The 57671-nt window shown below is 59.3% G+C and carries 50 protein-coding genes and 1 tRNA gene (1 of these 51 running past the window's edge); 22 read left to right on the forward strand and 29 right to left on the reverse strand.

Translation table 11 applies throughout. From position 1 onward, the window contains the following. Positions 1–103 precede the first annotated feature (103 nt). Positions 104–175: transfer RNA gene (locus HMPREF2562_RS09090), tRNA-Asn, on the reverse strand. A 276-nt stretch (positions 176–451) separates the two neighbouring features. Between HMPREF2562_RS09090 and HMPREF2562_RS09095 the strand changes: the two genes are divergently transcribed. Together HMPREF2562_RS09095 and HMPREF2562_RS09100 are read left to right on the forward strand one after the other, a co-directional pair. After that, positions 452–1609, forward strand: coding sequence for an S-(hydroxymethyl)mycothiol dehydrogenase (locus HMPREF2562_RS09095; RefSeq protein WP_049170748.1), 1158 nt, complete (start codon positions 452–454; stop codon positions 1607–1609). Then, on the forward strand, positions 1606–2238 hold the full coding sequence (locus tag HMPREF2562_RS09100) for an MBL fold metallo-hydrolase (RefSeq protein ID WP_049170745.1): 633 nt from the start codon (positions 1606–1608) through the stop codon (positions 2236–2238). Before HMPREF2562_RS09095 ends, HMPREF2562_RS09100 begins: the two co-directional genes overlap by 4 nt. Before the next feature lie 14 nt (positions 2239–2252). Here HMPREF2562_RS09100 and dnaG read toward each other — a convergent pair whose 3' ends face one another. After that, positions 2253–4184 (reverse strand): DNA primase, encoded by a 1932-nt coding sequence (dnaG, locus tag HMPREF2562_RS09105; protein WP_083295723.1) that lies wholly within the window; start codon positions 4182–4184, stop codon positions 2253–2255. A gap of 120 nt (positions 4185–4304) precedes the next feature. Here dnaG and HMPREF2562_RS09110 point away from each other — a divergent pair, with 120 nt between their 5' ends. Beyond that, positions 4305–4808, forward strand: coding sequence for a guanyl-specific ribonuclease (locus HMPREF2562_RS09110; protein ID WP_070438686.1), 504 nt, complete (start codon positions 4305–4307; stop codon positions 4806–4808). Positions 4809–4812: 4 nt separating this feature from the next. On the opposite strand, the gene HMPREF2562_RS09115 is transcribed toward HMPREF2562_RS09110, so the two are convergent. Further along, complete coding sequence (locus HMPREF2562_RS09115) at positions 4813–6105, reverse strand: deoxyguanosinetriphosphate triphosphohydrolase (protein WP_048732682.1); 1293 nt, start codon at positions 6103–6105, stop codon at positions 4813–4815. Between the two features lie 28 nt (positions 6106–6133). On the opposite strand from HMPREF2562_RS09115, the gene HMPREF2562_RS09120 reads away from it, so the two are divergent. Next, positions 6134–8167, forward strand: a complete 2034-nt coding sequence (locus HMPREF2562_RS09120) for a TPM domain-containing protein (RefSeq protein WP_222865373.1) — start codon at positions 6134–6136, stop codon at positions 8165–8167. Between the two features lie 8 nt (positions 8168–8175). Here HMPREF2562_RS09120 and HMPREF2562_RS09125 read toward each other — a convergent pair whose 3' ends face one another. From HMPREF2562_RS09125 to HMPREF2562_RS09135, 3 genes are read right to left on the reverse strand one after another with little or no spacing between them, the layout of a single operon-like run. After that, entirely contained in the window at positions 8176–8592 is a 417-nt protein-coding gene (locus HMPREF2562_RS09125) for a hypothetical protein (protein ID WP_016423108.1), read from the reverse strand. Further along, positions 8580–9149, reverse strand: coding sequence for a hypothetical protein (locus HMPREF2562_RS09130; RefSeq protein ID WP_016423109.1), 570 nt, complete (start codon positions 9147–9149; stop codon positions 8580–8582). Before HMPREF2562_RS09130 ends, HMPREF2562_RS09125 begins: the two co-directional genes overlap by 13 nt. Continuing rightward, positions 9149–10534, reverse strand: a complete 1386-nt coding sequence (locus tag HMPREF2562_RS09135) for a glycine--tRNA ligase (protein WP_049170727.1) — start codon at positions 10532–10534, stop codon at positions 9149–9151. Before HMPREF2562_RS09135 ends, HMPREF2562_RS09130 begins: the two co-directional genes overlap by 1 nt. A gap of 190 nt (positions 10535–10724) precedes the next feature. On the opposite strand from HMPREF2562_RS09135, the gene HMPREF2562_RS09140 reads away from it, so the two are divergent. Beyond that, positions 10725–11222, forward strand: coding sequence for a Fur family transcriptional regulator (locus HMPREF2562_RS09140; RefSeq protein ID WP_070549894.1), 498 nt, complete (start codon positions 10725–10727; stop codon positions 11220–11222). Between the two features lie 35 nt (positions 11223–11257). On the opposite strand, the gene HMPREF2562_RS09145 is transcribed toward HMPREF2562_RS09140, so the two are convergent. From HMPREF2562_RS09145 to HMPREF2562_RS09200, 12 genes are all read right to left on the reverse strand, one after another. Continuing rightward, on the reverse strand, positions 11258–11980 hold the full coding sequence (locus HMPREF2562_RS09145; RefSeq protein ID WP_016423112.1) for an isoprenyl transferase: 723 nt from the start codon (positions 11978–11980) through the stop codon (positions 11258–11260). A 28-nt stretch (positions 11981–12008) separates the two neighbouring features. Beyond that, positions 12009–12758: a DNA repair protein RecO gene (recO, locus tag HMPREF2562_RS09150; RefSeq protein ID WP_070549895.1), complete on the reverse strand. Its 750-nt coding sequence runs from the start codon at positions 12756–12758 to the stop codon at positions 12009–12011. A 4-nt stretch (positions 12759–12762) separates the two neighbouring features. Then, complete coding sequence (era, locus tag HMPREF2562_RS09155; protein WP_042389423.1) at positions 12763–13704, reverse strand: GTPase Era; 942 nt, start codon at positions 13702–13704, stop codon at positions 12763–12765. Positions 13705–13708: 4 nt separating this feature from the next. Further along, positions 13709–15037 (reverse strand): hemolysin family protein, encoded by a 1329-nt coding sequence (locus HMPREF2562_RS09160; RefSeq protein ID WP_016423115.1) that lies wholly within the window; start codon positions 15035–15037, stop codon positions 13709–13711. Next, positions 15034–15567 (reverse strand): rRNA maturation RNase YbeY, encoded by a 534-nt coding sequence (ybeY, locus tag HMPREF2562_RS09165; RefSeq protein WP_005511056.1) that lies wholly within the window; start codon positions 15565–15567, stop codon positions 15034–15036. Before ybeY ends, HMPREF2562_RS09160 begins: the two co-directional genes overlap by 4 nt. Positions 15568–15583: 16 nt before the next feature. Then, a complete protein-coding gene (locus HMPREF2562_RS09170) occupies positions 15584–16612 on the reverse strand; it encodes a PhoH family protein (RefSeq protein ID WP_070549896.1) in 1029 nt (342 codons plus the stop codon). A gap of 12 nt (positions 16613–16624) precedes the next feature. Further along, complete coding sequence (locus HMPREF2562_RS09175; RefSeq protein WP_070549897.1) at positions 16625–17404, reverse strand: 16S rRNA (uracil(1498)-N(3))-methyltransferase; 780 nt, start codon at positions 17402–17404, stop codon at positions 16625–16627. A 44-nt stretch (positions 17405–17448) separates the two neighbouring features. Further along, positions 17449–18579: a molecular chaperone DnaJ gene (dnaJ, locus tag HMPREF2562_RS09180; RefSeq protein WP_049170716.1), complete on the reverse strand. Its 1131-nt coding sequence runs from the start codon at positions 18577–18579 to the stop codon at positions 17449–17451. Positions 18580–18581: 2 nt separating this feature from the next. Next, on the reverse strand, positions 18582–19619 hold the full coding sequence (gene hrcA / locus HMPREF2562_RS09185) for a heat-inducible transcriptional repressor HrcA (protein WP_070549898.1): 1038 nt from the start codon (positions 19617–19619) through the stop codon (positions 18582–18584). 9 nt (positions 19620–19628) lie between these two features. Further along, positions 19629–20792 (reverse strand): radical SAM family heme chaperone HemW, encoded by a 1164-nt coding sequence (hemW, locus tag HMPREF2562_RS09190; RefSeq protein ID WP_049170714.1) that lies wholly within the window; start codon positions 20790–20792, stop codon positions 19629–19631. Next, the gene (locus tag HMPREF2562_RS09195) at positions 20789–21475 is read right to left on the reverse strand and encodes a hypothetical protein (protein ID WP_016423121.1); all 687 of its coding nucleotides are present in this window, start codon (positions 21473–21475) and stop codon (positions 20789–20791) included. The genes hemW and HMPREF2562_RS09195 overlap by 4 nt, the downstream gene beginning before the upstream one ends. Before the next feature lie 205 nt (positions 21476–21680). Beyond that, positions 21681–23513 (reverse strand): AMP-dependent synthetase/ligase, encoded by a 1833-nt coding sequence (locus HMPREF2562_RS09200; RefSeq protein ID WP_016423122.1) that lies wholly within the window; start codon positions 23511–23513, stop codon positions 21681–21683. A 154-nt stretch (positions 23514–23667) separates the two neighbouring features. Between HMPREF2562_RS09200 and malQ the strand changes: the two genes are divergently transcribed. Then, positions 23668–25887, forward strand: coding sequence for a 4-alpha-glucanotransferase (gene malQ / locus HMPREF2562_RS09205; protein ID WP_049189616.1), 2220 nt, complete (start codon positions 23668–23670; stop codon positions 25885–25887). A gap of 359 nt (positions 25888–26246) precedes the next feature. Here malQ and HMPREF2562_RS09210 read toward each other — a convergent pair whose 3' ends face one another. Next, positions 26247–26462: a hypothetical protein gene (locus tag HMPREF2562_RS09210; protein WP_042388817.1), complete on the reverse strand. Its 216-nt coding sequence runs from the start codon at positions 26460–26462 to the stop codon at positions 26247–26249. A gap of 75 nt (positions 26463–26537) precedes the next feature. Next, entirely contained in the window at positions 26538–28592 is a 2055-nt protein-coding gene (locus tag HMPREF2562_RS09215; protein WP_016423125.1) for a M3 family metallopeptidase, read from the reverse strand. A 108-nt stretch (positions 28593–28700) separates the two neighbouring features. Between HMPREF2562_RS09215 and HMPREF2562_RS09220 the strand changes: the two genes are divergently transcribed. The 6 genes from HMPREF2562_RS09220 (at position 28701) to HMPREF2562_RS09245 (ending at position 37356) form a co-directional block, all read left to right on the forward strand. After that, positions 28701–29975 (forward strand): carboxylesterase family protein, encoded by a 1275-nt coding sequence (locus HMPREF2562_RS09220; protein WP_049170708.1) that lies wholly within the window; start codon positions 28701–28703, stop codon positions 29973–29975. 231 nt (positions 29976–30206) lie between these two features. Continuing rightward, positions 30207–30695, forward strand: a complete 489-nt coding sequence (locus HMPREF2562_RS09225; RefSeq protein ID WP_049170706.1) for a PH domain-containing protein — start codon at positions 30207–30209, stop codon at positions 30693–30695. A gap of 60 nt (positions 30696–30755) precedes the next feature. Beyond that, positions 30756–32075: a PH domain-containing protein gene (locus tag HMPREF2562_RS09230; RefSeq protein ID WP_049189390.1), complete on the forward strand. Its 1320-nt coding sequence runs from the start codon at positions 30756–30758 to the stop codon at positions 32073–32075. A 108-nt stretch (positions 32076–32183) separates the two neighbouring features. After that, positions 32184–33995, forward strand: coding sequence for a maltose alpha-D-glucosyltransferase (gene treS, locus HMPREF2562_RS09235; protein ID WP_049189389.1), 1812 nt, complete (start codon positions 32184–32186; stop codon positions 33993–33995). Between the two features lie 32 nt (positions 33996–34027). Then, entirely contained in the window at positions 34028–35380 is a 1353-nt protein-coding gene (locus tag HMPREF2562_RS09240) for a maltokinase N-terminal cap-like domain-containing protein (protein ID WP_049189388.1), read from the forward strand. A gap of 59 nt (positions 35381–35439) precedes the next feature. Next, positions 35440–37356 (forward strand): ABC transporter ATP-binding protein, encoded by a 1917-nt coding sequence (locus tag HMPREF2562_RS09245; protein ID WP_049189387.1) that lies wholly within the window; start codon positions 35440–35442, stop codon positions 37354–37356. A 55-nt stretch (positions 37357–37411) separates the two neighbouring features. Here HMPREF2562_RS09245 and HMPREF2562_RS09250 read toward each other — a convergent pair whose 3' ends face one another. Beyond that, positions 37412–38371 (reverse strand): diacylglycerol kinase, encoded by a 960-nt coding sequence (locus HMPREF2562_RS09250; protein ID WP_049189386.1) that lies wholly within the window; start codon positions 38369–38371, stop codon positions 37412–37414. Between the two features lie 224 nt (positions 38372–38595). On the opposite strand from HMPREF2562_RS09250, the gene HMPREF2562_RS09255 reads away from it, so the two are divergent. The 3 genes from HMPREF2562_RS09255 to HMPREF2562_RS09265 all read left to right on the forward strand — a co-directional run bounded on the left by HMPREF2562_RS09255 (position 38596) and on the right by HMPREF2562_RS09265 (position 43745). Beyond that, positions 38596–40290: an FAD-binding oxidoreductase gene (locus HMPREF2562_RS09255; protein ID WP_083295724.1), complete on the forward strand. Its 1695-nt coding sequence runs from the start codon at positions 38596–38598 to the stop codon at positions 40288–40290. 622 nt (positions 40291–40912) lie between these two features. Next, positions 40913–42496, forward strand: coding sequence for a glycerol-3-phosphate dehydrogenase/oxidase (locus HMPREF2562_RS09260; RefSeq protein WP_070549899.1), 1584 nt, complete (start codon positions 40913–40915; stop codon positions 42494–42496). Between the two features lie 97 nt (positions 42497–42593). Next, on the forward strand, positions 42594–43745 hold the full coding sequence (locus tag HMPREF2562_RS09265) for a MalY/PatB family protein (RefSeq protein WP_070549900.1): 1152 nt from the start codon (positions 42594–42596) through the stop codon (positions 43743–43745). 8 nt (positions 43746–43753) lie between these two features. Here HMPREF2562_RS09265 and HMPREF2562_RS09270 read toward each other — a convergent pair whose 3' ends face one another. The 4 genes from HMPREF2562_RS09270 to HMPREF2562_RS09290 form a co-directional block, all read right to left on the reverse strand. After that, the gene (locus tag HMPREF2562_RS09270) at positions 43754–45112 is read right to left on the reverse strand and encodes an acid phosphatase (RefSeq protein WP_049170684.1); all 1359 of its coding nucleotides are present in this window, start codon (positions 45110–45112) and stop codon (positions 43754–43756) included. A gap of 280 nt (positions 45113–45392) precedes the next feature. Next, the gene (locus HMPREF2562_RS09280; protein WP_016423138.1) at positions 45393–46259 is read right to left on the reverse strand and encodes a 3-hydroxybutyryl-CoA dehydrogenase; all 867 of its coding nucleotides are present in this window, start codon (positions 46257–46259) and stop codon (positions 45393–45395) included. 187 nt (positions 46260–46446) lie between these two features. Beyond that, entirely contained in the window at positions 46447–47064 is a 618-nt protein-coding gene (locus HMPREF2562_RS09285; protein ID WP_048732750.1) for a hypothetical protein, read from the reverse strand. Next, positions 47064–47387: a putative quinol monooxygenase gene (locus HMPREF2562_RS09290; protein ID WP_038629105.1), complete on the reverse strand. Its 324-nt coding sequence runs from the start codon at positions 47385–47387 to the stop codon at positions 47064–47066. The genes HMPREF2562_RS09285 and HMPREF2562_RS09290 overlap by 1 nt, the downstream gene beginning before the upstream one ends. Positions 47388–47493: 106 nt before the next feature. Between HMPREF2562_RS09290 and HMPREF2562_RS09295 the strand changes: the two genes are divergently transcribed. Continuing rightward, the gene (locus HMPREF2562_RS09295) at positions 47494–48048 is read left to right on the forward strand and encodes a gamma carbonic anhydrase family protein (protein WP_005510604.1); all 555 of its coding nucleotides are present in this window, start codon (positions 47494–47496) and stop codon (positions 48046–48048) included. A 62-nt stretch (positions 48049–48110) separates the two neighbouring features. Here HMPREF2562_RS09295 and HMPREF2562_RS09300 read toward each other — a convergent pair whose 3' ends face one another. Beyond that, positions 48111–48818, reverse strand: a complete 708-nt coding sequence (locus HMPREF2562_RS09300) for an isochorismatase family protein (protein WP_016423140.1) — start codon at positions 48816–48818, stop codon at positions 48111–48113. A 171-nt stretch (positions 48819–48989) separates the two neighbouring features. Here HMPREF2562_RS09300 and HMPREF2562_RS09305 point away from each other — a divergent pair, with 171 nt between their 5' ends. Continuing rightward, complete coding sequence (locus HMPREF2562_RS09305; RefSeq protein WP_070549901.1) at positions 48990–49943, forward strand: DUF808 domain-containing protein; 954 nt, start codon at positions 48990–48992, stop codon at positions 49941–49943. Here HMPREF2562_RS09305 and HMPREF2562_RS09310 read toward each other — a convergent pair. Continuing rightward, positions 49940–50389 carry a YchJ family protein gene (locus HMPREF2562_RS09310; protein WP_088611608.1) on the reverse strand — a complete coding sequence of 150 codons (450 nt, stop codon included), beginning with the start codon at positions 50387–50389 and terminating at the stop codon, positions 49940–49942. The genes HMPREF2562_RS09305 and HMPREF2562_RS09310 overlap by 4 nt on opposite strands. Before the next feature lie 167 nt (positions 50390–50556). Next, the gene (locus HMPREF2562_RS09315; protein WP_070438731.1) at positions 50557–51990 is read right to left on the reverse strand and encodes a GuaB1 family IMP dehydrogenase-related protein; all 1434 of its coding nucleotides are present in this window, start codon (positions 51988–51990) and stop codon (positions 50557–50559) included. A gap of 152 nt (positions 51991–52142) precedes the next feature. Here HMPREF2562_RS09315 and HMPREF2562_RS09320 point away from each other — a divergent pair, with 152 nt between their 5' ends. The 5 genes from HMPREF2562_RS09320 (at position 52143) to HMPREF2562_RS09340 (ending at position 57508) form a co-directional block, all read left to right on the forward strand. Further along, positions 52143–53393 (forward strand): glutaminase, encoded by a 1251-nt coding sequence (locus HMPREF2562_RS09320; protein ID WP_070438734.1) that lies wholly within the window; start codon positions 52143–52145, stop codon positions 53391–53393. Between the two features lie 98 nt (positions 53394–53491). After that, a complete protein-coding gene (locus tag HMPREF2562_RS09325) occupies positions 53492–54364 on the forward strand; it encodes a patatin-like phospholipase family protein (protein WP_070438737.1) in 873 nt (290 codons plus the stop codon). A gap of 295 nt (positions 54365–54659) precedes the next feature. Next, positions 54660–55184: a CBS domain-containing protein gene (locus HMPREF2562_RS09330; protein ID WP_005510587.1), complete on the forward strand. Its 525-nt coding sequence runs from the start codon at positions 54660–54662 to the stop codon at positions 55182–55184. A 153-nt stretch (positions 55185–55337) separates the two neighbouring features. Further along, positions 55338–56477, forward strand: coding sequence for an MFS transporter (locus HMPREF2562_RS09335; protein WP_246819343.1), 1140 nt, complete (start codon positions 55338–55340; stop codon positions 56475–56477). A 146-nt stretch (positions 56478–56623) separates the two neighbouring features. Further along, a complete protein-coding gene (locus tag HMPREF2562_RS09340) occupies positions 56624–57508 on the forward strand; it encodes a hypothetical protein (RefSeq protein WP_070549903.1) in 885 nt (294 codons plus the stop codon). Positions 57509–57607: 99 nt separating this feature from the next. Here HMPREF2562_RS09340 and HMPREF2562_RS09345 read toward each other — a convergent pair whose 3' ends face one another. After that, a protein-coding gene (locus HMPREF2562_RS09345; RefSeq protein ID WP_049189371.1) for a 2'-5' RNA ligase family protein crosses the window boundary here: on the reverse strand, positions 57608–57671 show its 3' portion. It continues 431 nt past the right edge of the window; 64 of the gene's 495 nt are visible here — the last part of the coding sequence; its start codon lies off the right edge, out of view — the gene reads right to left on this strand; it ends in the stop codon at positions 57608–57610.

Consider the following 57671-nt stretch of genomic DNA (forward strand, 5'->3'; position numbering starts at 1 on the left):
CGGAAAAGACACACTTTTCTTTACTTAACCCTTATCCGCGTACTTTTGCGCCCTAGAAATCAAGAAAGCCAGGTAGGAAACATCGTCCTACCTGGCTTAATTGCTCCTCCAGCTGGACTCGAACCAGCAACCCTTCGATTAACAGTCGAATGCTCTGCCATTGAGCTATGGAGGAATATCCACCGCACAGAACCGGATAAACCGAACTTCGGCCATGCCGTTCCTTGCGACGGATAGATACTTTACCCAGGCCCCTTGAAACTCACAAATCGCCAGGTCAAAGGTCAATTTAGACCTCTTTTCCCCACACGCCATGACATCGCTGCAAGTTCTCGGAGCCACGCAATCCACACAATCCGCGCAACCTCACACAGCCCCACGAAGCCCTCTACCAGTACTGAAAACGCTTTCCATCATGCACTTTTCATACCGCGCTCATACGATGGGGCTTATGTCTGAACAAACCAACGGAACCGAAAACACCGAGCAAACCGCACGCGTTGTGCGCGGCGTTATCGCCCGCGAAAAAGGCGCACCTGTAGAACTTACTGATATCCACATCCCGTCCCCGGGCCCGAACGATGTCATTGTCGACATCCAGGCCTGCGGCGTCTGCCATACAGACCTGGCTTACCGCGACGGCGATATCACCGACGAGTACCCGTTCTTCCTCGGCCACGAGGCCGCAGGCGTGGTCTCCGAGATTGGCGAAGAGGTCACGCATGTTGCCGTCGGCGATTTCGTTGTCCTCAATTGGCGCGCCGTCTGTGGCGAGTGCCGCGCCTGCAAGCGCGGTGAGCCACAGTACTGCTTTAGCACTTTCAACGCCTCCAAGCCCATGACGCTTGCCGACGGCACCGTCCTCACCCCGGCACTTGGAATCGGCGCTTTTGCGGATGCCACCCTCGTCCACGAGGGCCAGTGCACCAAGGTCGATTCGGCAGCCGATCCGGCCGTTGCGGGCCTGCTGGGCTGCGGTGTCATGGCCGGCATCGGTGCGGCTATTAACACCGGCGAGGTTAAGCGCGGTGAATCGGTAGCCGTCATCGGCTGCGGTGGCGTTGGTACGGCCGCTATCGCCGGTGCCAAGCTGGCCGGCGCTAGCAAGATTATTGCCATCGACATCTCGGACGAGAAGCTGGATACCGCCCGCGAATTCGGCGCGACCGAGACCATTAACTCTGCGGAGCTGGCTAAGAGCGATAAGGGCACCGGGGAAGAGGATCCCGTCGTTAAGCGAGTGCGTGAGCTGACCGACGGTTTCGGTGCTGATGTCGTGATTGATGCGGTCGGCCGTCCGGAAACCTACAAGCAGGCGTTCTACGCCCGTGACCTGGCTGGACGCGTTGTTCTGGTCGGTGTTCCGGCGCCGACAATGGAGCTGGACATCCCGCTGGCGGATGTGTTTAGCCGCGGTGGTGCGTTGAAGTCGTCCTGGTACGGCGACTGCCTACCAGAGCGCGACTTCCCGATGCTGGTGGATCTGTCGTTGCAGAACCGCCTGCCATTAGAGGGCTTCGTGACGGAGCGCATTGGCATTGAGGATGTTGACGAGGCCTTCGAAACCATGAAGGCCGGTAAGGTACTGCGATCGGTGGTGACGCTGTGAACAAGGGTTTGAGGGTCGACCACGTTCTCACGTCGGGCACGTTCTCGCTCGATGGTGGCACGTGGGACGTAGACAACAACGTATGGGTGCTCGGCGATGACCGTGAGGTCATTGTCATCGATGCGGCGCATGAGGCGCAGCCGATTATTGACGCGGTGGATGGCCGCAAGGTAAAGGCGATTGTATGCACCCACGCGCACAACGACCACATCACTGTGGCCCCTGAACTGCAGGAGAAGCTCGACGCTCCCCTGCTCGTCCACCCGGGCGACCAGATGCTGTGGGAGCAGTCCTGGCCGGACCTGGCGCACGAGGACCTCGCGCACGGTCAGCGCCTGGAGATTGCAGGCACGGAGGTTGTCATTATTAACACTCCGGGCCACTCCCCTGGCTCGTGCTGTCTGTACGTACCGGAGGCCGCGGAGCTGTTCTCTGGTGACACGCTGTTTTCCGGCGGTCCGGGGGCGACCGGTCGGTCCTACTCGGATTTCGACACGATTATTAACTCCATCCGCGACAATCTGCTGACTCTGCCTGCGGAAACGACTGTCCGCACGGGTCATGGCGACCACACGACGATTGGCCGCGAGGCTCCGCACTTGGAAGAGTGGATTCGCCGCGGCTACTAGTCGCTAGCCACTAGCTACTCAAACACGACCTTGACCGCCTCTGCTTGCAGTTCGCGGCGGTACTGCTCCATCGCGAGCAGGTCCGCGAACAGCGAGTTGTAGGCGGTTTCGTCGTCTGAGGGGCGCATTCGTGAGAGCATCGCCTTCAGCTGTGCAATTTGGTCACCGACCCACACCTCCTGCAACCGCGCCAGAATCGCCTGCGCATACGGGCGCAGCGTCTCTGCATCGACGGCGATTTGCTCCACACCCAGCTCAGTCACGAGATGCTTGACGACGTCCTCCCGCGCCTGATCCATAATTGCGGTCGCCCAACTATGTGGCTGTGTGGCCGCTTCCCCGCAGGCACCACCTGCAGCCATGATGGCATCGAATACCGCCCGGTAGGTCGGATGCCCAAAGGTCTCGGGTGCGAGCGCATCGAATACCGGGCCGGTGGTGGCGGGCTCTTGAATTGCCAGCTTAAGGGCCTCACGCTGCGCATAGAGCACAGGGTCCCGCGGATTTGGATACGGCAGTGCCGGGTTGCGCCGGCGCCGCGCTTCCTCCGCCTCTTCACGGGCACGGGCCTCTTCTTGGCGACGCTGGTAGGGGGTGCGCTTTTCATTCTGTGGCCGACTGGCCTCCTCGCGGACGCGCTGCACCAGCTCGGCCTCATCATTCCAGCCGATCCAGCCGGCAACTTCGCGGGCATACTCATCGCGCAGCGCCGCGTCCTTGAGCTGGGCCAGGACAGGCACCACTCGGCGCAGCCCGGAGACCCTGCCATTAGCGGTGGTCAGGTCATAGTCGGCCAGAAGTGTGCGGAGGACAAATTCGATCAATGGCCGTCGTGAAGCAACGAGATCGCGCACTGCGGCCTCGCCCTTCTTCTGGCGCAGATCGCACGGATCCATGCCGTCCGGCGCGACCGCGACGTAGGACTGGCCGGTGAAGTTCTGCTCCCCCTCGAAGGCGCGCATGGCGGCCTTCTGTCCTGCCTCGTCGCCGTCGAAGGTGTAGATGAGTTCGCCGCGGAAGAAGTTGTCGTCGAGCATGAGACGGCGCAGCAGCTGGAGGTGTTCCTCGCCGAAAGCGGTACCGCAGGACGCGACGGCCGTGGTCACGCCTGAGGCGTGCATGGCCATGACGTCAGTGTAGCCCTCCACGATTACAGCCTGATGACCAGTGGCAATGTCCTTCTTTGCCAGATCCAAGCCGAAAAGGACCTTGGACTTCTTGTACAGCATGGTCTCGGGCGTGTTCATGTACTTGCCCAGATTGTCATCGTCGAAAAGCTTGCGGGCACCAAAACCGATGACATCGCCGGACATATTGCGGATCGGCCACATGAGACGACGGTGAAAACGATCGATCGGCCCCATGCGCCCCATCTTGGAAAGACCCGCCTTGTCCAACTCCTCGAAGCTAAAGCCCAGGCGCTGCAGGTGCTTGGTTAGAGTGTCCCAGCCGGCCGGCGAGTAGCCACAGCCGAACTGGGCCGCGTGCTCGGCGGTGAAGCCGCGGTTTTCCAGAAACTCGCGCGCGGGCGCTGCCGCTGGAGTGGAGAACTGTTCGCGGTAGAACTTCTGTGCCTCGCGGTTTGCGGCGATGAGACGCTGGCGAGTTCCCGGTTCCTCGCGACGGCCCGTGCCGCCGCCCTCATAGATAATGTGGAAGCCAATTTTCTCCGCACAGGCTTCGACAGCCTCCGGGAAAGACAGGTGTTCCATCTCCATGAGGAAGCTGAATACATCACCGCCCTTGCCGGTGGAAAAGCAGTGGTAGTAGCCATGATTGGGGCGTACGTGGAACGACGGCGTGCGCTCGTCTTTAAAAGGCGATAGCCCTTTCAGAGAATCCGCGCCAGCCGGTTTGAGGTTCACGTATTCTGCAACGATCTCCTCAATCGGAGTCCGTTCGCGGATTGCCGCGATGTCGGAGTCCGGAATTCTTCCCCTAGCCATGAAAATAACCTTACCCAACCCGTCCAATCGACTCCGCCGTAGAGGTTTCGCTTGCCGACGAGCCGCCCGCGCTCAACCCAAAAGCGTGCCGGCGGCGACAGATATGGAAAGATACTAGCCATGGCTGAGTGGAAGAAGATTGCGAGCGGTGTAGGCGCTGCCGCCCTGGTGCTGGCTGGTAGTTATTTCGGGCTCGATGGCGGAGACCAGAACTCTACGGCATCCGAGAACTCACAGGGGTCGCAGGATTCCACTGCCTCCAGCGCGAAACCAGGCCCTAAACCTGGCCCCAACTTGGGCAGCAACAAGGCCGGCACAAAGGGTGCCACCTGCGCAGTAGATACCCTGCCGCAGGAGGCCGACGATGTTATCGACCGCATCCTGACCGACCAGGACCACATCTATTCGCAGCACGACGGCAAGCACTTCGGCAACTACGAGGGACGCCTGCCGAAGGAGCGCGGTGACTACTACCGCGAATACACCGTGACCACCCCGGGCAATTCCAGCCGCGGTGCACGCCGCATCGTTGTCGGCGGCGGTTCCGAAAACGATCCGGATGTCTGGTACTACACCGACGACCACTACGAGAGCTTCTGCGAAATTCCTGACGCGGAGGAGTAGACAACTATCCCCACGCCGCGGCCACACCAGCAATCTGGCGATCAAGCCGCTCTACACGCGACTCCGTCATTGACGCTAGCTGATCAACAATCACCCGCAGCCGCGCTTGGTCACTCTCCGCGCGGGAATAGAGCCACTGGAACATCGGATCAAGCGTTCCCGGAGCACCCTCCTGCAGATACTCGGCCACCCGGAAAAGGCGATCGCGCTCACGCTCCTGACGGCGAATATGACGCGGAAGATCCATCACATACAGCACGGCGATGGTCTTCAGCATGGTGACCTCGGCCAGAATCGAGCTGGGCACGGCGAGGTCCGCGTCGTAACGCCCGAGCGGAAGCGTCGACCCGGAGGCAGCACGCGTACCCGCGACGGAAGCAGTGACAAAACGGCCGACCAGCTCCGAGGTCATCCGTTTCAGCGCGACCAGCGAGCGCAGCGAACCATCATAGGACGCCGCAGCTGATACCACCGGCAAGCTGGCAAGACGCCCGGCAGCCTCGACGAGCTCCGCTGGATCGCCACCAAATGCGGCAGCGCCCTTGTCAGCGAGTGCGGCCAGTTCCACCGTGTCCCACAGAACACCCAGGTCAACGCGGCCAGAGACGATGCCATCCTCGACATCGTGGACGGAATAGGCGACATCGTCAGACCAGTCCATGATCTGCGCCTCAAGACACTGCTTGCCGTGCGGAACGCCCTGGCGAATCCACTGCAGAATTGCGGCATCTTCCTGGTAGGCCCCGTACTTGTGGCGGAGCTGACCATCGGGACCGATTGGCGTCCACGGGTACTTACAAGCCGCATCGAGCGCCGCCCGAGTGAGATTGAGTCCGCAGGGCTCACCTGTACCATCGAGCACCTTCGGCTCGAGGCGAGTGAGAATACGCAGCGTCTGCGCGTTGCCCTCAAACCCGCCGCACCCAGCGGCAATCTCGTTGAGAGCGCGCTCGCCGTTGTGGCCATACGGCGGATGCCCGATGTCATGGGTCAGGCCGGCCAGCTCTGCGAGATCCTCATCTGCACCCAACTCGCTGGCGATTCCGCGGGAAATCTGCGCGACCTCCAGCGAGTGAGTCAGGCGTGTGCGGGGAGTATCGCCCTCCCCTGGCCCCACAACCTGGGTTTTGTCAGCCAGCCTGCGCAGCGCTGCGGAGTGCAGGACGCGGGCGCGATCTCGTGCAAACGCCGCCCGGTGGGTTTCCAAGGACTGCACCCCGGGCAGCAATGACTGCTTCGGAGACTCCTCGACAATACGAGCGAGTTCAAAAGATGAATACGAAAATTTACCGGCCACGTAATTATTGTTACGTATCCTTGTAGATATGTCTGACAGGAATCGCGTGTTTCGCCCCCTTTACCTTGCCGCATCGGGTGCTTTTCTCGGCCTGAGCATGCCGCTAATTACTGCCGCACTACCGGCACAGCCACCGGTTCACGCACCTGCTTCGCTGCTGGCACTCGCGCCGTCAGCATCCCTGGCGCACGCCGAGGCACCGGCGGATGTGTCGGGCGAGGTGGCTGATCTCGCAGGTGTGCTGAGCGGCGGCGATGAAGCTCGTCTGAAGGAGCAGATTCAGCAGCTCAAGACAGAGAAGCGACTCCTGTTCTCGGTGTTTTACATCAAGAGCTTCGACGGCATTCAGGGCGAACAGTGGGCGCAGCAGGCCTGGGAGCACCTCGGAGCTGCCGACAACCGCGGTGTCCTGGTCGTCGCCGTGGAAGACCGAAACCTCGGCGCTTTCGTCGGAGACTCCTTCCCCCGCAACGCGGAGGCCATCAACAGAGCAGCTCAAGGGCAGTTGTTAGAGGATGACAACTGGGCAGCTGCGGGTGAAGCTGCCATCGCCGAGGCAGGCGGTGGCAGCGGCTCCGCCGGTGGGTGGGCACTCGGCGCCGGCCTCGGTGGTGCCGCCGTTGTCGGTGGCGCCACCTGGGCCGTGGGCCGCCGCAATAAGAAGAAGCGCGATGAGGAGGAGATCGCTCGTGGCCGCAACATCGACCCCAAGGATGTCTCTTCGCTGGACTCGCTGAGCACCAGCTCGCTCGATGTTCTTGCGCACGATGAGATTGTCAGTACCGATGAGTCCATTCGCAAAGCCCGCACCGAGCTCGACCTCGCCCGCGCTGAGTTCGGCACCGAACGCATCCGCAGCTTCGACAACGCACTGAAGCACTCTCAGTCCACGCTCGAGCGTGCGTTTGCACTTCGCCAACAGCTTGACGACGGCTCCGTGTCCGACGAAATCGAGCGCCGCAGTGTCCTGCTGGAGATTATCTCCACCTGTGGTGTTGCGGATGACCAGCTCGACGGCGAGGCCGCAAACTTCCAGAAACTCCGCCAGGAGTTGATGAATGCTGAAGCGACGATTTCGAAGCTCACTCAGCGAAGTGTCGAGCTGCGTTCACGTATGCCGCGTGCCGGCGAAATTCTCGATGGTCTGCGCGCACGTTACGAAGAGCAGATGCTCAGCTCTGTGACCGACAATATCGACATGGCCACGGAGCACCTGAATCAGGCTGACCAGTCAATGTCTGAGGCCCGCCGCATCGCGGACCTACCTGCCGGTGAGCAAGGTGGTCTGATTGATGCGCTGTCGGCCACCGACTTTGCGCTCACACAGGCAGAGAGTCTTCTGGAGGCCATTGAACACGCCGATAGCGATATTCACGCTGCAGTCGCTGGACTGGCTTCCCTTATCGCCGAGGTCCGCGGTGAAATCGATGAGGCCTCGCACCTGATGTCGGCACCGCAAGGCGCCAACATCAACCGCGAGCGTCTCAATGCGGCCATCGAAGCAGGCCGTGAAGCACTCGGTGTGGCAGCCAATAAGTCCGAAGTGGATCCACTGAGTTCCTGGACCGCACTGACCGATGCCGATGAGCTACTCGACGAAGCCCTCGACTCCGCTCGAGACAAGGCCGCGTCGTTCGCCCGCGCTACCGCTACTTTGCAGCACAGCATGCAGGATGCCGACAATCACATTCGCGCCGCGGCTGACTTAATTGCTACCCGCCGCCGTGTGGTTGGCGCTGAGGCTCGCACTCGCCTCGCGGAGGCGCAGCGTGCTTACGGCTCTGCTCAGGGCTTGGCCAACGACGATCCGCGAAAGGCGTTGGCCTACGCACGTCGTGCGCGCAAGCTCGCGGCTGAGGCCGCTGACTTGGCCCGCCGTGACATCCGCCGCTACCAGGATCAGCGCCGCGGTGGCGGCAGCAACGGATCGATGGTCGCCGGCATGGTGCTGGGAAGCATGCTCAGCAACAACAGCGGCTTTGGTGGCAGCATCGGTGGCTTCGGCGGTTTCGGCGGAGGTTCGAGCCGACCAGGCGGCTCCGGCAGCACAATGGGCTTCTAGATTCCCGCCTAAATTCGCATCTGGCGTGGTCCATCCACAGACCACGTCGCCAGAGCGGCGGCAATCAGCCAGTCTTCGAAACTCCCCCGGAAGTCTCCTTTCTGGGCATAGACACCAAATACCCCTCGGCCTAGACTGTCCTCTCTGACGATTCGGGCGAGCTCATAGCCTGGCCGCTCGATGTCGAAGACCGTGCGAATTCCCCGTCCTTCTCTGTTTAGGACGAAAGAATCCCCCTCATCCGGATTCGTCATCACTAGCGCGTTCGTGCTAAAAAAGCGGGCTTTCACCTGCCAGCCACGCCCTTGTGACGAGGTGATCCAGAAAGCACTAAAGACCCCGTCCTGACAGCTCCAGCCGTCGGACAGGGCCTTTTGGTTCTCGTCGTAAACGACGCCGTCTGCAATAGTTGCTACACGATCCACACCCAAATCATATAGGCAATCAGCAAGAGCAAGCAGACAGTGAGAATCCAGGTAGAGGAAACCATGCGGGACTCCAGCACTCGACGAGCACTGTAGACCAGGAAGATCTTCTCCTCTTCCGGCAGCGCACGGCCCTCATCGGTGTCGAACTGCACCTCTGCGTGGCGCACGCCACGGGACGCACCGGTAAACTGACCCCACTTCTCGCCGGTCTTCGCATTCTCGATGACGTAGTTCGTCGATCCCTCGCACACCAGCTTGCCTTCAGGACGATCCGGCCCAAAGGTCACTGAAAGCTGCTTGGCTCGCGAAATCTTGTCACGGTCAGCAGCAACGGTCGAGAACACGCGGCCGTTGGGAAGCGTGGCGGAAACACGGTGATTAGCAGAGGCATCAATGACCCACTCCCCTTCCGGGGTGTTGAGGCGATCGCCCTGCTCATCACGGATGTACGTGCCGACTTCGGTGCTTTCCTTCAGAATCGGCCAGGTTTGCTCGGATTTTTCCCGAGAGCCGTCGCCGAGACTATAGGATTCCCAAAAAACTTCTTCGGCCATTAGCAGCCCACCAGGCGAGCTGCGAGGTAGCCTTCCAGCTCGTCAATCTTGACGCGCTCCTGCTCCATGGTGTCGCGGTCACGGACGGTCACAGCGTTGTCCTCGAGAGTATCGAAGTCAACGGTGACACAGAACGGAGTACCGATCTCATCCTGGCGACGGTAACGACGGCCGATAGCACCGGAGGTGTCGTAATCGACGGCCCAGTACTGGCGCAGCTTGTCGGCGACAGCCTCAGCAGTCGGAGTCAGGGTGTCCTTCTTCGACAGCGGCAAAACAGCAACCTTAACCGGCGACAGACGCGGGTCCAGCTTCAGCACAGTACGGGTGTCGGTGCCGCCCTTTGCGTTCGGCACCTCTTCCTCGGTGTAGGCATCACACAGGAAGGCCATCAGGGCGCGGGTCAGACCGAAGGACGGCTCAATGACGTACGGAACGTACTTTTCGCCGGTAACCTGGTCGTGGTAACGCAGGTCTTCCTTGGAGTGCTCGATGTGGCAGCCGAGGTCGTAGTCCGTACGGTTGGCGACACCCATCAGCTCGCCCCACTCGTTTCCCTGGAAGTGGAAACGGTACTCGAAGTCGATTGTGCGTGCAGAGTAGTGAGCGCGCTCGTCCTTCGGAACGTCGAACTGACGCATGTTCTCCGGGTTAACGCCCAGGTCAATGAACCAGTTCCAGCAGGCGTCGACCCACTCATCGAACTTCTCTTCCGCCTGGTCCGGTGCGACGAAGTACTCGATCTCCATCTGTTCGAACTCGCGGGTACGGAAGATGAAGTTACCCGGGGTGATCTCGTTGCGGAATGCCTTACCGGTCTGGCCGATACCGAACGGTGGCTTCAGGCGAGCCGTGGTCATAACGTTCTTGAAGTTGACGAAGATACCCTGAGCGGTCTCCGGGCGCATGTAGTGCAGGCCCTGCTCATTGTCGACCGGGCCGAGGAAGGTCTTCATCAGACCGGAGAACATCTGCGGCTCGGTCCAGTTGCCCGGCTGACCGGTCTCCGGGTCCGGAACGTCTGCCAGACCATTGGCCGGCGGGTGACCGTGCTTGGCCTCGTAGGCCTCCAGCAGGTGGTCAGCGCGGTAGCGCTTGTGGGTGTGCAGGGACTCCACCAGCGGGTCGGTGAAGGTAGCGACGTGGCCGGAAGCTTCCCAGACCTGGCGCGGCAGGATAATGGAGGAATCCAGGCCGACGACATCCTTACGGCCGGTGACGAAGGTCTTCCACCACTGGCGCTTGATGTTTTCCTTCAGCTCCACACCCAGGGGACCGTAATCCCATGCCGAGCGGGTACCGCCGTAAATTTCACCACACGGGTAAACGAACCCCCTGCGCTTACACAGGTTGGCGACGGTATCGACAACTGACTTAGGTGCCACGGTCTAGACCACTCCTTATAAATGGCTTCGCATCGCACACCACACGCCTTTTCCGGGCACACAATTCAGCCCGTTCCGTGCGGCGAACGACATAATGAAAAGCAAAATGTACTGACCCCAACAGGCCAGTTAAAAGTTCCCCTATACTCTAGCGCATCTTGTCCAACCGATACCGGGTAGTGTCGGTTACATGGCTGGCGAAGATATGCACGAAGTTAGTTCTGGCGAAAACCCACGTGGTACGGGCTCCCCCGCTAGCACCGGGGCACACGCCTCCGCGCGGCCGGCCGCAACCCGCATCGGCCAGCGCAGTACTCGCCAACGCCGCGCCGTCGTGTCGATTATGAGTGAGGCCCCTAATTTTCGCTCCGCTGCTGACATTCATAAGTCGCTGACGGAACGTGGGGACAAGGTCGGCTTGACGACGGTCTATCGGACGCTCCAGTCCCTTGCAGAAATGGACATTGTCGATGTTCTGCACAATGCCTCCGGAGAGGCTCTCTACCGGCTGTGCGGTGACCACCACCACCATCATCACCTGGTCTGCACCGATTGCGGCAGCACCGTTGAAGTCGCCGGCGGCCCTGTCGAGCAGTGGGCTCACAGCCTTGCGGAGGAGCACGGTTTTAATCTGACCGGGCACACTGCTGAGGTCTTCGGCCTGTGCAGGGACTGCCAGAAGAAGTAGCCCGGGCTCCCTCCCCCCCCTAAAAAATATCGGCTCTAGGCCTTGCCGAACCTACGGTCGCGCTTGGCGTACTCCACCACTGCGGCGCGCATGTCATCCCGACCGAAATCCGGGAAAAGCTTGTCCTGATAGACCATCTCCGCATAGGCGGACTGCCAGATTAAGAAGTTGGACGTGCGCTGCTCGCCCGATGGACGCAGGAACAGATCAACATCCGGCATAGTCGGCTCATCCAGGAACTGTGCGAAAGACTTCTCGGTCAAGTCATATTCGCTGAGCTCCCCCGCTGCTGCCTGACGAGCAATCTCTCTAGCAGCATCAACAATTTCAGCGCGACCACCGTAGTTGACGCACATATACAGAGTTAGCGCGTCATTGTCCTTCGTCTGCTCCTCGGCAATCTCAAGTTCCTTAATAACCGAGCGCCACAGTCGCGGGCGACGCCCTGCCCAACGCACGCGAACGTTCTTCGAATCCAACTCATCACGACGTCGGCGCAGCACATCGCGATTAAAGCCCATAAGGAATCGGACCTCATCGACCGAACGGCGCCAATTCTCAGTGGAAAATGCGTAAGCCGACAGGTGCTTGACGCCCATCTCCAAACAAGCATCGACGCACTCCATCAGCACGGCCTCACCACGCTTGTGCCCCTCGGTGCGTTTGAGCCCACGCTGTTCGGCCCATCTACCATTGCCGTCCATCACGAGCGCGATGTGATTGGGCACGAATTGCTGCGGTACAGGAGGATTCAACACGCTTCCTATTGTGCCCCACCGCTACTGCTTACTGCCAAAAAGCATCCACATGTTCCAGCGCCGGCACCCGGCGGCCCAGGTAGTACTGCAGGTACTTCGCCGTTAGGGTACGCGCCGTCGCAATCCGCCCCTCAAAATCGCTTGACGACGTATCGATGCCCGCCCATTGCTCATGAGCAAGCTGCCACATCAGATGCAGAACCTCGGTCGGCGGAGTATCTGCACCCGGTGGCCTGCAGTTGGTGCACACTGCTCCGCCCAGTGCGGGAGAAAACGCGTGGTGAGGGCCGGCTTTGCCGCAGCCTGCGCATTCAAAGAGGCTTGGCTGCCAACCGGCCTGCGCCATTGCTCGCAGAATGTAGGAGGTCAGCAACAAATCGGGGCGATGGCGACCGGCCGCAACGTCGTCGAGCGATTGAGTGGTGAGATCCCACAATTCGGGAGCCGGCACTTGCTCCTCGCCGACAATGCGTTCGGCGACGTCCAGGACTGCACACGCACAGGTGTAGCGCGCATAGTCGTCGACAAGCGGTGCTGCCCACGTGCGCACGGTATCTGCGCCTGCGATAGTGGACAGTCCTCGGCGTGGGTAGATGTTGACATCCACGTCGACGAATGGTGAGAGGCGCGAGCCGAAGCGGCTCTTCGCGCGCCGCACGCCTTTGGCGACACCGCGGACTAAGCCGTGGTCGCGGGTGAAAAGGACGATGATGCGGTCGGCTTCGCCGAGGTCGTAGCGGCGTACGACCAGCGCACGGTCGCGATACGGCTCGACCAACTTTTTAGAATCCCAACTTGCCCAGCTGCTTCGGGTCCGACTGCCAGTCCTTCAATACCTTCACCCGCAGGTCAAGGTAAACATTCTGACCGAGCAGCGCAATGAGTTCCTTACGAGCCTTATGAATGGTGGTGCCCATGCGTCGACCGTCGCGCCCCATGAGGATGGACTTCTGCCCCGAACGCTCGACATAGATAACGGCGTGGACATCCAGGACGCCTTCGCGGTCCTGGTTTGGCAGCACCTCATCAATCTGGACTGCCACGGAATGCGGCAACTCATCGCGCAGACCGCCGAGGGCCGCCTCGCGGATGAGCTCTGCCATCCGGGTGTGCAGATCCTCATCGGTGATGTGCCCCTTCGGGTACAGGCGCGGTCCCTCCGGCAACTGGGAAGCCATGACATCAATCAGCGTGTTGATGTTCTCGCCGGACTTCGACGACAGTGGCACCAGCTCGGCATCCGGACCGAGCAACTCCTGCAGCTCGATCAGGCGCTCAATAATGGTGTCGCGCGAGACCTTATCCACCTTGGACACAATGCCCATGATGTTCTTGCAACCTTTGGAGACGTTCTCGTAAATCCAGCGGTCACCGGGGCCAATTTTCTCGTCGGCAGGCACGACCATCGCGACCAAGTCCACATCGGAGTAGGTCTCCTGAACCATGTCATTCAGGCGCTCACCGAGCAGCGTGCGTGGCTTGTGCAGACCTGGCGTATCCACGACAACAATCTGACAGTTCTCGCGGTGGACTACACCTCGGACTGGATGACGCGTGGTTTCCGGCTGGTTAGCGGTAATAGCGATCTTCTCGCCCACCAGGGAATTGGTCAGCGTCGACTTACCGGTATTCGGACGCCCCACGATAGAGACGAACCCAGAGCGAAAGCCCTCCGGCGCACTGTAATCATCAGCATCTCCGCCAAGTCCAGCATTGGCCAGCATGTCATCAAGATTGCCCATCAGTATCTTCTTCCTCGGAGTAAAACTCCGCAGTCGGCTCCACCACCACAGTGCGTACCCGCATACGACCACGACGGTCACGCGAGCCCTCGGCGGTAAACTTCAGTCCTGCATATTCTACGTACGAACCGGGCAGTGGCACACGTCCAAGCTCATATGCCAACAGACCGGAGACCGTATCCACCTCATCGGTGACCTCGTCATCGAAGACGAGTTGGCGCCCGTGGGCTTCGTCGTAAAGCTCTATGAGCTCGCCCAAGCTGAGGCGCGCCTGCACGCGGTAGGAGGCATCCCCCAGTGGTTCGATGGGGGCCTGCTCGGCCTCGTCGTATTCGTCGGCAATCTCACCGACAATCTCCTCGAGGATGTCCTCAATAGAGATAAGACCGGCGACCGATCCATATTCGTCGATGAGAATGGCGATGTGATTGCGGGTGCGCTGCATTTCATCGAGCAGGTCATCCAGTGGCTTGGAATCGGGCACAAAAACGCAGTCACGCATGACCTCGGAGACGCGAACACCGCGACCGCCATCAGTACGCGAGTACGTCTGCTGGACAATGTCCTTCAAGTAAATGACGCCGACGATGTCCTCAACGCTCTCGCCAATCACCGGCAGTCGCGAGTGACCCGACTTCACGCATAGGGCCACTGCCTGACCACAGTGCTTATCCGCCTCAATCCACACCATCTCTGGGCGCGGAACCATAACAACGCGTGCCGACGTTTCCGCGAGATCGAACACAGACTGAATCATGCGGCGCTCATCGTGCTCCACAATGCCGCGCTCCTGGGCGATATCGACCATCTCGCGCAACTCGACTTCAGTGGCGAACGGGCCATCGCGGAAGCCACCACCAGGGGTGATGATGTTGCCGAACCAAATCAGCAACTTTTCCAGTGGCCCCAACACCTTGGCCATAAAACTCAGAACGACCGCGGTGGCGAGGGAAATCGAGTACGGATTCTTCCGACCCATCGTGCGGGAAAACACCCCGAGGACCAGGAAGGTGAACAGAGCCAACAACACCACTGCAGCCACAATGGCCCAGCGCTCCGGCTCGAAAAGCTTAAGACAAACTGCCGCAAGCGTCACTGCACCGATTGACTCGCACAGCGTACGCAAAATCACCAGCACATTGACGTGCCGAGCGCGATTTTCTACGACCTTGAGAAGCGCATTAGCACCTGCGACCTCGTCACGCTGCAGCTCTGCCACGCGCGCACGGGAAATGCCTGCGACCGCAGTTTCGACTGTGTTAAGTCCGCCAGCGCAGATCATCGCCACAACGGCGACAATTATCAAAGTGATCATCGCTCGTTAGAACGCTCCGGGAACGCATTGGGGTTAATTGGTTTTTCGGAAAAGCTCACGCCACGACGATCGATGTCGTCGTACCAATCCGCCAACAGGCCATTCTGCAGGGAGAACATCTGGCGCTCTTCCTCCGCCGTGACATGGTCATAACCCAACAGGTGCAGTACGCCGTGCACGGTGAGCAGTACCAACTCGTGGCTCAGCGGATGGCCTGCACGCTCCGCCTGCCCCGCGGCAAACTCCGGGCACAACACAATGTCGCCCAGCATCGCAGGCCCTGGGCTAGCTGCATCTGGTCGGCCAGAGCCAGGAGTGAGCTCATCCATCGGGAAGCTCATCACATCAGTCGGCCCCGGCAGATCCAGCCAGCGCACATGGAGGTCTTCGATCGTCTTCAAGTCGACAATGTGAATGCTCAGCTCAGCTGCCGGATGCACGTCCAGGCGGCCCAGCGCATAACGGGCAACGTCGATAAGCGACTCTTCATTGACGCCCTGACCGGACTCGTTGAAAACTTCAATGCTCATGTAATTTCAGCGTCCTTTATCGCTTTGTGGCGGACTGTCGCTTTTGTGGGGACTCGGCGCCCTGTTCAATACCTTCGTTATAGGCATCGTAGTCATCGTAGGCCTCGACAATTGCGGTTACCAGCGGGTTGCGCACCACATCCGCAGCCGCCAGCGCCGGAAAAGCGATTCCCGGCACACTGCGCAGCACCTCACGGGCGACAGCTAGACCGGACTTCTGCCCTCGAGGCAGGTCGACCTGGCTGGCGTCACCGGTGATGACCATCTTCGAACCGAAGCCCAGGCGGGTGAGGAACATTTTCATCTGCGCCGGAGTAGTGTTCTGTGCTTCGTCGAGAATGATGAACGCATTGTTCAAGGTACGACCGCGCATGTACGCCAGCGGTGCGACCTCCACTACCCCAGTTTCCATCAGCTTTGGAATCAGCTCTGGCTCAAGCATTTCGCGCATCGCATCGTGCAATGGGCGCAGGTAGGGGTCAATCTTCTCGTGCAGAGTACCCGGCAGGAAGCCCAGGTTCTCACCCGCCTCCACTGCGGGGCGAGTCAGAATAATGCGTTCTACCTGCTTATTCTTCAGTGCAGCAACCGCCTTGGCCATGGCCAAGAAGGTCTTGCCCGTACCGGCTGGGCCGATACCGAAAACAACGTTATAGCGGTCGATGGCATCGACGTAGTTCTTTTGTCCCTCGGTCTTGGGACGCACGGTCTTGCCACGATGTGTCACGATGCCGCCACCGAGCACCTCGCTGGCGGACTTCTCCCCGCGATCCACAATGCCCACCGCGTGCCGCACCGACTCCGGGGAGAGCTCGTGCCCACGACGGGCCATTGCCTCTAGCTCCTTGAACGCGCGGACAGCCAACGAAACATCCGCCGGAGCACCCTTGATTGTCACAACTCCGCCGCGGACATGAATATCCGCTGCCAGCAGAGATTCCAGCAGACGTAGGTTCTGATCCGCATGACCGACCACAATCGGCGCGAGATTGTCATCGAGCTCGACGACGGCAGTGGTACGAGCAGTTACTGAATACTTTGTCATTATGCGTCTATCCTACTGACCAGGCGTGGGTGCGCCGCCCCAGCGCTTTGTCAACGGGCCCAGTGCGCAAAGAGCAGCAGCTCCCGCGAGGGCGCTGCGGAGAACTGTCGGGCCGAGTACTACCGAGCTAGCACCTGCGGCGCGGAAGGCCTCGAGTTCCCCAGGGCTGACTCCCCCTTCTGGGCCGACGATGAAAAGAACCTTGTCAGCGTTTGCTGCCTGCGCGGCGAAGTCCACGAACGGAGCTGTTTCCTCCTCGTGCAAAACTGCTGCCACACCACCTGCTGACGTGGTTTCCTGGATGAGTTGCTCAATATCAGCGGAGCTATGCAGGTCAGCGACCGGCGGAATCCATGCACGACGAGCCTGCTTGGCTGCCTCGCGCGCAGCCGACTGCCACTTGGCGCGGGCCTTAGTGACCTTCGCGGTACCCTGCCATCGGGCCACACAATTCACGGCCGCCCAGGGGATAATCTCATCGACCCCAGCCTCGGTCATCAAATCGACCGCAAGCTCAGCACGATCCGACTTCGGCAGTGCCTGCACCACAGTGACGTGCGGGCGCGGACGTGGACGTTCCTCGGCGGCAACTACGCGAACGTGGACCTCACGCGGATCTACGTGCATGAGCTGTGCCCGCACCACCTTGTCCGCACCATTGGCAAGAAGAATCTCCGCGCCCTCCTTCAGCCTGCGAACGCTGATGTGCTTTGCCTCCGACCCGAGGATTCGAATGATTTCTTCCGGGCGCGGCAGCTCGGTGAACTCACCGAGGAATACGGGCAAACTCATGTGTGCTTCACACTCACTGGAGGGGGCTTTGGGGATGGCGTGTTCTAACGGCGGCGGAATCGGGAGAAGAAACCGTTGCGCTCACTCGAGTCTGCCACCTTGGCATCATCATCGCGGTGCTCGCGTAGCTTCTCCAGCAGCTCGCGGGACTTGCGGTCCAGCTTCGTCGGCACCGTGACATCGACGTGTGCGACCACGTCGCCGTTGCCCTCGCCGCGCAGATGCGGCATGCCCTTACCCGACAGACGAATCTGCTCTGCCGGCTGGGTGCCCGAATCAACCTTGATGGTCATTGGTTCGCCGAGCAGGTCGTCGACCTCAAACTCGGTACCAAGTGCGGCATCAGCCATGGGCACCTGCACGTTAAAGTGCAGATCATCGCCCTCACGCTCGAATACAGGGTGCGGGTCCATGGCAACTTCCACGTAGAGGTCACCCGCCGGGCCACCGCCCGGACCGACCTCGCCCTGCCCTGCCATGCGAATACGCATGCCATCAGAGATACCTGCCGGAACGTTGACCGTCAGATCACGGCGAGCACGGACGCGGCCATCGCCACCGCAGTTGTTACACGGATCGGGGATGATCTCGCCGGTGCCCTCACAAGTCGGGCACGGCCGCGAGGTCATCACATTGCCCAGGAAAGAACGCTGGACCTGTTGAATCTCGCCAGTGCCATCACAGCTGGTACACATCTTCGGCTTGGACTTGGACTTCGAGCCGGTTCCCTCGCACTGCTCACACAGCACCGCGGTGTCCACCGTGATGGGCTTGCGGACACCGGTGAATGCCTCATCGAGGCCCAGAGAAATACGCAGCAGCGCATCTGCACCTGGCTGCACACGCGAGCGGCGCTGGCGGGTACCGCCGGCACCGCCGAAGAATGCCTCGAAGATATCGCCGACTCCGCCGCCGCCGAAACCGCCGAAGCCACCGCCTGGCATACCGCCCTGCGGATTGAGAGGATCTCCTCCCATATCCACAATCCGGCGCTTTTCAGGATCCAGCAGGACCTCGTTCGCTTCAGAGGCCTCACGGAACTTCTCCGCAGCTTCTTCATCACCCGGATTACGGTCTGGGTGGTACTTGAGCGCCAGCTTTCGGTACGCCTTCTTAATCTCAGCGTCCGTAGCGTCCTTCTCCACTCCGAGGATGCCGTAATAGTCGCGTGCCAACTTTAGCTACTTCCTTTCAATACCCGGCCAACGTACTGTGCAACAGCAGCAACCGAGGAAATTGTTCCCGGATAATCCATAAATGTGGGGCCAACTACTCCCATGCCACCCAAAATCTCGGTGCCGGTGCCATAGCCAGTTGAAACAACTGAAGTAGCGCGCAGCTCCTCGTCCTCGTTTTCCTCACCGATAGAAACGCGGACATGGTGTAAATCCTGCGCGGCCGACAGCAGTTTCAACACGATCACCTGTTCTTCGAGAGCCTCAAGAACCATGGGCAACGTAGAAGGTAAGCGACCGGCCATATTACCACGGGTCAAATTCGACGCCCCGGCCAGGATGAGCCTGTCATTCGGCCTCTCAATTAACGACTCCACCAGCACCGTCGAGCAGCGGATGATTACATCCCGCAAATCGCGCGGGGCGTTAGCCGCAAGATCGGAAATCGCAATCGACGCGTCGGCAAGTGTGTGCCCCGACATTGCACGGTTGAAATGCTCACGCAACAGCGGCACGAGATCGGGATCCATCGGTGCTGGCAGCTCGACATTGCGCTGCTCCACGCGCCCGGTGTCGGTGATGACTACCAGCAACAATCGCGCGTCGGCGAGCTGGACGACCTCGCAGTGTCGGACGCGGGAGACCTCCAGCGTCGGCACCTGCACTACTGCGACCTGGCGGGTTAGCTGGGCCAGCAGCTGCACACTGCGACGCAGAACGTCCTCCAAATCGACGCCGCCTTCGAGGAACTCGAGGATAGCTCGGCGCTCGGCCCGGGACAGCGGCTTAATCTGCGAAAGATTGTCCACAAAAAGGCGGTAGCCCTTCTCAGTCGGGATACGCCCGGACGATGCATGTTCCTGCTGGATATAACCTTCAGCCTCCAGCACCGCCATGTCATTTCTGATGGTCGCCGAGGACACACCCAGATTGTGGCGCTCCACCAGAGCCTTCGAGCCAACGGGCTCCTGGGAAGCTACGTAATCCGAGACAATTGCCCGAAGAACTTCCTGCCTGCGCTTATCCGTCTGAGATGACATGCGGATAGTTTAACTAAGGATGTCAACAATTATGGCGTCGGCCAGCAAACGACCGCGATTGGTCAGCTGAATCCGCTGGCCGCCATCGACGGAAACAAACTCCACCATGCCCGCTTCCGCTTGCCGACGTGCCTTGCCCAGCTCATCCTCACCGAGCAGATTGGCATCGATACCCTCGGCCAAGCGGAGGCCCAGCATAATCTTCTCAGTGTGCCGATCCTCGGCCGTTAGCCCTTCTGAATCCTTAATCGGCAATTCTCCGCCGGAAATGGTCGCCGCGTAGCGAGCCGGATGCTTGACGTTGTAAAACCTCGTGCCATCCAGGTGCGAATGTGCACCGGGGCCCGCACCCCACCAATTTCCATCGCGCCAGTAGAGCATATTGTGACGACATTGGCCGCCCGGTTTTGCCCAGTTGGACACCTCGTACCAGGAAAAACCGGCTTGACTCAGTGCGGCATCGATGCGCTCGTAGCGGTCGGCGAGATCGTCGTCGTCAGGCATCGGCAGCTCACCACGACGGACCTTACGCGCCATCGCGGTACCCGGCTCGACGATCAGTGAGTACGCCGAAACATGATCGACGTCCGTGGCCAGGACTGCCTCCAACGTCGTATCGAGGTTCGCCATCGACTCCCCTGGCGTGCCATAGATAACGTCGAGGTTGATGTGCTCAAAGCCGGCCGCGCGTGCCTCCGCCACTGCCGCCGCAGGACGCCCCGGCGTGTGCGTACGATCCAGAGTGGCCAGCACATGCGGCACAGCCGACTGCATGCCCAGACTCACCCGGGTAAACCCTGCCTCGGCCAAGCCTTCGAAAAACTCCGGGGAGGTCGACTCGGGATTCGACTCGGTGGTGACCTCGGCGTCGTCGGCAAGCCCAAAGCTGTTGCGCACACCGTCGAGCAGGCGACGAAGACCACTCGCCCCCAACATCGACGGCGTACCACCGCCGACGAATACGGTATCGGCGCCACGCGCTAGTTCGGGGTGCTTTACGACGGCCATCTCGAGCTCAGCCACGATGGCATCGAGGTAGTCTCCCTGCGTTGCGCCACTGCCCAGCTGACCTGGCGTGTACGTGTTGAAATCACAGTAGCCACAACGGGTGGCACAGAATGGGACGTGTAAGTAGACACCGAAGGAATCGGTGTGTGCGGAGGCTTCGCTCACGCATGCTCCTTGGCTCGACGTTGCTTGACGCGGCGGACAATTTCATCGATGCGGGCACGTTCCATCAGGAACTCCGGAGGCCTACGGCCGCGCAGCGCATTGGCAACTGCCGGATGAGTCTCGGGAACAGCAACACACCAAGCGGCGGCAGCGGACAGTGCACGGCGGCCAGACTGTGCGTAAAGCTGCGGAAGCACCACACTACCGAGCTTTTCCACGCCTCGGATGTTTTCGGCGGAAACCCAGTCGGCGAGTTCCTCCAGGTAAGAAGCCACGGCATCGGAGCGAGCAATCATTGCCTGCGTGACCGTAGGGACTGCAACCGGATGCTTCAAAGGAGCCGGAATGAGCGACAGTGACTGCACATCCGGCGACTTCGGTGCCGGATGCGGGTGTCGACGCGGTGTCGAAGCGGAGGAAAGAGTACCGATGCGCCCCGAGCGAATGCCGGAGGTAAACGCTTGGCGTAGACCATCAAGCTCACCAATCAGAGGGCGGCAGTCCTCAACGGCCTCGTCGACGATGTCAGCGAGCTCGAGGACACATTCGTCCACCAGCTCACGATCTACATCAGCAACCGCCTGAGCAAGGTGCTCGATGTGTTCGGCAACTTCGTCACCAATGTCGTAGAGCTCTTGGGTCACTTCGCGCAGGCGTAGCCGAGCATCGAAGTGGTTAATCATTGCCCGCCCTCCCACGACATCTTCGGCGCCGGTGACATCATTGCAGTCTTCCGCTTTCGAATATCGACGAACATTGACGAATGCCGACTTTCGAAAACTGAAAACTCCTTAAAAATTTCTAGCGCCCCTCACCTTAATGGGGTGAGGGGCGCTAGCGCGGTAACAACACGCTGCCGTTTTCTATCGGCAGCGGGTAGACCGTGAATTAACGCTGGTAGAGAGCCTCAATGTCACGCGAGTAGTTGTCCATGACAATGTTGCGCTTGACCTTCATGGTCGGGGTCAGCTCGCCGCTTTCCTCGGTGAAGTCACTGTCCAGAATATGGAACTTCTTAATGGCCTCTGCGTGAGAAACCAGCTCGTTAGCGGAGTTGACGGCGTCCTGAATCTCGGCGCGCAAAACTGCGCTGGAGGCAGCGAGTTCACGGATCGAGGTGTGCTCGGGGACGGAGTGCTCAATCTTCCACTTCTCCAGTGCCTCCTCATCGAGAGTGACCAACACGGAGACGAACGGACGACCATCGCCGATGACGACTGCCTGGGACACCAGCGGGTGCGCACGCATGCGGTCTTCCATCGGGCCCGGCGCGACATTCTTACCACCAGCGGTGACAATGAGGTCCTTCTTGCGGCCGGTGATCTTCAGGTGGCCTTCTTCGGTCAGCTCACCGAGGTCACCAGTCTTAAACCATTCGCCGTCGATGAAGGCTTCCTTGGTTGCCTCTTCGTTCTTCCAGTAGCGGTCGAACACAACCGGACCACGGAGCAGAACTTCGCCGTCATCAGCGATAGCGGCGGAGCAACCACCGACCGGACGACCAACGGTACCAATAATCTGCTCGCTCGGGTTGTTCACGGTGACGGCAGCCGTGGACTCAGTCAGACCGTAGCCTTCGTAGACAGGCACACCGAGACCACGGAAGAAGTGCCCGAGGTCAGAGGACAGAGCCGAACCACCGGAAATGGTGTACTGCACGGCCTCACCCATAGCTGCGCGAATTTTCGAGAACAGCAGGCGATCGTAGAGCTGGCGACGCAGCTTCAAGACACGCGACGGACCTGCCGGAGTATCCAGTGCCTTGGAGTACTCGATGGCGGTGGCCTCAGCACGCTCGAACATGGCCAGGCCGAATGCGCCCTTCTCCTTAGCGGAGGCGTAGGCGGAGTCACGAACCTTCTCGAACACGCGCGGCACACCGAGAATCATGTGCGGACGGGAACGCTGGAACTCCAGGGTGACGGTCTTGGTATCAGCCCAGTGAGACTGGGTAGCACCGGAAATCATCGAAGCCAGGGACACTGCGTGAGCCAACACGTGCGCCAACGGCAGGAAGGTCAGAATGCGGTTCCCCGGACGGGCAATCAGGCCAATCTCGTTGGTGAGGATGGCGCGGGCCTCCGCCAGCCAGTTGCTGTGCAGGAGCACGCAGCCCTTCGGACGACCAGTGGTACCGGAGGTGTAAATCACGGTTGCCAGGTCGTCGGCCTTGGTGTCCTTGATGCGGCGCTCGACCTCGTCGCCGTCAATGTCACGGCCTTCGTAGCTAATGGTGTCAGTAGCGGAAGCGTTAATCTCCAGTACACGACGCAGCTGAGACTCGCCCTCCGGGTTCTCGGTGCCCTTTTCGACCAGCAGAGGCTTCATGCGGTCGGTGTGCTCACGCGACTCGGTAAATGCGAAAACAGCACCGGAGTTTTCAATAATCCAACGAATCTGGCCAGACGAAGAAGAGCCGTAAATCGGGACAACAGCAGCGCCTGCCATCCAGATAGCGGTATTGATCAGGTTCCACTCGTAGCGAGTCTCACTGAGCAGCGCTACGCGGTCGCCCGGCTGAACACCGTTGGCAATTAGCCCCTTAGCGACGCCCTTTGCCTCGTCATAGAACTCCTGAGCAGTGACATTTACCCACTCAAAGTTCTTGGGGCGAGTGAAAAGCACCAGCTTCGGGCGCTTCTGCACCAGCTCCTGCAGCGAGGTAATAATCGTTTCGTCCTCGCCGATGACGTATTTCGCCTCGGTAGTATATTCACGCATCGAGTTACAAACCCCTACTTTCGGTAGTTCTGTCCGTCGTTGGTTTCGTTAGGAATCAACTTAGAACATCAAACCCTGCGCCGTTGTGATTTCAGTAAATATTTCGATAACGAAGTGATTTACCTTACTACTAGCAAAGTTTTTCTAAACTGGCATGATGGAAAGGGTGACACAGGCAGCTTCCAATCCTCCCCTTTCCTCTCCACTCGCCGACCTCGCTAAAGATGTCGGAGTTGGGGTTTCCTACTACTCCACCGAGGGCCAACTCGTGCACGTCTCTCGTGAGACAGTGCTAAAAACTCTCGCTGCTCTCGACATCGATCTGGGCCCAGATCCCAGCGATGCCGACATCAACGACGCCCGTCGTGAGTGGGCAGACACGCAGTGGTCTCGCCTTCTCCCGCCCGTGGTAGTTACCCGCCAGGGCATCTTCCACCGAGTTCTGGTTCACGTACCGCACGGCAGCAATGTCAGCGTGACTGTGAAACTGGAGGACGGCGCAGAATGGCCCTGCGCTCAGGTGCACCACTTGGTACCGCCACGCCAGGTCGGCGATGTGTTGATGGGTGAAGCCGCCTTCGCAATTCCAGAGGATCTGCCACTTGGTTGGCATCGCTTGCGCGCAGTCAACGATGACAACGTCGCTGAGTGCGATGTGGCCGTAACCCCCAACCGTCTCGCCACTGCCGACAAGTACGTGCAGAATCCTGCGCATGGTGTCATGGCACAGCTGTACTCGGTACGCTCCAGCCGCAGCTGGGGTATTGGCGATTTCGCTACCCTCGGCGACTTGGCACAGGTCAGTGCAGAGCACGCGGGCTCTGATTTCGTCCTCATCAATCCGTTGCACGCCGCAGAGCCACTGCCTCCGGTAGAAGACTCGCCGTACCTGCCCACCACGCGCCGCTATGTCAATCCGCTGTACGCGCGCCCAGAGCTTATCGACGAGTTCGGGTACCTGGACAAGGACGAGGCCGATGAAGCCCGTGCGCTAGCGAACTCTTTCCACCAGCTCAATCACAGCCCTGATGAGATTGACCGCAACCCCATCTACGCTGCAAAGCTCAAGGTATTGCGGGCAATTCACAAGATCCCCCTGTCCAGCGCACGCCAGGCGGAATTTGACCGTTGGCTGGAGGCCGAGGGCCGTGGCATATACGACTACGCGTCGTGGTGCACCGAGCGCGAGCTCGCGGATCGCGCTGCTGCCCGCGATGCTGCACGCGCTGCCACTTCCGATTCTGGTGCCGTAACCGAGAACGATATCGAGTTGGTTCCACCGTTGGGTAACCACGCCAGTGTCGAATCTCTGCGGGAGGAAATCTTCCAGTTCCACCTCTGGGTGCAGTGGATTCTCGATCAGCAGCTCGGCCAGGCACAAGAGGCAGCCCTGGATGCGGGTATGCGCATCGGCATCATGGCCGACCTTGCCGTCGGCGTGCACCCTGGCGGCGCGGATGCCGAGAACCTTGCGGATTGGCTCGCTCCTGCTATCTCTGTTGGCGCACCGCCAGACGGTTTTAACCAGCGCGGCCAAGACTGGTCGCAGCCGCCGTGGAACCCGCACAAGCTAGCCGAGGCCGGCTACCGCCCCTGGCGCGACATGCTGCGCACAATCCTTCGCCACGCAGGTGGCATTCGTGTTGACCACGTGCTGGGTATGTTCCGCCTCTGGGTCATGCCGCGGATGGAGTCCCCCGTCAATGGCACCTACCTGTACTTCGACCACGAGGCAATGGTCGGCATTCTCGCACTTGAGGCCGAGCTCGCTGGGGCCGTCGTCGTAGGCGAAGACCTGGGCACTTTCGAGCCGTGGGTGCAGGACTACCTGGCCTCGCGGGGCATCATGGGCACCTCGATCGTGTGGTTTGAATCCGAGGGCGACCAGCCGAAACCACCAAGCGCTTACCGCAGCCTGTGCCTGTCCTCCGTCACCACGCACGATCTGCCGCCGACGGCAGGCTACCTCGCAGGCGAGCACATCAAGCTACGGGAACGCCTGAGACTATTGCTTTCCGACGTCGCGGAGGAAGACCGCCGGGACTTCGAGTGGATTCGAAAGGTTTTGGGTGCGGCCAAGGAAGCCGGCTGCTTTGGTGACACGGCTGCGGCGGACATGGATGTTCATTCCCTTACCCGCGATAATCTGCCACCAATTGACGCACTGGTCACGGGGCTGCACCGCTTCCTCGACCAGACGCCATCCGCGCTGAAGTGTGAGGCCTTGGTGGACATGGTCGGCGATCGTCGTACTCAGAACCAGCCGGGCACGAGCCACGACCAGTACCCGAACTGGTGCATTCCGCTAACCGATGCCGAGGGCAAGGCCGTGCTTGTCGAGGACCTGCCTCGCTTCCCCGGATTCAAGCGTTAATTGGTTCGTGAGCGACTAATCCCTCATTTTTGCTGTTCACCGATCTTTCAGGTTATATGCCCGGCACTAAAACCGAGGCTAAAACTGGAAATCGGTGACTGCACCAGCGATGAGGATGAGAAGAAGCAAAACGATTAGGGCAAGTAGGACCTTCGAGTGCCTCGACCGATGCATGCTAACTCAGCTCCCTACTGCGAAATATTTGCGAACTACCCAACTCTAGCCTGTTGGGCAAATTTCCTAATACTTTAAGACATACCTTAGGGCAGCGATAGCGACCCAACACTTAAAGGGGGCTTCTCCCAGCTCAATTCATCGGGTCTCTCGGTGAGCTATCCGCAAGGCCACTACCTCTTCGGCTAGCTCTCGCTGCCCGCTCCTCGACGCTCCTGCGAACGCTCCCGCCGATGCACCGACCTCTGCCACAGACGTCCGCTGACAACATCGATTGCGCCAACGAGAACGAAAGCAAGAAACCCTCCGACTACCAGGAGAACCACGCATAGCACGCTGACCTGCGCAAGCAGTGGCAATTGGATAAGCCACTGCCCTACTCTGTCGAATGCTTCTGCCATGAGTGTCAACCTACCCTGCCGGTGACCGGAATAACCAGTGGGCGGCGGTCGCGGGGCTCGTCGTAAAGCGTGAAGCTAGGCATCAGTGCCCGACAGCCCGCGGCGTTCGAGGAGCGGCTGGATGTCCTTATCGCGACCTCGGAAGGCACGGTAGGCGGCCATGAAGTCGATGGCGCCACCACGGGAGAGAATCTCCTCGCGGAAGTGGCTGCCGCCGCTGATTGTGGCACCGCCGTTGTCGGTGAACCAACCGAAACCGTCCGCGTCGAGCACCTCTGCCCACAGGTAGGAGTAATAGCCCGCCGAGTAACCGCCGGCGAAGATGTGGTTGAAGTAGCGGGAGCGGTAACGCGGAGCCAGGTGGGGAACGTCGAGGCCGAGTTCAGCGAGTGCTTCCGCTTCGAAGGCATCAACATCAGTGACCTGAGCTGCTTCCTCCTCGGTGAGGCTGTGCCAGGCCAGATCGATGGCGCACGCGGCGAGGTACTCAACCGTGGCGAATCCCTCACCAGCGGTGCGGGCCTTCTTCACAGACTCGACTAGCTCGGCCGGGATCGGCTCACCGGTACGAACGTGGACGGCGTAATTGGCCAGAATGGATGGCTCAAGTGCCCAGTTCTCGTTAATCTGGGAGGGGAATTCCACGAAGTCGCGCGGGACGTTAGTGCCCGAGAAGGTCGGGTACGTGACGTCGGAAAGCAGACCGTGGAGGGCGTGCCCGAACTCGTGGAAAGCAGTGGTGACCTCGTCGAGCGTCAGTAGCACCGGGGTTCCCGGCTCGGTTTCGGCGATGTTCATCACGTTGACCACGACTGGCAGGCGCCCCAGCAGACGGGACTGGTCCCTAAACGAGCTCATCCATGCACCACCGCGCTTAGTCGGGCGCGAGAAGTAGTCCGTAATAATCAGGCCGATGGTCTCGCCTCCGCCCTGGCGTACCTCCCACACGGTCGTGCCCGGCGCGTATCCCTGCAGGTCCTCGCGCTTGACTACCTCGATGCCGTAGAGCTTGCGGGCAGCGTAGAACACGCCGTCTTCGATGACACGGTGCAGCTCGAAGTAGTTCTTGAGTTCCTCCGTGTCGACTGCGAATTCTTCCGCTTTACGACGGCGCTCCCAATACGGCCAGTCAGCGCCCGTGACCGTCTCACCGCCAGCCAGATCAGCGACCCGCTTGTACTCGCCTTCAGCATTGGCAATGGCAGCTGGCGCCAGGTCTGCAATGAGCTTCCGAGCAGCCTCTGCGGTGGTTGCCGTCTCCTTGGCAATGACGTAATCCGCATGCGTGTCGTAGCCGAGCAGCTTGGCACGGCGGGCACGCAGGCGCGCCATTTCCAGCACAATGCCGGAGTTGTCGAACGTGCCGGAGGCAGCACCCGCACGCCCCAGTGAGGCTTCATAGAGCTTGGCGCGAGTAGCCGGATTATCCAGGTCAGCCAGCTGTGCCGGAGTTGACGGTAGGTCCAGCGGAATCAGCCACGGCGCATCGGTGTCGGCCTTTTTCGCGTAGGCGGCGAAGGACGCAATGGCGTCGTCGGAAAGCCCGGCGAGTTCCTCGCGGTCGTAGATCTCCACGGCGCGCGCGACGGTGTCCTTCAGTAGGTTTTCACCGAAAGCCGTGGAGAGCTCAGAGAGACGGGAATTGATGCGGCTGAGCTCGGCTTTGTCCTCGTCGCTGAGGTCCGCACCGGCGCGCTGGAAGTCTTCGCGGACTTTCTTCAGCAGCAGCTTCGCCTCTTCCGGATTGGCGGCATCCTCAACGCTGTCGATGGCATTGATGCGCTGCCACAGGTCACTGCGCATGCGAATCTGATCCAGGTGTGCAGTGAGCTGCGGGGCAATCTCGGCTTCAATTTCCATGCGGACATCGGTGGCGTCCGTGCCGGCAACGTTGAAGAAATAAGCAGCGACGCGGTCCAGATCCTGGCCCGCCTTTTCCATTGCCTCGATGGTATTAACAAAGGTCGGCGCCTCCGACGACGTGGCGATGGCGTCGATCTCGCGTGCATGGCTGCGCATTGCTTCGCTAAAGGCCTCGCGGACGTGGCTGTCATCGATTGCCGCAAAATCTGGCAATTCGCAGAACAATTCTGACGGTGTCAACAGTGGATTTCGTGCATCATTGGTCATAGTGAATTCAACTGTAGCGTGCTCGAAAAACCAGAGTGCGCCTACCGTCTGAAACAGGCTCCCCGCCGTTCTGGCAGGACCAACCGTGACGAGGAGGCGTTTTCCGCCATGACAGAGACGACTATTTCCGCTCCCTGTGGGAGGCTAACCGGCCGTATTCACGATGACGCAATACAAGTTTTCAATATCGATTACGCAGATGCTGCTCCGTTCGCCGCGTCGGCACCGGTGGCTGACGGGCCACAGTCAGGCACTCGGCGCTGTGAACCCGAGCGCGAATTAGTTCTCACCGTCACCGCACCGGCTGAGCCCGCGGACGCTTCCTATCCCGTATTGCTGTGGATCCACGGTGGTAGCTACGAGTTTGGGCATCCCTCCGAGCCCTGGACGGACGCGACGGCCTTCGCACAGGCAGGCATCGTCACCGTTTCGCTCGGATACCGCAAGGGCCTCGAGGGATTCTGGCGCGACAGTGAAACAGAGACCTACCGGGCCATTGATGACCTGTATCTGGGGCTGCAGTGGGCTCGTCGTAACGCGCCTGCCTTCGGCGGCGATATCGACAACATCACTATCTCGGGGCAATCGGCGGGTGCGGCGCTGGCGCTCACTCTCGCTGCCGACGAACGCACTCGCGGCCAGATCCAGCGCACCATCGCCATGTCGCCGGCCTTCTCGCTGCTGTCGGGCTCGCGTCTCCGCCGCACGTTGGCGGGCATCGGTGTGGGACGTGCGCCGTCCACCGACGTCTTTTCGCGTGCCGACGAACGCAGGGTCGCTCGAGCCCAGAAATTGGTGTCGGCATCCTCACCTTCGGATCCGGCAATTGGGCCTCGCTTTGACAGCTTTGCTCCCACACTGCCAACGATGGTGACTGCCACCAGCGAAGAGTTCTTCTCAGAACCGCCGGTTGTGGCGATGGACAAGTTGCCCATGCGGGAGTGGATGGCTCGGCGCTACGCCAAGGGGCATCGCGGCCACGGCGAATTTCCGGCCACCGCCTATGCCGAACGTCCGATGGGGAATGTCATTTCTGACTCAGCGATTCGCTCATACGCTGTTAAAGTCGCCGAACGGTCCGTGGCGGCTGAGCTGGATGTGTGGGCGGCACAGTTCGAACCGGGAGAAGGGTTGGGCTATGCACCTGCTGGCCGCACCAGTGGTGCTCCGCACTGCATCGACATTGCACGCTTCTTCGGTATGAAGGAACCCAACCATCCATTCCACCAAGTGGCGGTCGAGTTCATCCGCGAAGGCACCTCACACATGCCCCGCTACAACAATGACCGCAAGGTGACCACCTTTGCTGGCGCTGACGCCCAGGCAGTCGAGGACATTGCCATCGATGCGTGGGCGGCTCCGCGCCAGCTCTTTGGCGCATAAGGCATAAGGCGGGTGAGGCTTGCGCTGGTTAGCGCTGTGCTGTTGTGCTCAACAACTGAGCCCAGCGACTTAAGCTGGCAAAGTCTGCATGTACCGATAAATCTCGACGCAGACCAAAATGGTGATCAGCGTGATAAGTACTGCTATGAGTTTCCTGCGATCCATAGCCACCGTTCTTACCGAAGCACCAGGCCAGACGCAAGCTTTACCCTCTGTGGTTAACTGTCAACTATGGAGCCGCTTGATTTATTAGTCCCCGAGAATTCCGCGCTGCAGCCGGTCGACCCCGCGCTGGCTAAGGTGAAGCGAGTCGCGCACGCCGCTCCCCTGCTAGTTATCACGATTGCATCCGTCGTCGCCGCTGTGATGTGGACTCCGTGGATGTGGTTGGGCGTCCTCGCCTGCGTGCTCTACTTCGCATATATCTACTGGCTCATCGGTCGACGAGTTCGTGCCCACCGATACCTCGAAGAGGACAACGACTTCATTGTTGCGTCCGGACGCTGGTGGCGCTCGGTCACTGTCGTCCCTTACGGACGAATCCAGTTCATCGACATCGATGAAGGACCTCTCCTTCGACTATTCGGACTGGCAACGCTGAAGCTCAACACAGCATCGGCGAGCTCGGATGCAGCCGTCCACGGTTTGCCACGTGAAGAAGCGCTCGCCCTGCGCGCTCGTCTATCTCAGCGCGCCCACGACCGGATGGCGGGTCTCTAAATGAGGCATAGAGTTCATCCCCTATCTCCGCTGCTCAAAAGCTTTGCCACAATCGCTGCGGTGACTGCATTCGCAGTCGCGAATCAGTGGCAGTTGGCCGTTGCGGTCGTGACTCAGCTCTACGACTGGGCATGGCTCGGTCTCCTTGTCGGTACCGGTGCGGTCGCCATAATTATTGGTCTGATTGCATTTTTCTCGTGGCTGTCCTGGCGGTATACGTTCTACGAGCTCACCGACGATGAGGTTCGCTACGGCTCCGGATGGCTACTGCGTTCTCGACGCGCGGCACGGCTCGACCGCGTGCAGGCGGTGGATATCAACCAACCATTGTTGGCGCGCATTTTCGGGCTCGCCGAAATTGTCATTGAAACAGCCGGCGGCTCCGATTCACACTTCACAATCAAATACCTCACTCCCCCGCAGTGCGAACAGTTCCGCGCTGACGTGTTGGGTGAGGTAGAAAAGCTGGACACCGAGCTGGCACGTTCGCTTTACGACGGCGACAGCTCCACCGCGCCCCTCGACTCCGGCGCTCACATGTCCTCTCGCATGCCCGAAGCGAAGACCATCTTTGGCCCGGTCGATGTCGGACGGCTGATTGCATCCGTGGCCATTGGACCCGGTCTTTTCGTCGGTATAGCTCTCATCCTCCTCGCCGTTGTCTCTGCGCTGTTTACCGACCTCATCGTAGAAATCCTCAGCGGAGTAACCATCACTACTCTGATTGTGATTGGCAGTTTCGCTGTCGGCCTTTTCGGGGTACTAAATCAGTCGTGGGATTTCACGCTGAAGGTATCGTCGGAAAGCAGGCGTCTGGCGATTACCGCCGGACTGTTGTCGACGCGCGCTCAGACCATTCCCATTGATCGCATTCATGGCTTTAAAGTGGTGCAACCGCTCTGGTGGCGTCCGTGGAGATGGTCCCGTGCGGATGTCTCGGTGGCGGGCTATGGCCTGGACAGCACACAGTCGAACAACACACTGGTGCCAGTGGCACCGGCACCGGAGACGGACGCGATTGTCGATTACCTGATGAATGAGATTGCGGGACCGTCCTCCGCGGATGACCTGTTGGGCTCCTGGCAGACTCCACGCACGGCATGGTGGCTCAGCCCAATTGACTGGAAATTCCAAAAGGTGCAGGCCACGCGGCGGGGTCTTTTAGTGACAAAGGGCCGGTTCTGGCATACGCGGTTCATCGTTCCCTGGCAGCGTATTCAAGGACATACACTGATTATTTCTCCGCTGAAGAAAGCGGCGGGAGTGGCAAACGTGCGAATCGACATGGTGCCGGGAGCGGTCACTCCGGTGGCAACGGAGTTGAAGTTGGATGATGCGTACCAGCTCACCGCGCTGATTCAGGAACACAAGGTTGTTTAGAATGCTATTTAATGAGGTCTCCCAGGACGGCCGTCTCGCGCGGTCTTGTGGGATCTCGCAGGAAAACTCTCTCTGCAGGCTAGTGGCATAGTCATTACGCTGGGATGCATGACTATCGCCAAGGAAGATTACGAGTGGTACCGCAGCGCGGTGTTCTATGAGGTGCTCGTCCGGGCCTTCTTCGACTCCGACAACAACGGCTCCGGCGACCTCAAAGGGCTGACGGAGAAGCTCGATTATCTGCAATGGCTGGGCGTTGACTGCCTCTGGCTGCCGCCTTTCTACGACTCCCCGCTGCGCGACGGCGGTTACGATATCCGCGACTTCCGCGCCGTGCTCGACGAGTTTGGCACGGTCGAGGATTTTAAGGTGCTTCTCGACGAGGCCCATGCGCGCGGTATCCGCGTTATTACTGACCTGGTGATGAACCACACCTCCGATACCCATGAGTGGTTTCAGCAGTCGCGCACTGATCCGGATGGCCCCTACGGCGGCTTTTATGTCTGGACTGATGACCCGGACACTTACTCGGGCGCACGCATTATCTTTGTCGATACCGAGGATTCCAACTGGACCTATGACCCGGTGCGTGGCCAGTACTACTGGCACCGCTTCTTCTCCCACCAGCCGGATTTGAACTATGACAATCCGGCGGTGCAAGAAGCGATGCTCGATGTGCTGCGCTTCTGGTCCGATCTCGGCATCGATGGCTTCCGCCTCGACGCTGTTCCCTACCTCTTCGAACGCGAAGGTACTAACTGCGAGAATCTGCCCGAGACCCACGCTTTTCTGAAGCGCTGCCGCAAGGTCATGGATGAGGAATACCCGGGTCGCGTCCTGCTGGCGGAGGCCAACCAGTGGCCCTCCGATGTGGTGGAATACTTCGGCGACCCGGAGGTCGGTGGCGACGAATGCCACATGGCTTTCCACTTCCCACTCATGCCACGCATTTTCATGGCGGTGCGCAAGCAGTCCCGCTTCCCCATCTCGGAGATCCTGGAGTCCACGCCGGAGATTCCGTCTTCGGCTCAGTGGGGCATTTTCCTGCGCAACCACGATGAGCTGACGCTGGAAATGGTCACCGATGCCGAGCGCGACTACATGTACGCCGAGTATGCGCACGATCCGCGGATGAAGGCCAACATCGGCATTCGCCGTCGTCTAGCGCCACTGCTGCAAAATGACCGCACTCAGCTCGAGCTTTTCAATGCCCTGCTACTCTCCCTGCCAGGTTCGCCGGTGCTCTACTACGGGGACGAAATTGGTATGGGCGACAACATTTGGCTCGGTGACCGCGATGGTGTGCGCACACCGATGCAGTGGTCACCCGACCGCAACGCCGGGTTCTCCAAGGCCGACCCCGGTCGGCTCTATCTGCCGACCATTCAGGATGCGACCTACGGTTACCAGGCGGTCAATGTCGAGAACCAAGCGAGCTACTCCAATTCGCTGTTGAATTGGGTGCGTCGACTGATTCAGGTCCGCAAGCGCTATGAGGCTTTTGGCCTCGGTGATTTCCGCGAGCTGAATAGCGATACCGCCTCTGTTCTGACCTATCTGCGCACATACGGCGACGAAGTGCTGCTGTGCGTCAACAACCTGTCCTCTTACCCCGCGGCCGTCTCACTGGATCTGTCCGAGTTCGCCGGTGCCACCCCGGTAGAGCTCACGGGTTCGGTTCCCTTCCCCACAATTGGCACCGATTCCTACCAGATCACGCTTCCTGGCCACGGTTTCTACTGGTTCGAAATCCAGCTTCCACCTGAGACAAACCTCGAATCGAGCGCCTCGATGTCGGCACCGACAATCCCGGTTGCGCAGGCGATATCGGACGCGCCGGTGACGTCATCACGCGAGCACTCAGGCACCGCCGCCGATGCCGCCGCCGATGCCGTCACAAACGCCGATAATAAAGAGTGATCTTTTAAGTCCCGAAAGGCGAACGAACTAAAATGACTATTCCCACCGCCGAATTCATTGCCGAAGAGCTGGCAGACACACTGGTCAAGATGCGCTTTTTCGCTGACAAGGTCTCTGACATCGACCACGTCGAGATCCTCGCGCTTGACCCCGTACTGCGCGACAATCCCGACAGTCCCGATGTCGATATCGCATTGGTGAGGGTGCACACCGCACATTCTGCACCGACCTATCAGCTGCCCATCGCTTGGGCGGAGGACGTCCCCGATGGCCACGAGCAGTCCCTGCTGGTTCGCGCGGAGGGCATCGTCGGCTACGACGCTCTGATTGATTCGGATGCCATCACAGCACTCGGCCAGAAGCTTTCCGACGAAGGCAAGCTCGGCCGCATGGAACTGCGACGTGTGCCGGGCTCTGAACAGCTCCGTCCGGAATCCGGCCGCCCCATGGGAGTCGAACAGTCGAATACCTCGGTCATTTTCGACGACCGCGTGATGTGCAAGTTCTTCCGTCGCCTCTACCCCGGCACTAATGCCGATGTGGAGCTGCTGGCCGCACTCGCCCAGGCAGATTGCAAGTTCGTCCCTGAGCTCTACTCCTGGGTAGAGACCACCATTGGCGAAGACGCCTACACCACCGCCATGCTGCAGGAATTCGCACCGAACTCGGTCGATGGCTGGGAGCTGGCTCTTGGCGCAGTGCGCGATGCCATCCGCGACAGTCAGACCCCGCTGGAAGATTTGGGCACCGACTTTACATCCGAAGCGCGTGCGCTCGGCGAAGCAGTGGCCTCGGTACACAGCAGCCTCGCTGCCGCTGTCGCGGTAAAGAAGCGTCTGACCGGTGCGGAGCTGGTAGCCCCACTGCGAGCTCGCCTGGACTTCGTCGCTGGTGTGGTGCCACAAATTGCTGAGGTCAAGGATAAGGCTCAGGCTATCTTCGATCGCGCAGAGGCTGCGGTTCCGGAAGGTGGCGCCGTCGTCCAGCGAATCCACGGTGATCTGCACTTGGGGCAGGTATTGCGCACGCCGAGCTCTTGGCGCTTGATTGACTTCGAGGGCGAGCCGTCGCGCCCGTGGGAGGAGCGTCGTCTGCCGGATCACCGCCTACGCGATATCGCCGGCATGATTCGCTCCTTCGATTACGCCGCTCACTACCCGCTGCTGACCGGACGTGAAGACACCGAGGCGGCTACCGAGCGTGTTGAGCAGTGGGCTCGCCGCAATATCGATGCCTTCTTGGAGGGTTATGGCGATGCCAGTGACCCGACGCTACTGGAGGCCTTTGTACTGGATAAGGCCATCTACGAGTGCCTTTACGAAGCGCAGAACCGCCCCAACTGGCTGCCGCTGCCGCTTGGTGCTGTGCACTCGCTGTTAGGATAGGGCTTTTGTCGCAGTAATTTCATAGCGGGAGTGATCCTCCCGCAAGATAGAGGTCTTTCGTGCGTCTGCTCAGCAGAATCCTGTCCACTACACGAGTGCTCTGGCCTTTCTATATCGGGGTCATCATCTGTTCGCTGGCCACCGCCGCCGCGTCGTTGATTAGCCCCTTCCTCATCCGCGATGCCACCGACGCCATCGTCGGCGCGGTGTCCAGCGGTGAAGCCTTGAGCCAGGCGGCGATGTCCGATACCACTCGCACGGTAATCTGGCTGGTCATCGGGCTGCTAATCGCAGATCTGACGCAAACCATCGTGCATAACATCGGTGGTTACCTGGGCGATGTGATGACTGCACGCATGCGCGAGATTCTGTCGACCCGCTACTATGCAAAGCTGCTGTCGCTGCCGCAACGCTATTTCGACAGTCAGGTCACCGGCACAATTATCGCCCGCCTGGAACGCTCGATTAGCAATATCACGCAGTTCCTCCAGGCGTTTTCCAACAACTTCTTCCCGATGCTGTTGACCGTCGGCGCGGTACTGGGCATCACTGCCTGGCACTACTGGCCCCTGGCGGTGCTATTGATTATCGTTTTCCCGGTCTACACCCTGCTGACCGCGCTGACCTCGAAGCGCTGGCAGAAGATTGAAGCGAAAAAGAACGAACAAATCGATATCGCCGGTGGCCGTTTTGCCGAGGTCATCGGCCAAGTCAAGGTTGTCCGCTCCTTCACTGCGGAACTGCGCGAAATCGCTTTCTTTGGTTCCCGCTTCCGCCGCACCATCTCCCTGACCCGCGATCAGTCAACGTGGTGGCACCGCATGGATGCTCTTCGCGGGGGCATTTTGAATATCATCTTCGCAGGCATCTACCTGCTGCTTTTCCTGCGTACGCTGTCGGGAGAATTCTCCATCGGCACCATGGTCATGCTCATTCAGCTGATTAACATGGCGCGCCAACCAGTGACCATGATGAGCTTCCTGGTCGACGCTGCCCAGCGCGCAGTCGCCGGTTCGCGCGATTACTTCAAGGTCATGGAGCTTACTCCAGAGACCCGCACGCAGCCGGAGCTGCTCAGTGCAGCGACCGCGAATAACGGCGACTTCGACTCCGCGTCCGTTGGTTCCACCGCAGACGCAGAGTCCGTCGACAGCGCCCACCGTTCCTCCCTGGAACGCGCAGCCGAACAGGAGGCAATTGGCGCTCCCATTGTCGACTTCGACGCAGTGGATTTTGCCTACGAAGAGGACAAGACGGTGCTCTCCAATGTCAGCTTCCAGGCATATTCAGGCCAGAAAATCGCCCTGGTCGGCGAGTCCGGTGGCGGCAAGTCCACCATCGTCAACTTGCTGCTCGGCTTCTACGCCCCGACCGCAGGCCGCTTGAGCGTTCTGGGGTCGGATGTCTCCGAAGTTTCCGGTTCCACTCTGCGCGCCGGCTCTGCCGTCGTGTTCCAGGACTCGTCACTGTTCTCCGGCACGATTCGGGAAAACATCGCCTACGGCAAACCCAATGCCACCGACGAAGAAATCATTGCCGCCGCGAAGAAGGCCAACGCCGACGACTTCATCCGCAGCTTCGCCGAAGGCTACGACACCACTATCGGCGAGCGAGGTCTGAAGCTCTCGGGTGGCCAGAAGCAGCGCATCGCCATCGCGCGCGCTATTTTGAAGGATGCTCCCCTGCTCATCCTGGACGAAGCCACTTCGGCGCTGGACACCAAGGCCGAACGCGAAGTTCAGCGAGGCTTGGACAAGCTGATGGAGGGACGCACAACGGTTATCATCGCCCACCGCCTGTCCACAATTTCCGATGTGGACACCATCGTGACGCTGCGTGACGGTCACGTCGACGAGGTGGGCGCACCCGCAGAATTGGCGCAGACTGACGGTATCTACGCCGAGTTGCTACGCCTGACGGCTTCGGCCTCGGCGGCGGATCGTCTGCGCCTGAAGAAGTACGGCATCAAGGGGTAACGCGCCGTCGTCAAGCATGCAGGAAACGCTTGACGACGGGCACCCCTGCGCCCTTTTACGGACGGGGAACGATGTAGCGGCCAGCGCCCGGAACAATTTCGACGGTGACCGGCATCGGGAACATGAGGTCGCCGTCAGCGTAGGCGTTCATCTGGCGTGGCGGGCCGATGTATTCCACGTAAGCCTTCTTGGCGCGGTAGGTGCTGACCTCCCCGATTTTTTCAACGGTGCCGTCGAACACGGACTTGAAGGCCAGGGCGGCCTTAATGCGCCCGGCCTTGCCGATGACAGTGATGTCCATCAGTCCGTCGGAGTGGTCTGCGGACGGGCAAATCTTCATACCACCGCCATAAGAACGGGTGTTACCGAAGGCGGCCAGCGTGATTGGATCTTCGAGAACCCGATCGTCATCCAGCGTGATGCGGAATGGCAGCGAGTGGAAAGCCAAGAACTCGCGGACGATAGCCAGGTTGTAGCGGTTGCGGCCATGCGGCCAGGTCATCTGATTGACGCGGTCGGAGACAATCGAGTCGAAGCCGGCACACATGATAGTGCCGAACCAGCGCTGCTCCCCTGCCTCATTGGTGATGCGGCCGAGGTCAGTGGTCGTCCAGAAGCCATCGGCGATAACGTGAGCGGCATCGCGAGCATTGCCACGCGGCAGATTGTATTCGCGACCGTGGTCGTTTCCGGTACCGGCCGGGATAATACCGAGGGGGATGCCGGTCTGTGCCTGCTCCTGCAGTGCGAGGTTAATCATGCCGTCGCCACCACAGACTGCCAGGGCATCAATTCGGCCGTCGGCGATGACCTCACGAATGAGCTTGCGGGCGTCGTCGGGGTTAGCACCTTGGAGAGCGATGACATCGATGCCGCGATCCGCGAACACCCGGCTCGCCCGGGCGGACGCAATCTGCGAGGCGCCATGACCCGCGTGGGGGTTAGTGACCAGAGCAAGGGTACGAATCTCAGTTGTTCCCAGCGGGTAGTTGAGATTCTTGTCGTTAGCGTTCATCGAAGAAATACCTACTTTTACGTGGGCTTTTGACCGGTCAATACTGGCCTTTATGGGAGTGCGTTAATGCATCTAACTAAAGCTTACCAAGATTGATTGACATTTTTTGAGAAAACGTAACGTAATACCGCTATAATAAAAGATGTAAAGATGTGCTTCCGCGCAAGTTACATATAATTCCGCAGTTCAGACTCGCAGCACCGATGCCCAAGGAGAAGCTCAGGATGTCTAACAAGCTCACGATTCCGTACCGCATGCGCTGGTGGGGCTGGGGTGTTGACGGCAACGACAAGCCAATCACCACGGCCAGCGAGAAGCTACTGCAACGCGAAATCGGTATGTCGTTGGACGCAAACAACCCGCCGCGCAACATCGCCGACGTCACCATCCCCAATAGTCGCCTCAGCGCCGAGGATATCGAAGCCCTGGGCGCTGTTGTCGGCGCGGATGCCGTCGCCACCGACCACGACACCCGCGTCAAGCACGCGGTCGGACGCTCCTACCCCGACCTGGTTCGCCTTCGCGCAGCCAAGCTCGATGTCGCCCCAGATGCTGTAGTGCTACCGAAAACTGAAAAGCATATCGAGGACCTGTTCAAGGTATGCGCTGAGCGCAAGATTGCAGTCGTCCCCTTCGGTGGTGGCACCTCGGTCGTCGGCGGTGTGGAGGCTGTTGACGGAGGCATGGGTAAGGCCATCGCAGTGTCCATGACCGCCTTTAACAAGATCATCGACATCGACAAAGTCGCTGGCACTGTCACCGCCCAGACCGGCGTTTTCGGCCCCGACCTGGAAAAGGAGCTGTCCAAGGCCGGCTTCACCGCTGGTCACTTCCCGCAGTCCTTCGAGTATTCCACTGTCGGCGGTTGGGTTTCCTGCCGCTCGGCAGGCCAGGAATCCTCTGGTTACGGTCGTATCGACCGCAACGTGATTGGCATGCGCGTCGTCACGCCAGCCGGCACCATGGAATTCCGCGACATGCCGTCGTCAGCATCCGGCCCGAACCCGCGTGAGCTTTTCCTGGGCTCGGAGGGCACCCTCGGCATCATCACGCATGTGACGATTGCCCTGAATCAGCGTCCACAAAAGGAGATGCTCTTCGACACCTACTTCTTCAACTCCTTTGAGGAAGCCGCCGAGGAGCTGCGTAAGCTGGAGCAGAGCGGCAATATCCCGCACCTAGCGCGCATCTCCGACGAGAAGGAGACGCTGTTCGGCCTCACTCAGCTTGGCTCTGCCAGCATGTCCGAGAAGGTCACAAAGTACCTGAAGCTACGTGGCATCGACACTCCGTGCATGGTGATTTTTGGCTTCGCACAGACTGATCCGGTCGGCGCCCGCGTCACCCGTGAGCGCCTGGCCGCCCGCCTGCTGACCAAGAAGTGCGTCCGCATGGGCTCCATCCCGGGCATGGCTTGGGTTAACCACCGCTTCTCCTCGCCGTACCTGCGCGATGTCATGATGACTCGCCGCGTCGGCGTCGACACCCTGGAGACCGCCACCACCTGGGATAACGCCGCTACACTGCGCCGCGAAATCGCCTCCGCAATGGAAGCCGCTGGCGAGAAGCACGGCACCCCGGTGTACGTCTTCTGCCACATCTCGCACATGTACGAATCCGGCTGCTCGCTGTACTTCACGTACTTCTTCCGCGAGACCGAGGGCGAGATTCTCCAGCAGTGGATGGACATCAAGACCGCGGCGTCGGAGGCCATGATGAACTTTGGCGGCACCATCACGCACCACCATGGCATTGGCCAGGATCACAGCCCGCAGTACTACGAGGAGAACACCGAGTTGTTCGCCAAGGTTATGCGTGCAATTAAGGACGAACTCGACCCTGCTGGCATCCTCAACCCGGGCAAGTTGGCTACCGGTCCGCGCTCCTTGGAAGAGCGTTACGACGGCAACATGATTTAACCCTGTTGCCGCCGGCTTCGGCTAGCGAGCTAGACTGACCAGTTCGCTGGCGTAGATTTCCGGCGACGTTGGGCCGTCATAAATAAACAGTGAAACGTAATCGTCAAGGGTAAAAGATTCAAGTGCTGCGGTCATTGTCGCTGTCGCTTCTTCCTGGGATCCCAAGCGAAGATGCCCGGATAGTGGGATGGTCGGCTCAATCGCTGCGATTTCGTCCGTGCGACCGCAAACAGCGTGGCGTTTTAAATGCCTAAGCGCGCTTTTCTAGTTACGACCTGTCTGGGGTGGCACGGACTGGAGACAGCAGCAACACATCTGCAGCGATGGTGCAATAGCAGCGAAAGCTCGGTTCATGGACTCAGAGCGGTTGGACGCTGGGTGCATAGCCATCGAGGTGTCTCCTTCCTTGTAATCCCGGGAAATGATTCGCAACTAAGAAAGATCTCTTGAATCAATATCCGTGCCGGTCGTTGATAATGAACAACTTAGTCTATTTCTAAGCGCCTTGCAATGGGGTACGCCCGAAATAGTTCACACTCACTACGCACTCCACAACTTCATCACTTACGCCAGATAGTTTCATCACTATCACCGTCTTCGGGAAAGTCGAGGAAGAAAGACTATGACTGCCACGCACGCTCCTCAGCGCGATCGCTCAGCTGCGGTTTTGAACAAGGCTCGTCGGCAAGCGGACTTGAATCGTCTACGCGAAGAAACCGCTAAGGGCGACATCCCAGATCTGCTGGTCATCGGCGCCGGTATCACTGGTGTCGGCATCGCTTTAGATGCGGCGTCGAGGGGTTTGAAAACCGTTCTCGTCGAATCGAAGGACCTCGCTTTCGGCACCTCTCGTTGGTCATCGAAGCTCGCCCACGGCGGACTGCGCTACCTTGCCAGTGGCAATGTCGGTATCGCTCGCCGCTCAGCTATTGAACGTGGTGCGCTGCTCGACGTCACCGCTCCGCACCTGGTGCATAACCTGCCACAGGTTGTACCGGTAATGGACAAATTTGCACCGTTGACCCGGGTTTTGCCGCGTTTAGGCTTCTTGGCCGGTGACTTTCTACGCATTATCGCTGGTACCTCCGCCACTACCCTGCCGTTGTCCCGCACTGTCAGTTCCCGCCGAGTCAGCCAGCTTTCGCCGACCGTCCGTAAGCGCGACGTGAAATTCGGCTACGTCAACTACGACGGTCAGCTGCGTGACGACGCACGCTTGGTCACCGCTATCGCTCGAACCGCCGCTAGCTACGGTGCAACTATTCTGACCCGGGTGCGCTGCGAGAACGCCTCTGGAACGAGCGCCACACTAATCGACGAGCTCACTGGCGATTCCTTCGAGCTGCCGGCTCACGCTGTGGTCAATGCCACTGGTGTGTGGGCCGCAGACCTAGCGACGAACATCAAGATTCGCCCATCTCGCGGCACGCACCTGGTTCTTGACGCCGCGAAGCTAGGCAACCCTACCGGCTCTCTCACGGTACCGGTTCCTGGTCACACCAACCGTTTCTGTTTTGTCCTTCCCGCAGAGCACAACCGCGTCTACATTGGCCTGACCGATGAGGATGCACCGGGCCCGATTCCGGACGAGCCGGAAGTGCCGGAGGATGACATCGTTTTTCTGCTCGATGTCATCAACCAGGCACTCGAGGTTCCGCTCACTCGTGACGATGTCATCGGTGCTTTCGCCGGCCTGCGTCCGCTCATCGACGCCGGCGAGGCACACACCGCTGACCTCTCCCGCGAGCACGCCTTGTTGGAGGCCCCGAACGGCCTGATTTCCATTACTGGTGGCAAGCTCACCGAGTACCGTCTTATGGCTGAGCAAACCGTGGACAAGGTTGCGGAAAAGCTCGGTGTTTCGCTTGCTCTGTGCTCCACCCGCACCATCCCTGTGCTGGGCTCCGAGCCGAAGGAGCTCGACCGCGCTCGCACCGCTGCCGCTGCCGGCCGTATCCCGATGCCGCTGTTTAACCGCTACGGTGCCGAATCCTTCGAGGTCATCGAATCCTGTCCGCTCGACCGACCGCTCGACCCGGTAGCGGAGGGTCTCGATGTCACCCGCGCCGAGTTCGCCTGGCATGTGACGCACGAGGGAGCTCTCAGCGTCGACGATATTCTCGATCGCCGCACACGGTTGGGGCTGGTCAAAGCTGATCGCGAAGCTGCACTGCCAGCTGCTGAGGAGGCACTGAGGCTAGCCTAGCGCTGGCCATTGCCGCGGCTGCTTCTGATGTGGCCGTAGCTACTGGATAAAGCGGGGAGTCTTCGGACTTCCCGCTTTTTCTGTATACACGGGAACTATGAGTGTAAATAACGCTGTCACTTTCCCCTCCCTCGATGAACTCCGCTCCCGCAGGACGGTCAAATGGACCGCATATTCACCGGACGTGCTGCCACTGTGGGTCGCCGAATCCGATGCCACAACCTGCCCTGCCGTCAGTGCCGCGATCGACGAGGCGTGTCAGCGCGAACAGTTCGGATACCTCTCGCAGGACATCACCGCGCTTACGACCGCAACCGCGGACTTCTCTGCAGCGCGCTACGGTTGGCGTCCGAACCCAGACAATATCTTTGCAGTCGCCGACGTCGTCCGCGGAGTCACGCTCGCAGTTGAACGCTTCACCCGCCCCGATTCCGCAATTGTCGTCCCCACTCCCGCCTACATGCCGTTCTTCCAGGTAGGTCCCGCGCTGGGACGGGAGACGGTGTGCATCCCCACGCTTGCCGACGGCCCGGATCTCGGCGCCCTCGAACGCGCCTTCACCGACGGTGCCGGTTGCCTGATCTTGTGTAACCCGAATAACCCTCTCGGCTTTACCTACTCACCCGAAAAACTTCGTGAGATTACTGATTTAGCCGCTCGCTTTTGTGCGCGCGTTATCTCAGACGAGATTCACGGCCCAGTTGTTCTAGATGGCACTCACACTCCAACCGCGTCGGTGTCGGATACCGCGGCGGCCGTGACTATCACGGTGACTGCTACCTCGAAGGGCTGGAATACCGCCGGCCTCAAGTGTGCGCAGATCATCTTTAACGACGAAGATGCCAAAACCTGGCTGGAGCTGCCCTTCATTGTTCGCGAAGGCGCTTCTATTCTTGGTGTCGCCGCGGCCACCGCCGCCTACCGCGATGGCGTGCCCTGGCTGGACAATTTTGTCGATGTCCTGCGCACCAACCGTGAGACTCTGCGAACACGTTTGTCCACTATTGCGCCGCAGGCTCGCTTTACCCCACCGCAAGCATCATTTTTGGCGTGGTTGGACTTGGGTGACGTGCCTGGTGTTGCCAGTGAGGACCCAGCTGCGTGGCTGGTTGAAAACGCCAAAATAGCACTCAACCCCGGCTTCGCATTCGGCGAAGGCGGGGCTGGGCATGTGCGGCTTAACTTTGCGACCTCCCCGGAAATCCTCGGTGAGGCCCTGGACCGTCTTGACGCGGCCCTGCGCTTGTAGTTGACGTTTTAGTTGGTGACAGTGACGCTGCCGTCGGCGTTGACAACAACGTTGGCGGCCAGAGCGCGAGCCAGGTTCATGCGAACGTGCTGGCCCTCACCGTCAGTGCGATCGAGCGGGTAGCCGGATGGGATTGCGGTCTGAGCGAGGACGGAGCTGCGCTGTTCCTCAGTCAGCTGCGGGAAGCGGGTCTCCAGCAAACCTGCGTACCGCTTCGGAACAACAACTGGCTCGTTAGCCGGGCCAACCTGCTTGAAGTCGTAGGTCATGCGTTCGGTGTACTGCTGAACGGCAGCTGCGGTGCTCATGTACGGAGTGTCCTTGGCAACGCAGTTGGCGATGGTGTCGCCACAGCGGTACTCGAGCTCCGTACGCAGCTCATCCATGGCTTCTTCGATGAGTGGGCGGAACTCTGGGTCTGCCCAACGATCAGCTGCGGCCTGGTTGCCCATCATGCGGCCGCCCATAACGTCCAGCGGGTAGTGGACGCCCATGACAAGGCGAGAATGACCAGCCTCGGACGCACGCGCCTGAATCTGCGGTGCAACCTCCGGCAGCATCATGGCCAGCATGGTTGAAGTCCATGCAGCCTTGTTGGTGTGGCCCGACGGGTAGGACGGGGTGGTCGAGTACGGGTCGTCCTGACCTTCGCGGTAGTAGCGCTCGATGCGCTCCGGCGCCACCACAAACGGGCGATCGTAGCCGTAGACGTACTTCTCGAAGAAGGTCGAGCTGACCAGACCGCCGCCGCGAGCAAGGTTGCCGGACAGCAGGGCCTTTACCTTCGGCAGGCGATCCTCGTCATAGGCATCACGGAAGTGCTGGCCCAGGTTTGCACCGAAAGCAGTGGAAATATTGGCCAGTGGGTCCAGGTAGTCGTCATCAAGAGCGAGTTCCTGTGCCTGCGGGTCATTCTTGGCAGCGTTGTTAATGCGGACGACCGTTTCGAGGTTCTGGTCCATAACCTCTGGGTGGTTCTTCTCCAGCTCCACGAAAGGATGCACAACGTAGAAGTAGAACCAGTTATCGGTGGCGGCATCCGACGGGTACGCACGTGCAATCTGGTCCGGGCGGTACGAGGTTGGCTTCGGCGCATTCGGGTCGGTGTTTTCACCGGAAGATGACGGCAGCGAGATGGAATCCGGGACCTCGAAGCCACCGCCGGGGAGCTTGATTCCCTCTGGAGCTGCCACATTAGCTGGAAGATCAGAAACAGAGTCCAGGCGGTTGCCGAGCTCGGCCAACGGGTTGACCGGAGCTGCCACGGCCGTTGCCGGTGTAAGCCCCATTACAACTGCCATTGCTGCGGTAGCAGCGCCGACGCGAGTACGTGTTGCAGTGCGCTTGTGCGGCTTCAAAGAAGACACTGAAGCATTCCTTTCCAGATTGCTGCGTGGGAGGCACCAGTTGTGAAGTGCTCTATAAGCCAAGGTCTGACAAAATCTTCACTTATGTTAAGCGCACTGTGAGGTTTCGGCGCGTTGAAAAGAAACAAGTTTTCAAAATGCTAGCGCCGATTGTGGGAGCTGTCCCCATCAGACTCCGGGTTTTCACTGATAAATGCATAAAAGAAACCGGTTGGCGGGAGAAACGCCCGTCAACCGGTAAGAACTCAATACTCGCCCCAAACGGGGCTAAAAGCGTGGACTACTTGGAGTAGTCGTAGAAGCCACGGCCGGACTTGCGGCCGAAGTGACCCGCCTCAACCATGCGCTTGAGCAGTGGAGGTGCCGCGTAAGTCGGCTCCTTGTACTCATCGAACATGGCATCGGCAATGAACTTGATGGTGTCCAGACCAACCATGTCGGCCAGAGTCAGCGGACCCATCGGGTGCGCACAGCCATTGACCATTCCGGCATCGATGTCTTCTGCAGTAGCAATGCCGTCCTGCAGCATGCGAATAGCGCCGAGGATGTACGGAACCAGCAGGGCGTTAACAATGAAGCCCGAGCGATCCTTAGCGCGAATGACGGTCTTGCCCAGCGCCTCGGAAGCGTACTCGTACGCACGCTCCGACTGAACATCACCGGTCGTCAGAGTAACGACATGCTCTACCAGAGGCAGAACCGGAACCGGGTTGAAGAAGTGCAGACCCATGACGCGCTCCGGGCGCTTGGTAGCTGCAGCAATGGACTGAATCGGCAGCGAGGAGGTGTTGGAAGCCAGGATGGCATCTTCCGACTCAACAATTTCATCGAGCTGCGAGAATACGCTGGCCTTTACTTCTGGGTTCTCCACGATGGCCTCGATGACCAGCTCACGGTCAGCGAAGTCTTCCAGCTTGGTGGTGAAGCTAATACGCCCCAGAATCTCATCACGTGCAGACTGCTCTAGCTTGCCACGGGAAACGGCCTTATCCAGCGACTTTTCAATACGGGCGCGACCGGACTCAAGGAACTCCTCCTTGGCCTCCCAGACCTTGACATCGCTACCGGCCTTCGCACAGACCTCAATAATTCCGGAGCCCATCTGACCGGCGCCGACGATACCTACTCGCGAGATACTATTTGCCATTGGCGTGTTTTCCTACCTTCTACTCTGGGTTATTAGCCAGCATTGTGCTTCATCCGAGTGCGCATTCGCTTGACGACGATCACAGCGCACTGGCTTTATTTACACGCTACTCACTTCCCCGGTTCCCCGGGCACGCTTTGCAGGACTTTTTACTTGAATTTCCCCCCCCACGAGCTTTGGGCAGCGGCTAGTACTGCATACGTTTTTCCAGCGCCTGCTGAATATCTTCCAGCTGCTGCTGAGAAGAGCGTGCCAACTCTTGCAGGTCGTTTCCGCCATGCTTTTCCAGCTCTTCCCACTGTCCGAGCATCTTATCCAGGCTGCCTTCCATCAACGTCAGATAAGCCATATCTGCGTGTGGCCCCTCCTCGTTCTCGAGGCGAGTCATGGTGGCGGTGTCGAGCTTGGTCTCCGACGGATCAACATCGACGCCGAGAGTCTTGACTAGCTGCGCTTCCTCTTCAGCAAAGATTGGCTCCGCCTGCTGCGCAATCTTTCGAGTCTCTTCCGAGACCGATTCCTTTGCAATTAGTGTCTGCGATGCTTTCTTCAGCGCCGCAGTATCTGCCGCCAGCTGAGCCAAGTTATCCCGAATGGCGGCAGTGGAGGCAACAGCACTCTGCTCCTGGCTTGACTGATTTTGGCTACCCTCCAGGGCTGCCTCATCGCTATCCCCACAAGCACTGAGACCAACGACGAGAGCAGAGGCCAGCACAGCGGAGCCAATACGCAGGCCACGCCCAATCAGAGAATAGGTGTCACTGCTGGAAGCGGCTGCGCTATCGCGAATGGTGTCTGAGGACATTAGTCGACCTGCAGCTCGCCCATGCGATCCCAGTCCTGCTTATCTGGCAGTACCTGCGAGACAATCTTCGGGGTCTCAGCGAGCAGCGGCTTCATCGCCTCCAGGCCCTTGGCGAAGTGCTCGGAATTGACGTGGGCTTCACCAGCGTCATCATCGAATGCCTCGACGAGGATGTACTGGTTGGGGTCTTCTACGCTGCGGGACCATTCAAACCACTTGTTGCCAGCCTCTGCGCGGGTGGCAGCGGTGAACTCAGCGACGTGGTCCATCCATTCGTCGGCAAATTCCGGCTTAACTTGGTAATTCACAACGATAAAAATCATGTCGCCCACTGTAGGCGCGTCCAAGCAGAATTGCACCCTTCGACGAATAGAGTTTCGCTGAGAATTTTTCTTACGCTGACCTCAGGTGACAGTTATATTGGTTTGTATGATGAACACTCCGCTCATTCTCACCTACCAAGATAAGACCCCACGCATTCATTCCAGCGCCTGGATTGCGCCCGGCGCGGTCATTATCGGTGATGTCGAAATCGGTGCGGATAGCTCCGTGTTCTACGGTTCTGTTCTCCGAGGAGACGTCGCACCGATCCGCATCGGCCAGCGCACCAATATTCAGGACAACTCCACAGTCCATGTCGACCGAGGTGTGCCCACAATTCTCGGCGATGATGTCACCGTCGGACACATGGCCTTGGTCCACGGCACCACGGTTGAAAATGGTTGCCTCATCGGCATGAAGTCCACCCTGCTTTCGCGTTCCCGTATCGGCGCTGGCAGCCTCATTGCTGCAGGTGCCGTGGTGTTGGAAGATCAGATTATCGACCCCAGGTCGCTGGCTGCAGGCGTTCCCGCCAAGGTGCGTCGTGAACTCTCCGCCGAGGAAGCAGAGGGCTTCATCGCCCATGCAGGGCGTTATGTGGAAACAGCGTCCAACCACCGCCACCTCCGCGAGGTCGACCTGGATATGGTGACTTTTAACTAGGCGGCTGCCGAGGCGCCTAGCTAAGCGGCTAGGCGGATTGTTTGACGGTCAGCGTCGCAGCACTACACCACTGTCGCGCCCGCCGCGGCCAATTCCGCTAGTGCAGCCTTGCCGCGCTCCGGGTCCACCGCCGCGACCTGATTGCTCAGAACACGAACGGAAAAGCCCTCCTTGAGGCCATCGAGCACTGTGGCGCGGACGCAGTGGTCAGTCGCAACTCCCACCACATCGATTTCTTCGATGTCAGAGGCGCGGAGAGCGTCGGCAAGCGAAACGCCAGCCTCCGTTGTTCCCTCGAAACCGGAGTAGGCGGCGGCGTACTCCCCTTTTGTGACATCGATACGCACAGCAGCGGGGTTGAGCTGCTCAAAAAACGCGATGGCGCGCTGCATGCCGGGGTGAATCTCTGCGCCCGGGGTACCTGCAACACAGTGTTTCGGCCAGGTATCGACGAAATCCGGGGTTTCAGAGAAGTGCGTGCCTGGGTCGATGTGATTGTCACGGGTGGTCGCAAGAACCGAGTACTTGTTAGCTGTGCCCGCAACATGCAGATATGTAGCGGTGTACGCTGCCTCAGCACCGTCGACGGCAAGTGCGCCACCCGCGGAAAAATCATTCTGAGCGTCGACGACTACCAGTGCCATGCGGGGACGCGCCGGGCGCTGCTGTTCCTCGGAGTGGGCGTCATTGCTGGTGTCTGCCTCGGTGCCAGCGTTATCCGAGTTGTCCGCATTGACCTGTCGGTAGATTTCGGAGAAGGAAGCGTTCATGGCCTATATCTTGCCACGTGCCCACGTTCAGAGGAGCACGTGAACTATCGACCGGACATCGACGCCCTACCGACAACACAGAGTCAATCCGGGAAAGCGGTTAAAATTGCTCCGGTAATTCTTTGATACGACGACGGCTCCTGGTCGCGTCCTCCAATACGGGAGGTTTTTATGGCAGGCGGACTTGTCGCGCTGCTTGACGACGTTGCCACGATTGCACGCGCTGCAGCGGCAACAACAGACGATATTGCGGCTGCGGCCGGCAAAGCTAGCGCTAAAGCCGCCGGTGTTGTGGTTGACGACGCTGCGGTGACACCTAAATTCGTCGAGGGTGTCTCGCCGAAACGCGAGCTGCCGATTATTTGGCGTATCGCCAAGGGCTCCTTGGTCAATAAAATTGTCATTATTCTGCCGATTGCATTGCTGCTAAGTCAGTTTCTGCCCTGGGCGCTGACGCCGATTTTGATGCTCGGTGGCTCCTACCTGTGCTTTGAGGGCATGGAAAAGGTCTGGGAGAAGATTAAGCACCGAATCTCTCCCGATCAGACTGAGCAGGAGCGGATGGAGGCGGCGACCAACCGCACACCACAGAATGAAGATTCCCTGGTGAAGTCTGCAATTTTCACAGACTTGATTCTCTCTGCGGAAATCATGGTGATTTCTCTCAATGAGGTCGCTAATCAGCCACTACTCAATCGCGCGCTGATTCTTATTGTGGTGGCACTCATCATCACGCTTGCGGTCTACGGCGTAGTGGGCTTCTTGGTCAAGATTGATGACATTGGCCTGCACCTGCAGTCCAAGAAGTCAGCCGGTATCAGCAAGTTTGGTGCGGCGCTGGTCAAAGCCATGCCAATCGTTTTGAACACAATCGGTATTATCGGCACGTTTGCCATGCTGTGGGTCGGTGGCCACATCATGGTGGTCGGCCTCGACGAGCTGGGCTGGCACCTCCCTTACCAGCTGGTCCACAACCTTGAGCAGCTGTTTACCGGTGGCTTCCTCGGCTGGTTGGCCAACACCACCGGCTCACTGATTTTCGGCGCCATCTGGGGAGCAATCATTGTGGCGATTGTCGCCGTGCTGCCATTCGGCCACGGCAAGCACAACAAGTCTGATGCTTAGGAGTACGTGACCTCGCCGTCGACGTAGACCCAACGTCGCGCACGACGAACAAAACGGGAACGCTCGTGCATCGTACCGACACCGTCATGGTCATGAAAAGCCGCTTCAAATTCCACGATGCCTTCGCGGTCATCCTCGCCGCCATCGACAGCGTTGATGATGGTGAGTCCTTCCCATTCCACACCGTCATCGACATTGATAACTTCCGGGCGGTAGCGCGGATGCCACGTCCGCCAGATGTAATCCGCCTCGTGGGCAGCGTAAGCGCTGTACCTCGCTGCCATCAGCTCAGCTGCGGTCACCGCCTCCCGCTCACCGCGGTGCAGCGGGCCACAGCACTGCCCGTAGAGTCCCCCACCACACGGGCACAAATCGGAATCAGTAACGCGGGCGCGAGCGAAAAATGCGTTCCCGCTTCCTGCTCTAGCACCGTTTCCTGCTACCAATCCAGACTCCGTTACAGCACTATTTTCTCTTACCTGCCGACCCATAATCGCCAGCCCCTCCCCAATCTTGCACGTGGTACTAAACACGTCCTAACAACGTCTTTACATACCTACCAATTGGCCCGCAGCACCGCTAGTCGGCTTAGCCCCGAGAGGCTTGACGACGGCTACCGCGTCGCCCTCGGCATTCCTTCCGCAAAGCCCGCAGCGGATTGAATTCCCACCACTGCCCGCTCAGCGAACTGCTCGATGGTGGCCGAACCCGCGTATGTGAACGAAGAACGTACGCCCGAGATAATGCGATCGATCTGGTCCTCCACGCCTTCGCGGCCTGGCTCCAGGTAGATTTTCGCAGTCGAGATGCCCTCTTCGAACATCTCGCGCCGGGCCTTCTCAAAGGCCTCTACCTGTGCATTTCGGCTCTCCACCGCACGGTGTGAAGCCATGCCAAACGACTCCTTGAACATGCGCCCGTCGACGTCCTTTTGGACATCACCTGGGGACTCGAAGGTACCGGCAAACCACGAACCAATCATCACGTTGGACGCACCCGCAGCCAACGCAAGCGCAACATCGCGAGGGTCCTTCACTCCACCATCAGCCCAGACATGCACGCCGCATTCACGGGCAGCTGCAGCGCATTCGAGCACGGCAGAAAACTGTGGACGCCCAACTCCGGTCTGCATTCGGGTTGTGCACATCGCACCCGGACCGACGCCGACCTTAATAATGTCGGCTCCCGCCTCCGCTAGGTCGCGAACACCATTGGCGGTCACGACATTGCCAGCGGCAATTGGCACAGGTGGGTTGAGCGCGCGGACTCGTCGTAAAGCACGGAGCATCGATTCCTGATGACCGTGGGCGGTATCGACAACGAGCACGTCGGCACCTGCGTCGAGCAGTGTCTTCGCGCGCCCTTCAACATCACCGTTGATGCCAAGCGCCGCACCGACGCGCAGCTTGCCCTCAGCGTCGACAGCGGGCTTGTAAAGCGTCGCACGCAGCGCGCCCTTACGCGTGAGAATACCCACCAGCGCGCCATCGGCGTCCACCACTGGAGCGAGTTTGCGCCCGGAAGCAGTGAGCTGGTCGAAAGCGTCACGGGGCTCAATATCGGCCGGAAGCGTAAATAGCGAAGTGGACATGAGCGTCCCCACCTGCGCAAAGTTGTCAACGCCCGCCAGATCACGGCCGGTAATCAGACCAACCGGTTTGTTGTCTTCCACCACCACTGCCGCACCGTGCGCGCGCTTCGGCAGAAGATGGCGCGCATACCCCGCGGTGTGGTGAGGCTTGACGACGATTGGAGTGTCGAAAACCAGCCCAGCGGACTTGACCTTGCGGATGGTCTCAGCAGCAATGTCAGCTGGGACGTCCTGCGGCAGGATGGCAATTCCGCCTCGGCGAGCGGTGGTTTCGGCCATCCGGCGACCGGAGATGGCCGTCATATTGGAGACGACAATCGGAATGGTTGTGCCGGTGCCATCATCGGTGGCTAAATCGACACCCATGCGAGAGCCGACGGATGACTTTGACGGCACCATGAAGACATCGCTGTAGGTCAACTCGTAGGGCGCGGACTGATTGTTGAGGAATTTCACACACCCCAGGATATGCCGATTTTTCCGGCGCGCACGGTGAGAGTGCACAGAGGTGAGCATCAGTGGCTGACCTCGCCTGGTGTAGGTTCGAACGGGACTCCATTGACTCAACCGGGATTTTTCAGCCCAGGAAAGATGCTTAGCAGAATCTGATGAAAACGCCGATCAAAGATTACTTGTCCGAAATCGTCGAATCCGTCCGCCCCGATGAGTCTGGCGAGGTAGCGGACTATATTCCCACCCTTGCCCAAGCTAATCCCGACCGCCTCGCGCTTGCTATGACCACCGTGTCAGGGCGCACCTATACCGCTGGCGACACCGATACTGAATTCACCATTCAGTCGATGTCCAAGCCCTTCGCTTATGCCGCAGCCATCACCGAGCACGGCACAGACAAAATCGACAGCATTGTGGGCACCGAACCTTCCGGTGAGGCTTTCAACGAGCTGTCGCTGGAGCAGGGCACGCACCGACCAAAAAATCCGATGATTAATGTCGGCGCACTGGCCATCAACCAGTTCGTATGCCAGCCAGGTGCCAACTGGAAGACTCGCACGAAGCACATGGTGGAGCTTCTCTCGACTTTGGCTGGCCGTAAGCTTCGCGTTGACTACGATGCCTATGAATGCGAAATGGACACTGCCCATCGAAACATGTCCATCGCACATATGCTGGCAGCTTACGGTTTCATCGAAACCACGCCCCACGATGCTGTCCGCGGCTACACCGCACAGTGCTCCGTGCTGGTCAACACTCGCGATGTCGCCATGATGACCGCAGTGTTGGCCAACGGTGGCGTTAACCCGGTTACCAATCAGACTGTGCTCGGCCGCTCGGTTGTTCGCAGAGTCTTGTCCGTGATGGCTATTGCCGGCATGTACGACGAGGCCGGTGAATGGTTTACCGACGTCGGGATTCCCGCCAAGAGCGGTGTCGCCGGCGGCTTGCTGGGAGCGCTGCCTGGACAGGCGGGGCTCGCAGCCTTTTCGCCGCGATTGAACGACCACGGCAATAGCGTCCGCAGCATTGCCATCTTCCGGAAGCTCTCCGAAGATTTGGGTCTTCATCTCATGGATGCCGATGCGATTGGTTCGCGTGCGCTGCGCGGTACACGCGTCAGCAATGGCCGCTCGATCATCGAGATTCAGGGCCCCGTCAACTTCACTGCGGCCGAGATTGTTCTCAACAGGTTGGCGACTTCCACACCGTCGGAAAGCGAAGTTGTCTTCGACGTCAGCCGCGTTGGCATTGTCAACCCGGTGGGACGCACGTTGATTCTGGAAGCGATGCGACGTCTGAGCCACGAGGGCAAGGAGATCTTGTTCTACGACCCGGAGGGCGTACTGCCGAACCCAGATATGGGCGAGGGGCTGCTGCCGGTCATCCTCCAAGATGCGCCGTAAACTACGCTAACCGAAATCCAATATGGTGACGTTCGGGTAGTCTTGAACGATCGTAACGCTCGAAAGGCAGCAGCGCGAGAACAACCGGAGGGATGTAAATGCAGGTCAGCGATGTGGCATTAGTCTTCGAGGGCGGAGGGACTCGCAATAGTTACACGGCACCTTTCGTCGAGCGGCTACTTCGCGAGAGCATCGATGTCGGCTGGGTCGGTGGCGTAAGCGCCGGCGCCTCTCACGTGGTCAATTACCTTTCCCGGGATATCCAGCGCTCTATAAATAGCTTCACTGACTTCATCGCACAGCCGAACAGCAGTGGCTGGCGCCCAATGTTGCGCGGGCGGGGCTATTTCGATGCCGAGTACATCTACGAAGACGCGGGACTTCCCGACGGCGCCATGCCCCTGGATTACGAGACTTTTAAGAACAATCCAACTCCCTACCGGATTTCTGCTGTCCGAGCGGATACGGGCGAGACCATCAACTGGGGGCCGGACGATATCCCAGATCTACCTACGCTGATGAAGTACACTCGCGCCAGTTCGACGATTCCGGGTGTCATGCGTATGCCCTATATTGATGGCGTTCCGTTCGTCGACGGTGCACTGGGATCATCAGGTGGCATTCCCATTAATGCCGCCGAAGCAGATGGTTTCAAGAAGTTCCTCATCGTCCTGACTCGCCCGAAAGGATTCCGTCGCACCGCCCCTAAGCGCCCACAGCTACTGCGCCAGATTTTCCGCAGTAACCCGGTGGTGGCTGAGCTGCTTATCACTAGACACGAGCGCTACAACGCTTCTCTCGATTGGGCTGCTGAGCTTGAACGAAAAGGCCAAGCATATGTTTTCTACGCCAATAACATGAGCATCACAAAGGCGGAGCGGAGGCGGTCGAAGCTGCTGCACAACTACGAGCTCGGCCGGGCGCAAGCTGATGCCGAATGGCCAGCAATTCGAGAGTTCATGGGCTTATAGCTTCCGCCACCTTTAGGAAGCTTTTCGTTCATTCCTCTTTACTGTGTACGTAACCTTGTGTTAACCTTTGCGTAGCGAACAACCTCGTTAGGTAAGGCTCCTATATCCACATAGGCCGCTGCCCTGCACTTCATCGAGAGTTTCGAAAGCCTCTCGAAGCAAGGTTCCATCTCAAGTGGCCACCTTTAGTTACGGCATTACATTGCCAACACTTTTAGGCGGGGAGCCATAATTTTTCAATCAACAGTAATTCCCTCCTAGCAAAGGAGCTGGGATACCTGGAAAAGGATCCACAATGACACAGACACAGAACACCATCGCCAACTTCTTCAAGCCGAAGTCTTCAATCAGCCCGTACAGCCTCCTGCCTGACACCGTAAGCATGCACATGACGGATTCTTACGTTGCGCTGCCGGAGGACATCACGGTCGGTGAGGCACTGAGCACCTACGCAGCCGAATTTGCTGGTCTCGATGACGATACCTGTGTCTTCCTCGTCGACGATGAAGGCTACCTGACCAGCGATATTACGCTGAAGGAACTCCGTGAGTACGCCGACCGCGATGCCTACATGAACACCGTCGGCGCCCCGGTGAAGGTCTTTGTCAAGCCCGAGGATCCAGCTGCAATCAGGGCTCGCCAGCTTATTGACGGGCCCCTCAGCGAGCTGCCCGTCGTCCGCAGCGGCAAGCTGGTAGGTGTCCTCACCGACCGCATCTCTGAGCGCATTCTTGGCAGGACAAAGGCAGCTAAGAAGTCAAAGAAGTCCAAGGGATTCTTCTCGCCGATTACCGCGTTCTTCGGCGCCGCCAATAACTAGGGCGACTAACTTGGGTAGACGACCCGAGTGACTCAATAGGCCAGCTAGCGTTTGTTAGCTGGCCTATTGTTGTTACCACACTGTTCTATCCCCACAGATGAGAGCCCTCAGGAGGCAACCGTGATACGAGACTGGATTCGGGTAGCCCTGGGCATGTTCGCGGTTGCGTTTGGAGCCAACCTCTTCGCACCACTCTTGCCCGCGTATCGAATAACCGATGCTCTCAACCAGTCCCAGGTCACCTTTCTCTTCGCCATCTACGTCGCAGGACTCATCCCCGCGCTACTCATCTGCGGCCCACTTTCCGACCGGCTCGGCCGTCGCGCCATCATCCGGCCTGCACTCATAACCTCTGTCGTTGGCTCAGCCGTCCTACTCACCGGCATCTGGTTCCACTTCCCATCACTTCTGGTAGGACGTCTTATCATCGGCATTTCGATGGGCATGGTAATGGCCGCCGGTGCCTCGTGGATCAAAGAAATTGCGCCCGTCGCACCTCAAATTTCTGCCCGGCGCGCAACCGTTGCACTCTCCGCTGGATTCTCCCTCGGCCCACTGGCTTCAGGGCTGGTCGCGGAGTTTGCTCCCCGCCCCGACGTCATCCCCTATCTTGTTCATCTCGCACTGCTGCTTTTTATCGCACCACCGACATGGAACGCCTCCGGCGGATTACCGGCGGCAGGGCACAGCGACTCTCCGCAACGGTTCTTCTCCTCCGCCACTCTAAGCCCGAGGTTCCTGTGGGCAGTCGCCGCTTGGGCACCGTGGGTCTTCGGTGCTGCATGCACATCCTTCGTCGTCCTGCCGACAATCGCCGAATCCCGCTACCCCATCGCCTTCGCAGGACTCATCGCCTGCCTTACGATGGGCACCGGTGTTCTGGTGCAACCACTGGTCACTCGCATCAGTTCCAGCAGCTTTATCCCGCCAGCTATTTTCGGTCTTGGCTTAACGACGGTCGGAATGCTGCTCAGCCTCATCGTCGCACTCACCCAGAATGTGTGGAGCGTTTTCCCCGCTGCCCTGGCTCTCGGTGCCGCGTACGGCGTGATGATGGTCTCCGGCCTCCGCGAAGTGCAAATTATCGCACCGCCAGCCGAGTTGGGTGCTGCCACCGCTATTTACTATTCGCTGACCTATGTTGGTTTCTTCGCCCCTTTTGTTATTTCTTTCGCAGCACCGAAATTCGGATTCGTGCCCGTTTTCATCTTCGGTGCGATTGTTGCGTTGGTATCCACGTATCCCGTGGCAAAGGTTGCACAGTCTGCGGTGAGGTCCGACGGAGCGTCGTAAAGCAGACGCGACTGAAATTCTTGTTTTTGGGAAGCGTGCCGAGGCGAGCTCTTGTATTCTTTCTTTCACAAAATATTGGCTCCGGCTCAGGACATCTGAGCAGGTTGCATAGGTTGTTGAACTTCAGCTCGATGGAATGAGGAATCATGAAGCAGCGCAGCTCTGGAATGTGGAAGAAAATTGCGACAACCGTCGTCGCAGGTTGTACAAGCGCCGCCCTGCTCACCGCATGCGGCTCGGGGGAAGAAAGCAGCAATGCCGGTGGCGAGGCAGGCAAAGAGTCGACCAGCAAGATGACGAAGGCAGACGGGTCAGCTCCAGCTGCAGCCGAAGATCAGCTCCTGCTCACTAATGAAGTTCAAGGTGTGGACTTCTCCGGAAACAAAATCACCGGGTTCAAAGATGCCATGGAGATGTTTTCGGAAGACTCAATGAAATTTGAACCGGCCGAATGCGCCACTTTCACCAACTCAACTGAGGAATTGGAGAATGCTGCCGGTGCTTACACGGACATTAAGGAAGAGAACGTCGCTGTCAGCGTCTCAGTATTGAAGAACACTGATGCGTACCAGAAGTACGAAGACAGCCTCGAAAAGTGCTCCGACGTGACAGCTACGATGGATGCTTCCGACATTCTGAAAGACTCCATGGAAGGTCAGGAGATTTCTCCTGAGATGCAGGACATGTTTAATGACATGGACATGACGACCACAATGAAACTGCACCGAGAAAAGTGGGAGCCAAATCTTTCCGTCAAGCCAGCTGAATTCACTGCACACGAGACCAGTGCGAACATCAACGCCGGTGGCACGGATACTACGGCCACCAGCTACGACATTGTCGGCATCGTCAACGGCGTAATGGTAATGGTGTCCGCCGCCCCGACTCCGGATGCATCAGCTGGCAACATGGAAAACACGACGGATCCCATGCAGATTCCAGAGGCGACCCCAGAGTCCAAGGAAGCGGCAAAGAAGCGCGCCTTGGAGGTCTTCGATGCCCAGGCAAAGAAGATTATGGATGCCGCTTAGTTTTTCTTCTTAGGCTACTGTTTTCTGAAACCACAGTTTTTGTGAAGTAGCGGGGACGTAATCGCTGAGGCACAGCAGCACACAAGTACTGGAGTCTCCCTAGAACTCCGTTAATTCCTGCACTTTGGGACTCCAGAACGCAGCGCGTGGTGCACTAAGAGTT

It is taken from the genome of Corynebacterium sp. HMSC077G07, from assembly GCF_001809225.1.
Taxonomy (GTDB): domain Bacteria; phylum Actinomycetota; class Actinomycetes; order Mycobacteriales; family Mycobacteriaceae; genus Corynebacterium; species Corynebacterium jeikeium_D.

Excerpts from the sequence above, each read along its gene's own strand:
- HMPREF2562_RS09280 (WP_016423138.1), bottom strand. The coding sequence starts at position 46,259 with ATGGCAAATAGTATCTCGCGAGTAGGTATCGTCGGCGCCGGTCAGATG.
- HMPREF2562_RS09335 (WP_246819343.1), top strand. The coding sequence starts at position 55,338 with ATGTTCGCGGTTGCGTTTGGAGCCAACCTCTTCGCACCACTCTTGCCC.
- HMPREF2562_RS09240 (WP_049189388.1), top strand. The coding sequence starts at position 34,028 with ATGACTATTCCCACCGCCGAATTCATTGCCGAAGAGCTGGCAGACACA.
- HMPREF2562_RS09290 (WP_038629105.1), bottom strand. The coding sequence starts at position 47,387 with ATGATTTTTATCGTTGTGAATTACCAAGTTAAGCCGGAATTTGCCGAC.
- HMPREF2562_RS09305 (WP_070549901.1), top strand. The coding sequence starts at position 48,990 with ATGGCAGGCGGACTTGTCGCGCTGCTTGACGACGTTGCCACGATTGCA.
- HMPREF2562_RS09330 (WP_005510587.1), top strand. The coding sequence starts at position 54,660 with ATGACACAGACACAGAACACCATCGCCAACTTCTTCAAGCCGAAGTCT.
- HMPREF2562_RS09295 (WP_005510604.1), top strand. The coding sequence starts at position 47,494 with ATGATGAACACTCCGCTCATTCTCACCTACCAAGATAAGACCCCACGC.
- HMPREF2562_RS09140 (WP_070549894.1), top strand. The coding sequence starts at position 10,725 with ATGGCTGGCGAAGATATGCACGAAGTTAGTTCTGGCGAAAACCCACGT.
- era (WP_042389423.1), bottom strand. The coding sequence starts at position 13,704 with ATGCTGGCCAATGCTGGACTTGGCGGAGATGCTGATGATTACAGTGCG.
- HMPREF2562_RS09215 (WP_016423125.1), bottom strand. The coding sequence starts at position 28,592 with ATGACCAATGATGCACGAAATCCACTGTTGACACCGTCAGAATTGTTC.
- HMPREF2562_RS09095 (WP_049170748.1), top strand. The coding sequence starts at position 452 with ATGTCTGAACAAACCAACGGAACCGAAAACACCGAGCAAACCGCACGC.
- HMPREF2562_RS09175 (WP_070549897.1), bottom strand. The coding sequence starts at position 17,404 with ATGAGTTTGCCCGTATTCCTCGGTGAGTTCACCGAGCTGCCGCGCCCG.
- HMPREF2562_RS09170 (WP_070549896.1), bottom strand. The coding sequence starts at position 16,612 with ATGACAAAGTATTCAGTAACTGCTCGTACCACTGCCGTCGTCGAGCTC.
- HMPREF2562_RS09250 (WP_049189386.1), bottom strand. The coding sequence starts at position 38,371 with ATGAACGCTAACGACAAGAATCTCAACTACCCGCTGGGAACAACTGAG.
- dnaG (WP_083295723.1), bottom strand. The coding sequence starts at position 4,184 with ATGGCTAGGGGAAGAATTCCGGACTCCGACATCGCGGCAATCCGCGAA.
- HMPREF2562_RS09300 (WP_016423140.1), bottom strand. The coding sequence starts at position 48,818 with ATGAACGCTTCCTTCTCCGAAATCTACCGACAGGTCAATGCGGACAAC.
- HMPREF2562_RS09255 (WP_083295724.1), top strand. The coding sequence starts at position 38,596 with ATGTCTAACAAGCTCACGATTCCGTACCGCATGCGCTGGTGGGGCTGG.
- HMPREF2562_RS09220 (WP_049170708.1), top strand. The coding sequence starts at position 28,701 with ATGACAGAGACGACTATTTCCGCTCCCTGTGGGAGGCTAACCGGCCGT.
- HMPREF2562_RS09265 (WP_070549900.1), top strand. The coding sequence starts at position 42,594 with ATGAGTGTAAATAACGCTGTCACTTTCCCCTCCCTCGATGAACTCCGC.
- HMPREF2562_RS09325 (WP_070438737.1), top strand. The coding sequence starts at position 53,492 with ATGCAGGTCAGCGATGTGGCATTAGTCTTCGAGGGCGGAGGGACTCGC.
- HMPREF2562_RS09340 (WP_070549903.1), top strand. The coding sequence starts at position 56,624 with ATGAAGCAGCGCAGCTCTGGAATGTGGAAGAAAATTGCGACAACCGTC.
- HMPREF2562_RS09285 (WP_048732750.1), bottom strand. The coding sequence starts at position 47,064 with ATGTCCTCAGACACCATTCGCGATAGCGCAGCCGCTTCCAGCAGTGAC.
- HMPREF2562_RS09225 (WP_049170706.1), top strand. The coding sequence starts at position 30,207 with ATGGAGCCGCTTGATTTATTAGTCCCCGAGAATTCCGCGCTGCAGCCG.
- HMPREF2562_RS09195 (WP_016423121.1), bottom strand. The coding sequence starts at position 21,475 with ATGATTAACCACTTCGATGCTCGGCTACGCCTGCGCGAAGTGACCCAA.
- treS (WP_049189389.1), top strand. The coding sequence starts at position 32,184 with ATGACTATCGCCAAGGAAGATTACGAGTGGTACCGCAGCGCGGTGTTC.
- HMPREF2562_RS09320 (WP_070438734.1), top strand. The coding sequence starts at position 52,143 with ATGAAAACGCCGATCAAAGATTACTTGTCCGAAATCGTCGAATCCGTC.
- malQ (WP_049189616.1), top strand. The coding sequence starts at position 23,668 with ATGATGGAAAGGGTGACACAGGCAGCTTCCAATCCTCCCCTTTCCTCT.
- ybeY (WP_005511056.1), bottom strand. The coding sequence starts at position 15,567 with ATGAGCATTGAAGTTTTCAACGAGTCCGGTCAGGGCGTCAATGAAGAG.
- HMPREF2562_RS09110 (WP_070438686.1), top strand. The coding sequence starts at position 4,305 with ATGGCTGAGTGGAAGAAGATTGCGAGCGGTGTAGGCGCTGCCGCCCTG.
- HMPREF2562_RS09160 (WP_016423115.1), bottom strand. The coding sequence starts at position 15,037 with ATGATCACTTTGATAATTGTCGCCGTTGTGGCGATGATCTGCGCTGGC.
- HMPREF2562_RS09210 (WP_042388817.1), bottom strand. The coding sequence starts at position 26,462 with ATGGCAGAAGCATTCGACAGAGTAGGGCAGTGGCTTATCCAATTGCCA.
- HMPREF2562_RS09200 (WP_016423122.1), bottom strand. The coding sequence starts at position 23,513 with ATGCGTGAATATACTACCGAGGCGAAATACGTCATCGGCGAGGACGAA.
- HMPREF2562_RS09120 (WP_222865373.1), top strand. The coding sequence starts at position 6,134 with ATGTCTGACAGGAATCGCGTGTTTCGCCCCCTTTACCTTGCCGCATCG.
- HMPREF2562_RS09130 (WP_016423109.1), bottom strand. The coding sequence starts at position 9,149 with ATGGCCGAAGAAGTTTTTTGGGAATCCTATAGTCTCGGCGACGGCTCT.
- HMPREF2562_RS09260 (WP_070549899.1), top strand. The coding sequence starts at position 40,913 with ATGACTGCCACGCACGCTCCTCAGCGCGATCGCTCAGCTGCGGTTTTG.
- hrcA (WP_070549898.1), bottom strand. The coding sequence starts at position 19,619 with ATGTCATCTCAGACGGATAAGCGCAGGCAGGAAGTTCTTCGGGCAATT.